Source organism: Thermus igniterrae ATCC 700962 (genome assembly GCF_000376265.1).
Classification (GTDB): Bacteria; Deinococcota; Deinococci; order Deinococcales; family Thermaceae; genus Thermus; species Thermus igniterrae.
Genome location: NZ_AQWU01000061.1, coordinates 1 through 54,514, shown reverse-complemented (window position 1 = coordinate 54,514; position 54,514 = coordinate 1). Strand labels below are relative to the sequence as shown.

55 protein-coding genes and 1 tRNA gene (1 of these 56 cut by a window edge) are annotated in these 54,514 nt (G+C 69.3%); 29 read left to right on the top strand and 27 right to left on the bottom strand.

Annotation, left to right across the window (positions count from 1 at the left end; translation table 11 throughout):
* A protein-coding gene (locus B128_RS13020) for a hypothetical protein (protein WP_018111426.1) crosses the window boundary here: on the bottom strand, positions 1-832 show its 5' portion. It extends 311 nt beyond the left edge of the window; the window shows 832 of its 1,143 coding nt (coding positions 1-832); its start codon is at positions 830-832; its stop codon lies off the left edge, out of view.
* 57 nt (positions 833-889) lie between these two features.
* On the bottom strand, positions 890-1,348 hold the full coding sequence (locus tag B128_RS13175; protein WP_156822397.1) for an AfsR/SARP family transcriptional regulator: 459 nt from the start codon (positions 1,346-1,348) through the stop codon (positions 890-892).
* Positions 1,349-1,521: 173 nt separating this feature from the next.
* Between B128_RS13175 and B128_RS0106260 the strand changes: the two genes are divergently transcribed.
* From B128_RS0106260 to B128_RS13345, 6 genes are all read left to right on the top strand, one after another.
* On the top strand, positions 1,522-2,328 hold the full coding sequence (locus B128_RS0106260; protein ID WP_018111424.1) for a hypothetical protein: 807 nt from the start codon (positions 1,522-1,524) through the stop codon (positions 2,326-2,328).
* 66 nt (positions 2,329-2,394) lie between these two features.
* On the top strand, positions 2,395-3,132 hold the full coding sequence (locus tag B128_RS0106255; RefSeq protein ID WP_026175067.1) for a hypothetical protein: 738 nt from the start codon (positions 2,395-2,397) through the stop codon (positions 3,130-3,132).
* Between the two features lie 12 nt (positions 3,133-3,144).
* The gene (locus B128_RS0106250) at positions 3,145-3,822 is read left to right on the top strand and encodes a hypothetical protein (protein WP_018111422.1); all 678 of its coding nucleotides are present in this window, start codon (positions 3,145-3,147) and stop codon (positions 3,820-3,822) included.
* 59 nt (positions 3,823-3,881) lie between these two features.
* Positions 3,882-4,664: a fimbrial biogenesis chaperone gene (locus tag B128_RS13350; protein WP_018111421.1), complete on the top strand. Its 783-nt coding sequence runs from the start codon at positions 3,882-3,884 to the stop codon at positions 4,662-4,664.
* On the top strand, positions 4,664-5,134 hold the full coding sequence (locus B128_RS0106240) for a hypothetical protein (protein ID WP_018111420.1): 471 nt from the start codon (positions 4,664-4,666) through the stop codon (positions 5,132-5,134). The genes B128_RS13350 and B128_RS0106240 overlap by 1 nt, the downstream gene beginning before the upstream one ends.
* 3 nt (positions 5,135-5,137) lie before the next feature.
* On the top strand, positions 5,138-7,999 hold the full coding sequence (locus tag B128_RS13345; RefSeq protein WP_018111419.1) for a hypothetical protein: 2,862 nt from the start codon (positions 5,138-5,140) through the stop codon (positions 7,997-7,999).
* Here the strand turns inward: B128_RS13345 and B128_RS0106230 are convergent.
* The 7 genes from B128_RS0106230 to B128_RS0106200 form a co-directional block, all read right to left on the bottom strand.
* Positions 7,996-8,553, bottom strand: a complete 558-nt coding sequence (locus tag B128_RS0106230; RefSeq protein ID WP_018111418.1) for a molybdenum cofactor guanylyltransferase — start codon at positions 8,551-8,553, stop codon at positions 7,996-7,998. The genes B128_RS13345 and B128_RS0106230 overlap by 4 nt on opposite strands.
* A gap of 3 nt (positions 8,554-8,556) precedes the next feature.
* The gene (locus B128_RS0106225; protein WP_018111417.1) at positions 8,557-9,462 is read right to left on the bottom strand and encodes an NAD(P)/FAD-dependent oxidoreductase; all 906 of its coding nucleotides are present in this window, start codon (positions 9,460-9,462) and stop codon (positions 8,557-8,559) included.
* Positions 9,463-9,470: 8 nt separating this feature from the next.
* Positions 9,471-9,803, bottom strand: a complete 333-nt coding sequence (locus B128_RS0106220; RefSeq protein ID WP_018111416.1) for a hypothetical protein — start codon at positions 9,801-9,803, stop codon at positions 9,471-9,473.
* Positions 9,804-9,813: 10 nt separating this feature from the next.
* Complete coding sequence (gene miaB, locus B128_RS0106215; protein ID WP_018111415.1) at positions 9,814-11,136, bottom strand: tRNA (N6-isopentenyl adenosine(37)-C2)-methylthiotransferase MiaB; 1,323 nt, start codon at positions 11,134-11,136, stop codon at positions 9,814-9,816.
* 168 nt (positions 11,137-11,304) lie between these two features.
* Positions 11,305-11,381: transfer RNA gene (locus tag B128_RS0106210), tRNA-Met, on the bottom strand.
* 47 nt (positions 11,382-11,428) lie between these two features.
* Positions 11,429-11,878, bottom strand: coding sequence for a YbjN domain-containing protein (locus B128_RS0106205; protein ID WP_018111414.1), 450 nt, complete (start codon positions 11,876-11,878; stop codon positions 11,429-11,431).
* Between the two features lie 60 nt (positions 11,879-11,938).
* Complete coding sequence (locus tag B128_RS0106200; RefSeq protein WP_018111413.1) at positions 11,939-13,051, bottom strand: NAD(P)/FAD-dependent oxidoreductase; 1,113 nt, start codon at positions 13,049-13,051, stop codon at positions 11,939-11,941.
* Positions 13,052-13,112: 61 nt separating this feature from the next.
* On the opposite strand from B128_RS0106200, the gene icd reads away from it, so the two are divergent.
* On the top strand, positions 13,113-14,390 hold the full coding sequence (gene icd / locus B128_RS0106195; RefSeq protein WP_018111412.1) for an NADP-dependent isocitrate dehydrogenase: 1,278 nt from the start codon (positions 13,113-13,115) through the stop codon (positions 14,388-14,390).
* Here the strand turns inward: icd and B128_RS0106190 are convergent, their stop codons facing one another.
* Genes B128_RS0106190 through B128_RS0106175 form a run of 4 tightly spaced genes read right to left on the bottom strand, consistent with a single transcriptional unit; the run spans position 14,391 to position 19,148 of the window.
* Positions 14,391-16,178, bottom strand: a complete 1,788-nt coding sequence (locus B128_RS0106190) for an RNB domain-containing ribonuclease (protein WP_018111411.1) — start codon at positions 16,176-16,178, stop codon at positions 14,391-14,393.
* Between the two features lie 48 nt (positions 16,179-16,226).
* Positions 16,227-17,036, bottom strand: coding sequence for a hypothetical protein (locus B128_RS12440; protein WP_018111410.1), 810 nt, complete (start codon positions 17,034-17,036; stop codon positions 16,227-16,229).
* A gap of 3 nt (positions 17,037-17,039) precedes the next feature.
* A complete protein-coding gene (locus tag B128_RS0106180) occupies positions 17,040-18,593 on the bottom strand; it encodes a hypothetical protein (protein ID WP_040683580.1) in 1,554 nt (517 codons plus the stop codon).
* Between the two features lie 9 nt (positions 18,594-18,602).
* The gene (locus tag B128_RS0106175; RefSeq protein WP_018111408.1) at positions 18,603-19,148 is read right to left on the bottom strand and encodes a hypothetical protein; all 546 of its coding nucleotides are present in this window, start codon (positions 19,146-19,148) and stop codon (positions 18,603-18,605) included.
* Positions 19,149-19,226: 78 nt separating this feature from the next.
* On the opposite strand from B128_RS0106175, the gene B128_RS0106170 reads away from it, so the two are divergent.
* Both B128_RS0106170 and truD read left to right on the top strand, forming a co-directional pair.
* Positions 19,227-20,942 (top strand): M3 family oligoendopeptidase, encoded by a 1,716-nt coding sequence (locus B128_RS0106170; RefSeq protein WP_018111407.1) that lies wholly within the window; start codon positions 19,227-19,229, stop codon positions 20,940-20,942.
* 14 nt (positions 20,943-20,956) lie between these two features.
* Positions 20,957-22,012, top strand: a complete 1,056-nt coding sequence (gene truD, locus B128_RS0106165) for a tRNA pseudouridine(13) synthase TruD (protein WP_018111406.1) — start codon at positions 20,957-20,959, stop codon at positions 22,010-22,012.
* Positions 22,013-22,063: 51 nt separating this feature from the next.
* On the opposite strand, the gene B128_RS0106160 is transcribed toward truD, so the two are convergent.
* From B128_RS0106160 to B128_RS0106150, 3 genes are read right to left on the bottom strand one after another with little or no spacing between them, the layout of a single operon-like run.
* Positions 22,064-22,504 carry a hypothetical protein gene (locus B128_RS0106160; protein ID WP_018111405.1) on the bottom strand — a complete coding sequence of 147 codons (441 nt, stop codon included), beginning with the start codon at positions 22,502-22,504 and terminating at the stop codon, positions 22,064-22,066.
* A 25-nt stretch (positions 22,505-22,529) separates the two neighbouring features.
* Positions 22,530-22,892 carry an alpha/beta fold hydrolase gene (locus B128_RS0106155; RefSeq protein WP_018111404.1) on the bottom strand — a complete coding sequence of 121 codons (363 nt, stop codon included), beginning with the start codon at positions 22,890-22,892 and terminating at the stop codon, positions 22,530-22,532.
* Complete coding sequence (locus B128_RS0106150; RefSeq protein ID WP_018111403.1) at positions 22,889-23,521, bottom strand: alpha/beta fold hydrolase; 633 nt, start codon at positions 23,519-23,521, stop codon at positions 22,889-22,891. Before B128_RS0106150 ends, B128_RS0106155 begins: the two co-directional genes overlap by 4 nt.
* A gap of 22 nt (positions 23,522-23,543) precedes the next feature.
* On the opposite strand from B128_RS0106150, the gene B128_RS0106145 reads away from it, so the two are divergent.
* Positions 23,544-23,957, top strand: a complete 414-nt coding sequence (locus B128_RS0106145) for a PaaI family thioesterase (RefSeq protein ID WP_018111402.1) — start codon at positions 23,544-23,546, stop codon at positions 23,955-23,957.
* Here the strand turns inward: B128_RS0106145 and B128_RS0106140 are convergent.
* Positions 23,931-24,893 (bottom strand): dipeptidase, encoded by a 963-nt coding sequence (locus B128_RS0106140; protein WP_026175066.1) that lies wholly within the window; start codon positions 24,891-24,893, stop codon positions 23,931-23,933. The genes B128_RS0106145 and B128_RS0106140 overlap by 27 nt on opposite strands.
* A 14-nt stretch (positions 24,894-24,907) precedes the next feature.
* On the opposite strand from B128_RS0106140, the gene uvrC reads away from it, so the two are divergent.
* The 6 genes from uvrC to B128_RS0106110 are packed head-to-tail and all read left to right on the top strand — an operon-like array spanning position 24,908 to position 32,208.
* On the top strand, positions 24,908-26,689 hold the full coding sequence (gene uvrC, locus B128_RS0106135; RefSeq protein ID WP_018111400.1) for an excinuclease ABC subunit UvrC: 1,782 nt from the start codon (positions 24,908-24,910) through the stop codon (positions 26,687-26,689).
* Positions 26,689-28,467 carry an arginine--tRNA ligase gene (locus tag B128_RS0106130; RefSeq protein ID WP_018111399.1) on the top strand — a complete coding sequence of 593 codons (1,779 nt, stop codon included), beginning with the start codon at positions 26,689-26,691 and terminating at the stop codon, positions 28,465-28,467. The genes uvrC and B128_RS0106130 overlap by 1 nt, the downstream gene beginning before the upstream one ends.
* Positions 28,468-28,471: 4 nt before the next feature.
* Positions 28,472-29,515: a S1C family serine protease gene (locus tag B128_RS0106125; protein WP_018111398.1), complete on the top strand. Its 1,044-nt coding sequence runs from the start codon at positions 28,472-28,474 to the stop codon at positions 29,513-29,515.
* 43 nt (positions 29,516-29,558) lie between these two features.
* Complete coding sequence (locus B128_RS0106120) at positions 29,559-30,158, top strand: deoxynucleoside kinase (RefSeq protein ID WP_026175065.1); 600 nt, start codon at positions 29,559-29,561, stop codon at positions 30,156-30,158.
* Between the two features lie 2 nt (positions 30,159-30,160).
* Positions 30,161-30,769 carry a deoxynucleoside kinase gene (locus tag B128_RS0106115; protein WP_018111396.1) on the top strand — a complete coding sequence of 203 codons (609 nt, stop codon included), beginning with the start codon at positions 30,161-30,163 and terminating at the stop codon, positions 30,767-30,769.
* Positions 30,766-32,208 (top strand): Mur ligase family protein, encoded by a 1,443-nt coding sequence (locus B128_RS0106110; protein ID WP_018111395.1) that lies wholly within the window; start codon positions 30,766-30,768, stop codon positions 32,206-32,208. Before B128_RS0106115 ends, B128_RS0106110 begins: the two co-directional genes overlap by 4 nt.
* On the opposite strand, the gene trmFO is transcribed toward B128_RS0106110, so the two are convergent.
* Positions 32,205-33,539: a methylenetetrahydrofolate--tRNA-(uracil(54)-C(5))-methyltransferase (FADH(2)-oxidizing) TrmFO gene (trmFO, locus tag B128_RS0106105; RefSeq protein WP_018111394.1), complete on the bottom strand. Its 1,335-nt coding sequence runs from the start codon at positions 33,537-33,539 to the stop codon at positions 32,205-32,207. The genes B128_RS0106110 and trmFO overlap by 4 nt on opposite strands.
* A gap of 54 nt (positions 33,540-33,593) precedes the next feature.
* Between trmFO and hisF the strand changes: the two genes are divergently transcribed.
* The 5 genes from hisF to B128_RS0106080 are packed head-to-tail and all read left to right on the top strand — an operon-like array spanning position 33,594 to position 38,427.
* A complete protein-coding gene (hisF, locus tag B128_RS0106100) occupies positions 33,594-34,352 on the top strand; it encodes an imidazole glycerol phosphate synthase subunit HisF (protein WP_018111393.1) in 759 nt (252 codons plus the stop codon).
* A 5-nt stretch (positions 34,353-34,357) separates the two neighbouring features.
* Positions 34,358-34,972: a bifunctional phosphoribosyl-AMP cyclohydrolase/phosphoribosyl-ATP diphosphatase HisIE gene (gene hisIE / locus B128_RS0106095; protein WP_018111392.1), complete on the top strand. Its 615-nt coding sequence runs from the start codon at positions 34,358-34,360 to the stop codon at positions 34,970-34,972.
* Between the two features lie 24 nt (positions 34,973-34,996).
* Positions 34,997-35,965, top strand: coding sequence for a class II fructose-bisphosphatase (glpX, locus tag B128_RS0106090; RefSeq protein WP_018111391.1), 969 nt, complete (start codon positions 34,997-34,999; stop codon positions 35,963-35,965).
* 27 nt (positions 35,966-35,992) lie between these two features.
* Positions 35,993-37,756, top strand: coding sequence for an adenosylcobalamin-dependent ribonucleoside-diphosphate reductase (locus B128_RS0106085; protein WP_018111390.1), 1,764 nt, complete (start codon positions 35,993-35,995; stop codon positions 37,754-37,756).
* The gene (locus tag B128_RS0106080) at positions 37,753-38,427 is read left to right on the top strand and encodes a DUF58 domain-containing protein (RefSeq protein ID WP_018111389.1); all 675 of its coding nucleotides are present in this window, start codon (positions 37,753-37,755) and stop codon (positions 38,425-38,427) included. Before B128_RS0106085 ends, B128_RS0106080 begins: the two co-directional genes overlap by 4 nt.
* Here B128_RS0106080 and B128_RS0106075 read toward each other — a convergent pair.
* A complete protein-coding gene (locus B128_RS0106075; RefSeq protein ID WP_018111388.1) occupies positions 38,424-40,271 on the bottom strand; it encodes an aldehyde ferredoxin oxidoreductase family protein in 1,848 nt (615 codons plus the stop codon). The genes B128_RS0106080 and B128_RS0106075 overlap by 4 nt on opposite strands.
* A gap of 48 nt (positions 40,272-40,319) precedes the next feature.
* Between B128_RS0106075 and tsaB the strand changes: the two genes are divergently transcribed.
* Positions 40,320-40,859 carry a tRNA (adenosine(37)-N6)-threonylcarbamoyltransferase complex dimerization subunit type 1 TsaB gene (tsaB, locus tag B128_RS0106070; RefSeq protein ID WP_018111387.1) on the top strand — a complete coding sequence of 180 codons (540 nt, stop codon included), beginning with the start codon at positions 40,320-40,322 and terminating at the stop codon, positions 40,857-40,859.
* On the opposite strand, the gene B128_RS0106065 is transcribed toward tsaB, so the two are convergent.
* Positions 40,856-41,509, bottom strand: a complete 654-nt coding sequence (locus tag B128_RS0106065) for a flavodoxin family protein (RefSeq protein WP_026175064.1) — start codon at positions 41,507-41,509, stop codon at positions 40,856-40,858. The genes tsaB and B128_RS0106065 overlap by 4 nt on opposite strands.
* 45 nt (positions 41,510-41,554) lie before the next feature.
* Positions 41,555-42,541, bottom strand: coding sequence for a lipocalin family protein (locus B128_RS0106060; protein ID WP_018111385.1), 987 nt, complete (start codon positions 42,539-42,541; stop codon positions 41,555-41,557).
* A gap of 74 nt (positions 42,542-42,615) precedes the next feature.
* Between B128_RS0106060 and B128_RS0106055 the strand changes: the two genes are divergently transcribed.
* Complete coding sequence (locus B128_RS0106055) at positions 42,616-43,371, top strand: TatD family hydrolase (RefSeq protein WP_018111384.1); 756 nt, start codon at positions 42,616-42,618, stop codon at positions 43,369-43,371.
* A 136-nt stretch (positions 43,372-43,507) separates the two neighbouring features.
* On the top strand, positions 43,508-44,776 hold the full coding sequence (gene aspS, locus B128_RS0106050; protein ID WP_018111383.1) for an aspartate--tRNA(Asn) ligase: 1,269 nt from the start codon (positions 43,508-43,510) through the stop codon (positions 44,774-44,776).
* A gap of 43 nt (positions 44,777-44,819) precedes the next feature.
* Here aspS and B128_RS0106045 read toward each other — a convergent pair whose 3' ends face one another.
* Genes B128_RS0106045 through sdhC form a run of 4 tightly spaced genes read right to left on the bottom strand, consistent with a single transcriptional unit; the run spans position 44,820 to position 48,012 of the window.
* The gene (locus B128_RS0106045) at positions 44,820-45,518 is read right to left on the bottom strand and encodes a succinate dehydrogenase iron-sulfur subunit (RefSeq protein WP_018111382.1); all 699 of its coding nucleotides are present in this window, start codon (positions 45,516-45,518) and stop codon (positions 44,820-44,822) included.
* An 8-nt stretch (positions 45,519-45,526) separates the two neighbouring features.
* Positions 45,527-47,260, bottom strand: coding sequence for a succinate dehydrogenase flavoprotein subunit (gene sdhA / locus B128_RS0106040; protein WP_026175063.1), 1,734 nt, complete (start codon positions 47,258-47,260; stop codon positions 45,527-45,529).
* Between the two features lies 1 nt (position 47,261).
* Positions 47,262-47,657, bottom strand: coding sequence for a succinate dehydrogenase hydrophobic membrane anchor subunit (locus tag B128_RS0106035; RefSeq protein WP_018111380.1), 396 nt, complete (start codon positions 47,655-47,657; stop codon positions 47,262-47,264).
* The gene (sdhC, locus tag B128_RS0106030; protein WP_018111379.1) at positions 47,647-48,012 is read right to left on the bottom strand and encodes a succinate dehydrogenase, cytochrome b556 subunit; all 366 of its coding nucleotides are present in this window, start codon (positions 48,010-48,012) and stop codon (positions 47,647-47,649) included. The genes B128_RS0106035 and sdhC overlap by 11 nt, the downstream gene beginning before the upstream one ends.
* Before the next feature lie 290 nt (positions 48,013-48,302).
* Between sdhC and speD the strand changes: the two genes are divergently transcribed.
* The 4 genes from speD to B128_RS0106010 all read left to right on the top strand — a co-directional run bounded on the left by speD (position 48,303) and on the right by B128_RS0106010 (position 51,846).
* Positions 48,303-48,740 (top strand): adenosylmethionine decarboxylase, encoded by a 438-nt coding sequence (gene speD, locus B128_RS0106025; protein WP_018111378.1) that lies wholly within the window; start codon positions 48,303-48,305, stop codon positions 48,738-48,740.
* A gap of 89 nt (positions 48,741-48,829) precedes the next feature.
* Complete coding sequence (locus B128_RS0106020; protein ID WP_018111377.1) at positions 48,830-49,975, top strand: NEW3 domain-containing protein; 1,146 nt, start codon at positions 48,830-48,832, stop codon at positions 49,973-49,975.
* Position 49,976: 1 nt separating this feature from the next.
* Positions 49,977-50,900 carry an ABC transporter ATP-binding protein gene (locus tag B128_RS0106015; RefSeq protein WP_018111376.1) on the top strand — a complete coding sequence of 308 codons (924 nt, stop codon included), beginning with the start codon at positions 49,977-49,979 and terminating at the stop codon, positions 50,898-50,900.
* Positions 50,890-51,846, top strand: a complete 957-nt coding sequence (locus B128_RS0106010; protein WP_018111375.1) for an ABC transporter permease — start codon at positions 50,890-50,892, stop codon at positions 51,844-51,846. The genes B128_RS0106015 and B128_RS0106010 overlap by 11 nt, the downstream gene beginning before the upstream one ends.
* Before the next feature lie 50 nt (positions 51,847-51,896).
* Here the strand turns inward: B128_RS0106010 and B128_RS0106005 are convergent, their stop codons facing one another.
* Together B128_RS0106005 and B128_RS0106000 are read right to left on the bottom strand one after the other, a co-directional pair.
* On the bottom strand, positions 51,897-52,280 hold the full coding sequence (locus B128_RS0106005) for a cupin domain-containing protein (protein WP_026175061.1): 384 nt from the start codon (positions 52,278-52,280) through the stop codon (positions 51,897-51,899).
* Positions 52,268-52,894: a phosphoribosyltransferase gene (locus tag B128_RS0106000; RefSeq protein WP_018111373.1), complete on the bottom strand. Its 627-nt coding sequence runs from the start codon at positions 52,892-52,894 to the stop codon at positions 52,268-52,270. Before B128_RS0106000 ends, B128_RS0106005 begins: the two co-directional genes overlap by 13 nt.
* Positions 52,895-52,982: 88 nt before the next feature.
* On the opposite strand from B128_RS0106000, the gene B128_RS0105995 reads away from it, so the two are divergent.
* The coding region (locus B128_RS0105995; RefSeq protein ID WP_018111372.1) for a long-chain-fatty-acid--CoA ligase at positions 52,983-54,514 on the top strand (1,532 nt) is incomplete at its 3' end.

The window sequence follows — 54,514 nt, the reverse complement described above, 5'->3', positions numbered from 1 at the left end:
CCGCCGGTTCCTCCAGCTCCAGGCAAAGCCCCTCCTCCTCGCCCCCCCAGGAGACTAAAACCGCCTCCTGGGGCGCCTCGAGGGCCCGCACCGGCCCGAGTCCCACCTGCATCCACGGCACCCCCGCCTCGGAGGCCGGGGACTGGGGCTCCTGCCACGGCCTGAGGCCGGTGGGAGGGCACACGTCCTCCCCGGCCCAGTAGCGGTGGTAGGCCTCGGCTACCGGATCCCCCACCTTGCGAAACCCCTCGGCCATGAGCCGGTGGAGGCGAAGCCGCTCTCCCTGGGCCAGTTCCGCGATCAGGAAGCGGCAGAACTGGGGCTCGGCAAACCGGTAACCCCGCTCCCCCAGCACAAGCCACCCCCGGCGCTCCAGCTCGTCCAGGTACTGGGCCACGCCCAAAGCCTCGGCCAGCTCCTCCGGGAAGGGGCTGGGGTGGAGGGAAAGGACCTCCAGGGCCTTGCGGGCCTCCAGAGAGAGGTAGCGGGCCTCGAGGAGAACCTGGGCCCGGATGCGCTGGGGTATGGCCTCGGGGCTCCCCATGGCCACCATCTCCTTCAGGAGTTCCGCCCGCCCCCCGCTTTCCAGGTAAAAGCGCGCCGCCTCGGGGAAGGAGTAGCCGCGCAAGGGCCCTCTCCAGGCCTCCGGCCAGGTAAGGCGGGGGACGGGCTCGGCCACGGTGATCTCGGCGGGAAAAGAACCCCGCAGGACCAGGAGGAAGGCGGGGTCCTCGCCAAAGGCGCTCCGGGCCACCACCAGCACCTGCCCCGGGGTGGGCCGGAGGCCGTAGGCCGCCTCCCGGGGAGGCAGGGGGTCGCCGAAGTAGAACACCCCTGGGCCCTGCCCCAGCCCCCGCCGGAAAGGGAGGCCAAGCCGCTTCGCTAGGGCCTAGGCCAAGGCCTCCCGCCCCGATCCCGGCGGACCGATGAGAATCACCAAGGCCGGGGGCTGGACGGCCTGGAGCCTCTCGGTCAGGGGGAGGGCCTCGAGGGGCGAGGCGGAACGCTCCCGCCAAGAGCGCACCCAGTCGGCAAAGGCGGGGGACACTTCCTCCAGGCCCTCCAGGGCCTCCCCTATCTTCGGGTTCCGGTCCAGCACCACCCCGGGGGGCAGCTCCAGCACCTGCCCCCGGAGGGCCTCCTTACCCAGGAACCCCCGCAGATAGGTGAGCTCCACCCGGAGGTTCTGCAAAGCAGCCCCATGCCCCCAGAGGAGGTCGGCTAGCCTCTCCCTGCGGGTGGGGCCCTCGAGGGCCAGGTAGTAGAGGATGCCCAGGGCCTTGCGCCGCAAGGACAGGGGACCAAGGGGCCCCTCGGCTCGGGCAGGACCGTACAGGGGAAGCCGCACCTTCACCGCTCCACCTCCGTTAAGACTAGCGTTAACCCCGCGCTAACGCCCAGAGCTCCAGACGGGTTCAGCTTAACGCTCCCCCGTGAAAGCCCTGTCAAAATATCCCGGACCCGCTTAACGAGGGCTTAACGCCCCCCCTGCTAAGGTGGCCGGCAAGGGAGGTGAGAAGGATGAGGCTTGGGCACCTGGCCTGGTATGCGCTCCTGCCCCTCCTCCTGGCGGCGGCAGGCCCCCAAGCCTCCTTGCGGATAGAGGTCGCGATTCCCGAACGCACGGTCCTGGTGCTGGAACCCCCAGCCGTGGGAGGGGTGAAGGCGGTGCCGCTTTTGGCCCAGCGGGGGAACCGTCCCCCGAACCCACCCCAACCCCCCTACTGTCCGAGAAACCCGGCAGACCCCACCCTCTGCCTGCGGGACCCCGAGGTGGTCTTTGACCTGCGTTGCGCCACCCTAGGCCCCGTACCCCCCCATTGCGTGGCCCTCTACGGGGGGGACGGCCGCCTCCTGGACGAGGAGGGGCGCCCCTACCCTCCCGTGCGCCTGGACGGGCAAGGACGGGTAATCCCCGGTTCCAAGGCCTTCCCTCAGTTCTTCACCCACCCCTCCATGCGCCTCCACGTCTTCACCCAGGCCAGGCGGTGGGCCCTCTCCGTGGCCTTTGAGGTGGAGCCCAGGAGCCCCACGGGCGACGTGCTGGAGGCCAACCACTTCGCCATGCACTCCATCCTCACCGGTCGGGGCGGGGTGCCCCCCACCCCCCACTGGAAGTGCCTGGGCTACCACCCCGACTGGGACCGGCCCCCCTCCCACATCTGCCCGGCCCCCCCGGGCCCCACGGGCGGGGTGCTCCTGGAGGAGGTGCTGGACCACCCGGGCGGCTGGCAGTCGGTCACCCTGGGCATCAAGCTCCGGCTGGACGGTTCCGAGGTTCCAGGCGAGTACGAGGGCTGGTTGGTGTACACCCTCGTGCTCCTCTAGGCGGCTCATCGGCTCGAGGCCCTTTGCACGGATTCAGGATGGGTATTCGGTAGCAAGGAGGTAGTCATGCGGAAGTGGTGGATTGCGCTAATGGCCCTGGCCTTGGCGGCGGCCTACGCCCAGGTGGGCTTCCCCACGGAGGGGGACCTGGACGGGCAGGTGGAGGAGCTCTACGATGACAACCACGACCAGGCGGCGGTGAAGGAGAAGGTGAAGGTCATCATCCCGCCCCGCTACGCCCTCCACCTCACGGAAGATGAGTGGAACCTGAACCTCAACAACCCCCCGGCGGCCCCCAATGACTACGTTTATAACCCGCAAAACCCCCAGCCCCCCGCTGAGGGCTGCTACTTGGTGCCCAAGGCGGTGAAAACGACAGGCGATCTGGTTAGCTACATCGGAGGAGGCGGGGTGCTCCGGCCCATAAACACCTACCCGGCCGCCAAGGACTACGATGGGGACGGCAAGCTGGAGGACAACGAGAAGGGCACTCTCCTCTGCGTCAACCACAAGGTGTTGCAGAAGTTCTCCAACGACCCCGATGGCTGGAAGCTCAGCGTGAGCGTTACCGGCCAGCCCACCAGCGGCTTCGGCTACTTCGCCATCACGGATGTGGTGGGGAACCAAATCGGGCAGCCCTACTTCGCCAACTCCCTCCCCTTCGGCCCCGTGGTCCTGGCTCAGAGCAGTGGCACCACGGGCGGCTGGCTGGATGACCTCATCGTGGAAGGGTTCTGGTTTGACGGCACGGAGCTGGACGGCACCTACACCCTCACCGTGACCTTCACCCTGGTGGGTCTGTAAAGGAGGCTAACCGTGCGGAAGCCTCTCATCCCCGTCCTGGTCCTGGCCCTGTTGGGAGGGTTCGTCCTGGCCGGGGAGGTGGTGAATTCCGGGAACGAGCAGGCCACCGTGACCGAGCGGATCAACCTCACCATCCCCCAGCGGGTGGCCCTGCACCTGACCGAGGACGAGTGGGTCCTGGACCTGAACAACCCGCCCCTGGGTGGCAACGGGGAGGGTTGCTTCCTGGTGCCCAAGGGCTTCCAGGGCACCCTGCAGGACGCCATCAACGCCGCCCTTGGTGGGCAGCTCACCCCCATCAACGTCTACCCCGCCGTCAAGGACCTGGACGGGAACGGGAAGATAGAGCCTGGCGAAAAGGGCACCCTCATCTGCCTCAACCAGAAGGTGCTCCAGAAGTTCTGCAACAACAAAGAGGGTTGCGAGCTGGACCTCAAGGTGACCCGGACCCAGGGCGGGTCCAAGTACGGCCAGGCGGGGGTGATCGATAAGGCTCTCGACATCAACCACTACAAGTTCGTCCAGATCAACGGGCAGGACCAGGGCCAGCCCCTTGAACTCCTCAAGGTCCTGGGGAACCGCCTCCCCGGCTGGCTGGACGACATCATCATCGAGGCCTTCTGGTTTGACGGCTCCGAGGTGGCGGACATCTACCAGTTCAACTTCCTCTTCCAGCTGGCCGCCCTCTAGACCTTAAGGGGCTGCCCCCAGAGGACTGGGGGCAGCCCCTTTCCCCTAAAATCCCAAGTATGCGAAAACTCCTTCCCCTTACCCTCCTGGCCGGCCTGGCCCTGGCGCAGACGGGAGTGGGCGTCAGCCCACCCCGGGCCCTCTACCCGGCAACCCCGGGGGCAAGCCTGACGGGAAGCCTGGTGGTGGACCACCCCGGGCGGAGCGGCACCCTCCAGGTGGAGGTGGTGCTGCAGGACGTCCTCCTCCAGGCCGACGGCAGACCCCTCTACCTGGACCCCGGCAGCCACCCCCGCTCCCTCACCCGCTGGCTCAGCGTGACCCCCCTGGTCTTCCTCCTCCAGCCCCAGGCCACCCAGGAGGTGCGCTACACCGTGCAGGTGCCCAAGGAGGCCCAGCCCGGCACCTACTGGGGGGTGGTGTTCTTTGAGTCCGCCCCCGCGGGGAACCGCCAGGGAGGAGAGGGCCTGGGCATCCGCATCAAGACCCGGGTGGGGCACGTGGTCTATGTGGAGGTGGGGCAGGTGACCCGCTCGGGGCGCATCCAGGGGTTCCGCTACCTGCCCCAGGGCCAGGAGGGTCCCGCCCAGGTGCGCCTGGTGTTCCAGAACACGGGCACTGGCCTCCTGCGCCTGAAGGGCAGGGTGGAGGTGCGGGACGCCCAGGGCCGCCCCGTGGCCCAGGGGCAGGTGCCGGAGACCGCCAGCCTCCCGGGGGCCACCCACGAGCTTCCCGCCCCCCTGGACCGGGTTCTGCCCCCCGGGCGCTACCTGGTCCTGGCGGTCCTGGACTACGGAAGCCCAAGCCTCATCGCAGGGGAAGGACGGATTGAGGTGCGCTGATGCGGTTTCTTGCCCTATGGCTCTCCCTAGGCCTGGCCCTGGCCCAGGTGCCCATTGGGGTGAACCTGCCCGAGGGGACCAGCCTCTCCCTGAGCGCCGAGGAGGTGCTTTTTGACCTGAGCCAAGCCCCCTTCCCACCCCCCAGCTTCCCCTTTGCCTACGGCCCCTCCCGCCCCAACGGCCCCCTGACCCTTAGGCTTTTCACCAACCTGGAAGGGGGCTTCGCCGTGGAGGTGGAGGCGAGCCCCCTCCTCTCCCCGAGCGGGGCAGAGATCCCTGCTGGACAGGTGGAGTACCGGCTGAACGGCGGCCCCTGGATTCCCCTGGGGCCCAGGGTGGTGCTCCTCACGGGCACCGGGCCCACCGGGGGGTACCGGAGCCACACCCTGGAGTTCCGCCTGATCCTCACGGGAAGGGAAGCGCCCGGGGTGTACCGGGGTAGCCTGGTCTTCACCCTGAGCCGCCTTTAGGCCATGCGCCCGCTGGCCCTCCTCCTCTTTGTGGGCCTAGGGCTGGCCCTCGAGGCCCCCGAGGCCCTCGAGGCCCCACCGGGAGCTTTCGTGAGCGTGCCCGTGCGGGGGGAGGGCCGGATCGTGGCGGTGGAGGTACCCCCAGGCCTCCTCCTCCTCAGCGAGGGGGTGGAGGGAGAGGGGGTGCTCAACCTCCTGGTGGGGCCGGAGGCCAGGGCAGGGGAACTCCCCTTGCGCCTGCGGGACGCCCGGGAGGAGCGGGTGGTGCGCCTGCGCATCCCCCCCCGGGCCGGGGTGGAGCTACGAACCCCTCCAGGGGGGGAAGGCGTGGAGGGGGAGACCCTGGCCTACCCCCTCCTGGTGCGCAACACGGGCAACGCCCAAGACCGCATCCGGCTGGAGGTGAAAAGCCTCCTTCCCTTCCGCCTCTCCAAGGAGGTGGTGGAGCTGGGCCCAGGGGAGGCGGAGGCCGTGGTCCTGGAGATCCGCCTCCTGGGCCGGAACCGGGACACGGCCACGGTGGTGGCCTCCTCGGGGCTGGACCCCAGGGTGCGGGCCTACGGCGTGCTGGAAACCGTGGTCCAGCCCTTTGCCGGGGCGGAGCGCCTGGGGCGCCAGGCCCTCCTCTACCGGTTTGGCCTGAGCGGGCGGTACGGCCCCCAGGGCCTGGGTCTGGCCTTGGGGCTTTCCCTTTCGGGCTCCCTTTCCGACTACGTCCGCCTGGACTCCAGCCTGGCCCTGGACGGGCAGGGCCTCCGGGGAGAGGTGGGGTTTTTCGGGGAGGGGTTTGCCCTGGGCTTCCGGGCCTTTGAGGGGCTCTGGCGCCTGGACGGCGAGCTGGGCCCCTTGCGGGCCTACGCCGCCTGGGCCACGGGCGGGGTGAGCCTGGGGCTGGGGTACGAGGGCGACCCCTGGCAGGCCGCCCTGCACCTCAGCCCCCAGGGGCAGCGCTTCAGCGTGGGCTACGCCCTGAGGGTGGCGGAGGGCCTCCTGCTCCTCCCCTACGGGGCGGTTTACCGCCGCGCCCACCCCGAGGCGGTCCAGGTGGGGGGGGGCCTCGAGGCCCGGTGGGAGACCCGGGAGTTCAGCCTGGGGGCCCAGGTGGCATACGTGGAGGGCCTGAGGCTACGCCTGGGAGGGGCCAGCCGCTCCCAGGACCCCCTGGGCCTGCGGGGGGAGGTGGCCTACGAGGGAGGTAGGCTCCAGGGGAGCGCCTCCCTCACCCAGCGCCTGGACGAAAGCCTGGGGCAAAGCCTCACCCTCCGCCTGGGCACCCCTCCCGGCCTGCTCTACTCCCTCACCCACCGCCCGCCCGGCCAGCCCTTCTCCCTGACCGCCACCCTGGGCTACCAGGGGGGTATCCTCCTGGGCCTGGCGGGGCGCTACCGCGAGGGAGGCCTCGAGGTGGGCGGAAGCCTCCTGCAAAGCCCCCAAGGCCCGGGGTACGGCCTCTATGCCGCCTACCGCGAGTCCGCCCTGAGCCTCCAGGTAGGCCTGAGCGCCGTGGGCGGGGAGCACCGGGCGCAGCTTCTGGGCCAGGGGAGCTTTCCCCCCTTTGAGGGCAGCCTCCTCCTGGGCTACGACCTGAACCGCGGGAGCTCCGAGGCGCGCTTCGGCCTCAAGTACCAGGAAGGGGCCCTGGGCCTGGGCCTCGAGGGGACCTACCGGGAGGGAGCCCTGAGGGTCCAGGCCCTGGGGGCGGTGGAGTTCAAGGGAGGGTTTGACACCCCCGAGCCCCTGGTCCAGGCCTTTGGGGGCCGGGCCACGGGCTTTCTGGAGGGCGTGGTCTTCCACGACCGGAACCGCGATGGCCTCAAGGGGCTGGAAGAACCCCCCCTTCCAGGGGCCCGGGTGCGCGTGGGAGCCTTGGAAGCGGTGGCGGACGGCCAGGGACGCTTCCGCCTGGAGCTCTACCCGGGAAGCTACCGCCTGGAGGTGGGGGGCCTCGAGGCCACCCTGGCCCTGCGGCGGCGGGTGGAGGTGCGGGTGGAGCGGGGCCAGACCCTGCCCCTGGACCTCCCCGTGGAAACCGTGGTGGGCCTTCTGGGCCAGGTTTACCTGGACGAGAACCGCAACGGCACCCGGGACCCGGAAGAGCCCCCCCTGCCCTATGCCCGGGTGCGTCTCCAGGGGCAGGAGGCCCGCACGACAGTAGCCGACGGCCGGGGGGCCTTCGTCATCGGGGGCCTCCTGCCAGGGCGGTACGTCCTGAGCCTGGACCCATCAAGCCTGGATAAGCTCCAAGAACCTGGGGAACCCCTGGCCCTGGAACTCCAGCCCGGCCCCCTGCCCCAGGTCCTCCTCCCCGCCCGACCGGTGGTGCGGGAAGTGGTGCGCACCCTCACCGAGGAGAGCCTGGGCCTAGTCCTCCTCCCCCTCCCGCCAAGCCTCCCCCCCGGGGCCGAGCTAGCCCTCAGGGTCCAGGTCCAGGGTAGCCCCGAGCGGGTCTTTGCCCAACTGGGCGGGCGCACCTACCCCCTGGAGCCCCTGGAGGAGGGGGTTTACGGGGCCTACCTGCCCGTGGAGGGCGTGGGGAGCCAGGAGCTGAAGGTGCGGGCCGAGCGGGGTCCCGAAAGCGCGGAGACCTCCGCCTTCCTGACCGTGCGCCCCGGACCCCTGGCCACCCTCCAGGCCTCCCCCGCCCTCCTGGACCCCGGGGAGGAGGTGCGCCTTACAGCCCGCCTCCTCCGCCGGGCAACCCGGGTGGAGGTGCGCCTGGGCCCCCTGATCCTCCCCCTGGAGCGGGTGGACGACCTCACCTTCCAAGGCCGCCTCCTGGCCCCCAGGACCCCTGGGGCCTACGAGCTGGGCCTCTACCTGGACGGCCAGCTGGTCCACACCCTGCGCATCCGGGTGCGGGACTAGGGAAGCTCTTCCTTGCGGTTGGCGTTCAGGAAAACCTTCTCCCCAAAGCGCCCCACCACCTCCACCGCCGGCACGTGGGTGGCCCCCAGGACCTCCACCACCCGGCGCAGGAGGAAATCCCCCTCCCGGATCTGCCGCTCCACCTGGGGCAGGCATTCCTTGTGGTAAAAGGCCATGAGGGGCTCCAGGTGGCCTTCCGGGTTGTGGACCACCACCACCGGGTAGGGGGAGGCCAGGGCCTTTTCGTGGAGGAAGGCCCAGTAGGCCGGGGTGAGGAAGGGGAGGTCGGTGGCCGCCACCGCCACCCAGGGGAAGCGGGCGTGGACCAGGGCAGAGTGGAGACCCGAGAGGCTGTCGGCCCCGGGCAGGAGGTCGGGGTAGACGGGAACCCCGAAGCCCTCGTAAGGGCGGTTGGCCACCACGAAGCGCTCCTCGGCCCCGGAAAGGCTTTCCAGCACCCAGGCCAGGAGGGGCTTGCCCCGGTAGGGGAAGAGGGCCTTGTCCTGGCCAAACCGCCGGGAGTACCCCCCCGCCAGCACCGCCCCCGTGTACACCCTCTAGCCTAAGGCCTGCGCCAGGCGCCCCGCCAGGAGGGGGGCGTAGAGGAACCCCGTGGAGCCCAAGCCCGTGAGGGCAAACCCCCCTTCCACCGGGAAAAGGTAGGGCAGGCCGAAAGGGGAGCCATCCCCAGGGGCCAGGCGGAACCGAACCCCCCGCCAGGCGGAGGCCACCCGCGGCCGGTAGCCCACAAGGGCCTCGGCCCCCGCCAGGAGCCACTCCACCTCGCCCTCAGTGGGCGGCGGAAGGCTGGGGTGCGCCTCATGGGGTAGGTAGCTACCCCCAAGGGCCACCCCGGCCAGGTAGACGCGGTAGCTTACGGCCCGGGGAAAGTAATCCAGGAGGCTCAGGACCAGCCCGGGGACATGGCGGCCGGCAAGCCCCAGAAGGTGGACCCCCCGGCTCCCCCCGGCATAGACCAACACCTCCCCCCGGACCCGCTCCCCGCCCTCCAGCACCAAAAAGGGCGGGTCCCAGGCCAGCACCCGGGCCTTCAGGAGGGGCAGTCCCTCAGCCAGCCGTTGCAGAAGCGGCCTGGGCTCCAGCCAAAAGGCCTCCTCCAGGACCACCCCGGCCTCCTCCCAGGCGTAGCGGAGCCCGCTTCCCACCAGGCGCGCCTCCACCCTTTCCCGCTCCCCTTCCGGCACGGGGCGGAGGACCCCAAGGTGCAGGGAGACAAAGCGGCCGTAGAAGCCTAGGGCGGCCTCGAGGGCCCGCGCCCCCTCGAGGGCCAGGGCGAAGCGTTGCCCCCGCAGGGGGTTCACCAGGGCCACCGGGGGGCGGCTGGCCTCCCCCAGGGCCTCGGCCACCACCAGGACGCGCCGGCCCCGCTCCCAGAGGAGGCGGGCCAGGGAAAGCCCCGCCACCCCGGCCCCCAGGACCACCACCTGGGCCTCCCTTTCCATGGTCCCAACTAGAAGCGGTACCCCTCCCCTTCCCTACGGCAAAGGCTCCTCTGGACTAGCCCCTCCAGAAGCTCCCGGGCCTCGGCCTCGGGCAGGAAGGGGGCCAGGTCCTTGGGGTAGACCACCCCGCCCCGGCGCCAGGCCTCCTTCATGGCCAGGCGCTCCAGGGCCGCCCAGGAAGGCCCCCGGAAGAGCATCCCCTGTTGCCAGCGCCAGACCCCGGCCCACACCAGGCTGGCGGAGGCCAGGGCCCACACCAGCCCCCAAGGGGAGAAGCGGAAGCTGGCCCAAAGGAGGGCGAAAAGGGCCAGGGCTGCGGCGAAGGGCAGGATGGTCCGCATGCGGGCCCCCTTAGGCTACGGGCAGAGGGATGGGGGCAGGCTCCGTGGCGCCCACCACCTCCCCAAAGAGCAGGTGCGGCGTGGCCTGCTTGATCTCCACCTGGTAGAGGCCCGGCCTTGGGGCCTGCTGGGCGGGAAGGAGCACAGGGTGGTTTCCCCGGTCGTGCCCCTGCACGTACCCCTCCTCCTTGGCCGCCCCCCGCACCAATACCTCCACGGTCTTCCCCACCCACTCCAGGTTGCGGCGGTAGCTCCACTCCTTCTGCTTCTCAATGAGGCGCTGCAGGCGCTCCACCTTTACCTCCCGGGGCAGGTCCTGGAAGTGCTTGTAGGCGGGGGTGCCGGGGCGGGGGGAGTAGATGAACATGTAGGCCTGGTCGTACCCCACCTCGTCGTAGAGGGAGAGGGTTTCCTGGAAGTCCTCCTCGGTCTCTCCGGGAAAGCCCACGATGATGTCGGTGGAAAGGACGGCATCGGGAAGGGCCTCGCGGATGCGGCGGATGCGCTCCAGGTAGTGGGCCCTGCGGTACTCCCGGGCCATGCGACGCAGGACTCGGTCGGAACCCGACTGCACCGGCAGGTGGATGTAGCGGGTGATGGCCGGGGTCTCGGCGATGGCCTCAATGATGTCGTCGGTGAAGTTCACCGGGTGGCTGGTGAGGAAGCGCACCCGGGGAATGCCCATCTGGCCCACTAACCGCAGAAGCTCGGCAAAGGAAGGGAAGCCCGGCTGGTCCTTGCCGTAGGAGTTCACGTTCTGGCCCAGGAGGGTGATCTCCACCACCCCCGCCGCCTTGAGGGCCTCAATCTCCTTCAGGATTAGGTCCGGGTGGCGGGAAACCTCCGGGCCCCGGGTGGTGGGCACGATGCAGTAGGTGCAGTGGTGGTTGCACCCCCGGATGATGGTCACGTGGGCAGAGAGGGCCCCCTTGGGGGGCGGGGGGATGTAGTCCAGGACGTCCTCGCGGAAGGTGAGGTCCCAGAAGCGCTGGTTCCCCTTAAGGGCCTCGGGCAAGGAGGTGAGGGCCCCGGGGCCTAGAAGGACGTCCACCCCGAACTTGCGGGCCATCTGCTGCCCCTCGTCCAGCTGGGCCAGGCAGCCCATCATGCCCACGAGAAGCCCCCGGCGCTCCTTCTCCTTGCGCAGCTGCCCAAGGAGGGAGCGCACCTTCTCCACGGGCTTTCCCCGCACGGCGCAGGTGTTCACCAGGACAAAGTCCGCCTCCTCCACCGAGTCCACCAGCTCCCACCCCAGGCTCACCAGCTCGCTGGCCACCAGGTGGGAGTCGTACTCGTTCATCTGGCATCCGTAGGTGATGATGTGTGCGCGCATATACCCTCCAGGGCGACCGGGGGGATCCCGGGCCCTTTCCTCGCTCAGTGTAGCAGCCCCCCGCCGTCAGGTCCCCTACCTGCCTGTGCCCCACTGCCCCGGCAAAGTTCCCAAGATTTCCCCGGTAGCACGAAGCCCACCGGCCGCAAAGCCGGTGGGCATCCTTCCTGGTGGCGGCGGTGGGACTCGAACCCACGACACCACGATTATGAGTCGTGTGCTCTGACCACCTGAGCTACGCCGCCGGGCAAGCCCCAGGCACCCCCCATCTTAGGGGAGGACCCCGCCCCGGTCAAGGCTCAAAGCCGATGTGCTCCATGAAGTCGGGCAGGGTCTCTTCGGCAAAGAGTTCCAGAAAAGCCTGCACCGCCCCCAGGCTGACCCCGCCCGTGAGGTCCAGGTCGGACTCCACCCAAACCGCTCCCTCATCGTCCAGGTAGGCGCGGCTGAAGCGATGCTCCCGGTTCCACTGGTTGACGAGTTCCAGGTCGGGGGGCTCCTCCAGGGTAAAGCCCGCGCTCAGGCTGAGCACCCCGCACCGGTTTGCCTGGCAAAAGTCCAGGTAGAGCCACACCTTCTTCAGCCCGGCCATCTCCACCCGGTACTCCTGGGCTCCGGTTTTCTCGTAGGGGATGCCGCTTTGCTTGAGTACCGCCTCCAGTTCGGCCGGGGTAAGCCCCTTGACCACGGTCTGGGCCAGGGCCGCACCCGCCAGGAATAGCACCGCCAGGAATAGGCGCACGGAATCCTCCCTTCGTCCCGAAGGACCCCCTTATCTTATCCCGGGGCTCGGGCCAAGCACCTACACGATGCCCCGCTCCCGCACAAGCCGCCCCTCCCGGAAGCGGGCCAGGCGGAAGGGGTCTATGTTGAGGCTTTGCGCCCGGCCATGGCGGACCTCCTCGGCCATGAGCCGCCCCACCATGGCCGCCTGCTGCACGCCGTGGCCGGAAAATCCCGCGGCCACCAAAAGCCCCTCCTCCACAAAGCCCAGGATGGGGTTGTGGTCGGGGGTCATCTCGTAGTAGCCCCACCAGCTGGCCTTCCGGTCCAGGGCCAGGCCCTCCAGGAAGGGGAAGCGGAGAAGGCCGGCCTCGAGGGTGGGCCCCAGCCACCCCCAGTCCATCCCCTCCCGGAAGCCTGGGGGTTCGTCGGGGTTGGAGCGGCCGAGGAGGACCCTCTCCCCCTCCGAGCGCAGGTAGAAGCCCGTGGCCAGGTCTATGGTGAGGGGAAAGGCGTGGGGAAAGGGAGCCGGAGCGCTGGCGAAGACCATGCGGCGCACGGGGTAGACGGGGAGCTCCAAGCCCAGCCGCCTTCCCACCTCCCCCGTCCAGGCCCCCGTGCAGAGGAGGAGGTAGGGAGCCTCGTACCGCCCCCTGGGGGTCTCCACCCGCCAAAGCCCCCCCTGCCTGCGGGCGGAGAGGAGGGGTTCAGAAAAGCGGAGCTCGGCCCCCCGCCGCCGGGCCTCCCCCAGGTAGTGGGCTGTGGCCCCGTGGGGGTCAATGACCCCGTCCATGGGCCCGAAGGTGGCGAAGGCCAACCCCGTCTCACGGAAGGGGACCCGGGCCTTGGCCTCCTCCAGGGAGAGCCTCTGCACCGGCACCCCCAGGGCCAGCTGCCCCTTCAGGGCTTCTTCCTGGGCTTCCCGCAGGGCCTCAGGCACCAAGAAGAGGTAGCCGATAGGCCGGTAGCCCGCCTCAGGAATGGCCCGGTACTCCAGGATGGAATGGTAGGAGAGGAGAACGTTCAGGGGCTCGGAGAACTGCACCCGAACCCCGGCGGCGCTCCGGCCCGTGGACCCCTGGGCATAGGTGGCCTCTTTCTCCAGGACCAGGACCTTAAGCCCCGCCTGCGCCAACCGGAAAGCGCAGGCCGCCCCCACAATCCCCGCCCCCACCACCACGGCATCCGGCATAGGAAGAGTCTAGGACACTTTTCCCCCGAGGAGGGGGTATGCTATGGCCCGGAGGTCAGCTATGGCCTACAAGCACATTCGTATCCCGGAGGAGGGCGAGCGGATCACCATCAAGGACGGGATCCTCCAGGTCCCTGACCGGCCCCTCATCGGCTTCATTGAGGGGGACGGAACCGGCCCCGACATCTGGAGAGCGGCCCAGCCCGTCCTAGACGCGGCGGTGGCCAAGGCCTACGGGGGGAAGCGGAAGATCGCCTGGGTGGAGATTTACGCCGGGGAAAAGGCCAACCAGGTGTACGGAGAGCCCATCTGGCTTCCCCAGGAGACCCTGGACTTCATCCGCGAGTACCTGGTGGCCATCAAGGGCCCCCTGACCACCCCGGTGGGGGGCGGCATCCGCTCCATCAACGTGGCCCTGCGGCAGGAGCTGGACCTCTACGCCTGCGTGCGCCCGGTGCGCTGGTTCCGGGGGGTGCCGAGCCCGGTCAAGCACCCGGAGCTGGTCAACATGGTCATCTTCCGGGAGAACACCGAGGACATCTACGCGGGGATTGAGTGGCCGGCGGGAAGCGAGGAGGTGGGGAAGGTCCTGGAGTTCCTGAAGCGGGAGTTCCCCAAGGCCTACGCCAAGATCCGCTTCCCCGAAACCTCGGGCATCGGCATCAAGCCCGTGTCCAGGGAGGGCACCGAACGCCTGGTGGCCGCGGCCATAGACTACGCCATCAAGGAAGACCTCCCCAGCGTCACCCTGGTCCACAAGGGCAACATCATGAAGTTCACCGAGGGTGCCTTCCGGGAATGGGGGTACGCCCTGGCCCGGGAGCGCTACGGGGCGGTACCCCTAGACGGCGGCCCCTGGCACGTGCTGAAAAACCCCCGCACCGGGCGGGATATCGTCATCAAGGACATGATCGCCGACAACTTCCTGCAGCAAATCCTCCTCCGCCCCGACGAGTACTCGGTCATCGCCACCCTGAACCTCAACGGCGACTACATCTCCGACGCCCTGGCCGCCCAGGTGGGGGGCATCGGCATCGCCCCCGGGGCCAACATCAACTACCTGACCGGGCACGCGGTCTTTGAGGCCACCCACGGCACCGCCCCCAAGTACGCGGGCCAGGACAAGGTGAACCCCAGTAGCGTCATCCTCTCCGGGGAGATGATGCTCCGCTACCTGGGCTGGAACGAGGCCGCGGACCTCATCCTCCAGGCCATGGAGCGCACCATCGCCAAGGGCCTGGTCACCTACGACTTCCACCGCCTCCTCCAGGCGGAGGGCAAGCCCGCCACCCTGCTCAAGACCAGCGAGTTCGGCCGGGCCCTGATTGAGCACATGTAGCTAGACCAGGGCAAAACGGGCTTCCAGGTTGGGGAGGTCCGCCTCGAGGAAACGAAGGCGGACCTCCGCGTTCAGGGGCAGGGGCTGGGAGAGGGCCACCTGGGCGGTAAGCGCCAACTCTGGCAGGAGGAAAACCCCTTGCCCGCCCCGCTTTTCCACCAGGACCCCCGGCCCCTCGTAGCCTTCTTCCTTCAGGTAGAGGAGGGTCCAGTGGAGCTTGCTCTTGCGCTCGGCCTCCCGCACCCCGTCGGCCACCGCCTCCGCCGCCCCCACCCGTTCCAGGAGGGCCTCCTGGGAAAGGGGTTTTTCCCCCTTGAGCCAGGCCCTAAGTTGCTGGTGGGCCACCAGGTCCAGGTAGCGCCTCAAGGGGCTCGTCACCTGGGCATACACCGGCAGGCCCAACCCCTTGTGGGGCGCGGGAACCGCCCTAAGCTGGGCCCGCCTCAAGGCCTTACGCTGCTCCCACATGGCGGCCATACCCTCCCCCTCCACCCGGCGGGAGGGGGCCTCCTGGGTGGCGAAGGGGAAGGGAAGCCCCTCGCGCAGGGCCAGGTGGGCGGCGGCGTACCCCGCCAGGAGCATGGCCTCCCGCACCCAGAGGCGGCTCTCATAAGGTGGCAAGGGGGTGAGGCGCACCTTGCCCTCCTCCACCCGCACCTTCACCTCGGGAAGCTGGATGTCCAGGGCCCCTTGGGCAAGCCGCTTTCGGTAAAAGGCCTGGGCCACGGCCTTAAGCGGGGAAAGCTCGGGTACCTCCAGGGCCTCCTTGTAGGTGAGCCGCTTCACCCGCACCCAGCTGGGGTAGAGGCGCTCTTCCAGAAGCTCCCCTGCCTCGGAAACCCAAAGCTCAAAGGTAAGGGCAGGGGAAACCTCCCCCAGCCCCAGGCCCAAGGCCTGGGTGACCCCAGGGGGCAGCATGGGCACCGTGCCCTCGGGCAGGTAGAGGTTGGCCCCTCGGCGCATGGCCTCCTCGTCCAGGGGACTTCCCGGGGGCACCAGGGCGGCCACATCGGCCACGTGCACCAGGAGGCGGAACCCTCCATCCACCTCCTCGGCAAAGAGGGCGTCGTCGGGGTCCTGGCTCCCCTCGTCGTCTATGGCGTAGGCGGGAAGGTGGGTGAGGTCCACCCGGTCCTCCTGGGGCAGGGGAGGTACGGGAAGCTCCGGAGGGGTCAGGGGCAGGCCCAGCCGGCGGGGATGGGGGTTTTCCCGAAGCCAGAGGCCAAGCCGCAGGAGGAGGCCGTGGGCGGCCTCCGGGGTCTCGGGCTGGCCCAGGGCCTTCAGCACCCGGCTTTCCCGCCTCTCCCCCAGGGCCAAGGCCTCCACCTCGGCGAGGAGGGGGCGGTCCTCGGGGAGAAAGCGCCCGGCGCGCAGGCGCTCTAGGGCCTCCTGAAAGGCCCTCTCCCGCTCCTCCTTGCGCTTTTTGGCCTCCTCGAGGGCCAAGACCTCCTCCCGGGTGCGAACCCGCACCCCGTCGCCTTCCAGCACGAAGCGCTCCCCCGCCTGGGCCAGGAGGAAGGCCCCGTAGGCGGCCTCCGGGGTGAAGGCCCCGTAGAGCAGCTCGGCCAGCTCCCGAAGGCTCACCCGCTCCCCTTCCAGAAGCTCCCAGGCGGCCTCGGCCTCGCCCTGGGGCACTTTCAGGTCCAGGGAGGCCGGGCCCGGATGGAGGAAGAGCACGTCCTTGGAGCGAACCTTGGCCCGGCCGCCATCGGGGAGGATGAGCTCCAGCTTATCGCCCCTCTCCTCCGCCAGGGCGGGCCGGCCTTTGTAGATGACGAGCGCAGCCACGCCCTTAAGGATAGGGCTTTTCCCCTGCCATGACCCCTACACCAGGCGTTAGGCGAGTTCCTCGTCCCTCAAAGCCCGCAAGGGGTTGTAGCGCATCCCCCACCCCTGCACGTTCCGGCCCCCAAGCACGACCCCCGTGGCATAAATGGCCAGTAAAAACCCCACCAGGGTGAACCCCACCATGACCCATTCCACCACCCTGTGGACCTGGGCAATCTCCCCGATAAACCCTAGGACCATGAGCCCAAAGCCCAACCACAGGAGGCCCATGAGGCGCCGGTAGCGCCTCCGGGCCCTCAGCCAGACCTCCTCCGCCTCCTGCGGTGGATAAAGGAGGCCGTTGAGCCAGCCCATGCCCTCCACCAGGCTCAGGTAGCGGGAAAGCCCGGGATGCTCGGTCCAGTCCAGGCCCAGGTGCCTGAGCATCCGGTCCCACCCGGGCAGGTCCAGCCAGAGGGGCACCCGTTCCCCCCCAAAGTCCAGGTGAAAGAGGGGGCTTGGGGCCAAGGGATTGCCCTGGCGGTGGAGTCCCGGCTGAGCGGGATGGGAAAGGAGATAGGCCGCCCAGCGCCCCCGGGGGCCCTCCACGCCGCGGAAGGCCCCACGGGGGTAGAACCTCTCCCCTATCCGGACCCCCTCGGGCTCCAGGAGCACCTCCAGTCCGGCGCGCCGGAGGGGTTCTACCCCCGTGCGCCAGAGGTAGAGCCCCCCGAAGGCCGCGCCGAACAAGAGCAGGAGGCCAGGGATGGGACCCATCCCGAAGGCCACCCAAAGGGTGAGGAGGAGGACCCCGCCGCCCAGGAGGAGGCGGCCCAGGGCGGCCCGCCACTGCCAGGGCTGGTACTTGAGGACCTCCATGGCTCACCGCTGCCAGGTTCCGGGAAGCCCGGAGAGGGACTCCTCCAGCTGCCGCCAGCCCCCCTGGCGCAAGGCCTCCTCCAACCGCCCGCCCCGCTCCACTGCCCCCACCACTCCGCCAAAGACGGGGTCGCGCCAGAAGGTGCCGGTGTCAAAGGAGGCCTTGTAGGCGCGGAAGATCTCCCCGGTGCTGGGGTCGCGCACGTAGGTCTGGTCGGAGAGGAGATTGGCCCAGCTTTGGCGCATCCAGGTGTTGAACTCCTGGTCCTGGCGAAGCTTTTCCAGCAAAACCGCGGTGGTGGTCCGGCCCGCCTGCTGTCCCCGCTGGGCCTCGAGGGCCCCCCACTGGGGATGGGCCCTAAGGCCAGCGCGGAAGCCGAAGAGGAGGGGCTGGGCCTTGGCCAGGGCCTCGCGGGTCCCCTCCTCAAGCACCACCTCCAGGCCCAGGGAGCAGTAGGCGCTGGAGGCAAAAGTGCTCGGCTGGTTGAAAAAGACCACATGGCCCGCCACATAGGCCTTCCGCACCAGCCCCCCCGAGGTGGCCTCCAGCTCCAGCCGTACCCCTTGGCGCTGGGGGGTGAAGGGGAGGCCTGCGGCCATGGAGGCCTCATAGGCCTCCTGGAGTTCCTGAAGGCGGCGGCCCACCCGGCTTTGGAAGATCCTGGCCGGCCCCACCCTCCCCACCTGCCAGGCCCGCCCGGTCTCCTGGCCCCAGAGGCTGAGCAGGAACTCCCCCACCTCCTTCGCCGTGGCTGGGCAGAGGAAGCCCGGAAGCTGGCTACCCTGGCCGTTCCAGAGGAGGCTGGTCTGGGCGCCTCCGCCAAAGGCACCCTGGAGGCCCTGGGCCTGGGTGTAAAGGAGGTCGCGGCGCAGGGAAACCCCCTCTCCCTGGAGGAGGAAGGCCAGGTGGCGCAGATGGGCCGAGGCCGGCACCAGCGCGCCCTGGAAGCGCCAGCCCTGGGGCACAGGGGCATAGAAGGCCTCCATCCCCAGAACCGGGTCCCGCACCGCCTGCACCCCGTAGGGCACCCGGGCCCCAGGGGGCAGGAACTCCAGGGAGCGCAGGACCGCCAGGGCCTCCTTGCGCGCCTGGGCCGGGGCATCGGCCGGGAGGTAGGCGCTCACGGAGAGCAGGCTTTTGGGACCGGGCAGGAGCAGGTGGGCGGCCTCGTAGCGGAGGCCCAGGAGGAAGGGGTCCTGGTAGGCGGGAAGGGGGATCCCCGTCAGGCTTCCCGCCAGAGGCCAGGGGTAGCCAAGCCCCTGGCCCAGGAGGAGAAGCCCCCCGGGAAAGGCCTTGAAGTGGTGGCGGGCCTGGCCAGGGGCAAGCCACCTGGCCTCCTCCAGGAAGGGGGCCACCGCCTCCCGGGGAGGCTTCAGGGGCAGGCCCCGCACCAGGAGGAAGGCCTCGAGGTCCCCCACCAGAAGGCCGTAGTCCAGCACCCGGGCGGCGTACCCCTCGGGGAGAGCCAAGGCGTACCCGTGGAGGGCGTCCACTTTGCGCTCCTGGGCCAAGGCCAGATCCAGGGCCAAGGCCAAGGCAACCAACCGCCTCCTCATCCCTCACCCCTAGAAGGGCCGCACGCTGCCAGAGAGATTGAGGCGGAAGACCTCTCCCCGGTAGCGGATGATGGCCTCCTGAGCGCTTTGGGCTGTACCAGAGATCCTGGCGCCCACGTAAAAGTTACCGCTCTGAATGGCCTGCAGCTGCGCCGGGGTGAGGTTGGCCTGGCCCTCCACGCACACAGAACCGCTACCCAAACCGGAGATATTCCGCGTCCCCTCAGCCACCTTGTTGGCGGGTACAAAAAGACCGCTTCCCCCTTGGGCCCCCAAGTAGGCGGTATAGGCCAAGGTCCCGCTAAAAGCGGCCCCAGAAGTTTGGGAGGTGAAGCAGACCCGGAACTCCAAGGTAGCTCCAGAGAGGCTCACCCGGGGGTCTGGGTTCCAGGAAACTTGCACGGGTCCAACGTCCTTGGGATTAGGGTCTATGCCGCCAGCACCCACTTGGAAGGTTCCCTCTACTTCCAGGTAGTCGAGGAGGTTGATGGAGTAATTGAAGGGGAAGCTGCAGGCCGAAAGGATCAGGGCCAAAAGCCAAAACTGCCTTTTCATCTTTCACCTCCTTCCCTTCCCACCCTAGCCCGGAAGGCTTACACATCCCTTAACCGGGGTGGCGGTATAGTGGCCCCCATGGAGTGGGACCTCTCTGACCTGTACTCCGGCCCCGAGGACCCGAGGCTTGAGGAAGACCTCCAGGAAGCCCTGGCCCTGGCCGAGGGGCTTTCCCCGGAAGGCCTTCTGGACCCCCACAGGGCTGAGGCCCTCTTCCGGGACTACGAGCGGGCCCTGGAGAAGGGGCACAAGCCCCTGAGCTACGCCAGCCTCTACTTCGCCACCCGCACCCAGGACGCCGTGGCCAAGGCCCTCCTGGACCGGGTGCGCAACCGCTACACCGAGCTCAGGAACCGGCTTGTCCCCCTGGAGGTGGCCCTCAAGAAGCTCGCCGAAGAGGCCTTCCGCAGGCTCCTGGAACACCCGGGGCTTGCCGACCTGCGCCACTTCCTCCTGCAGCAAAGGGCCTATGCCCCCTACACCCTTTCGGAACGGGAGGAGGAGCTCCTCAACCTCAAGGGCCTGGTGGGAAGGAGCGCCTGGAGCCAGTTCTACACCGAGTACACCGGCCGCTTCCGCTTCCGGGTGGGGGGCAAGGAGCTTACGGAGATGGAGGTGCGGGCCCTGCGGCGGGACCCTGACCCCGCGGTGCGCCGGGAGGCCCACCGGGAGCTTTACAGCAAGCTCATGGCCGAGGCCCCCACCCTGAGCGCCGTCTTCAACGCGGTCTACCTGGACTACCTGCAGGACCTGCGCCTCAGGGGCTACCGCCATCCTCTGGAGCCCGTGGCCCTGCGGGACGAGGTGGCGGTGCGGGACATAGAGGCCCTCCTCGAGGCCACCCAGGCACACTACGGCCTGGTGGAGGCCTACTACCGCTGGAAGGCCAAGCGGCTTGGCCTGGAGAAGACCCCAAGCCAGGACCTCCTGGCCCCCCTGAGGGCGGAGAAGCCCAAAATACCCTTTGCCGAAGCCAAGGAGCTGGTCCTTACCGCCTTCCGCCGCTTCTCCCCCCGGGTGGAGGCCATTGCCCGGGAGTTCTTTGAAAGGCGCTGGATTGACGTCTACCCCCGGCCTGGCAAGCGGGGCGGGGCCTTCTGCGCCGGGGGGCTTCCCTCCACCCACCCCTACGTGCTCCTCAACCACACGGACGACCTGGACGCCGCCCACACCCTGGCCCACGAGCTGGGGCACGGGGTGCACTTCTACCTGGCCCGCAAGCAGCGCCTCCTCAACTTTGGGGCCTCCACCCCCCTGGCGGAGACGGCCAGCGTCTTTGCGGAAATCCTCCTGGACGACCTCCTCATGGAGAACCTTCCCGAAGGGGAGCGGACCCTCCTCCTGGCCGAGCGGGTGGAGGACGCGGTGAACACCCTCTTCCGCCAGGTGATGTACACCTTCTTTGAAAGGCGGAGCCTCGAGGCCCGCAAAGAGGCCGCCCTCTCCCCCGAGGCCTTCCACCAAATCTGGCAGGAGGAGCAGGCCCGGCTCTACGGGGAGGCCGTGGCCTGGACGGAGCTGGACCAGGCGGCCTGGGCCGGCATCCCCCACTTCGTCCACTACCGCTTCTACACCTACAGCTACGCCCTGGGCTACCTGGTGGTCCTGGCCCTGTACGGCAGGTACCGGGAGGAGGGCCAGGCCTTCGTGCCCAAGTACCTGGAGGTCCTCGAGGCCGGGGAGAGCGCAAGCCCCAAGGAAATCCTGGCCAAGGCCGGGGTGGACCTGGCCTCCGAGGACTTCTTCCGCTACGGCTTCGGGGTGCTCCAGTCTTGGCTTGAGGCCCTTCCCTGAGCCAAAATGAAGGGATGGACCTGGTATACCGCCCTGAGCGCTACCCCTTCCTCACCGCGGGGCTCCCCGGGGTGGGCGGGGCCATCCGCCTGAAGCCCGAGGACTTCCAGGTGGAGGAGGTGCCCGCCTACCTGCCCAAGGGGGAGGGGGAGCACCTCTACCTCCTCCTGGAAAAGGAGGGGCTCACCACCCGGGAGGTCTTTGAGTTCCTGCGGGACGAGGTGGGGGTGCCGGAGAAGGCCATCGGGGTGGCGGGCCTCAAGGACAAGCATGCCCGGACCCGGCAGTGGTTCTCCATCCCCCGCACCCACGAGGACGCCCTCTGCCTCCTGGAAAACCTCCGGGGAGTGCGGCTTTTAGAGGCCAACCTCCACACCAACAAGCTCCGGACCGGCCACCTCAAGGGCAACCGCTTCCGCATCCTCATCCGGGGCGCCCAGGGAAGGGAGCAGGCTGAGGCCATCCTGCGGGCCCTGGCCGCCCGGGGTGTCCCCAACTACTACGGCCCCCAGCGCTTCGGCCTGGGGGGGCTCAACCCCTTGCGGGGCTACGAGCTGGTGAAGAAGGGCAAGGGCCGGGGAAGCCCCTGGCTGAAGCGCTTCCTCATTGGAAGCCTGCAAAGCCTCCTCTTCAACGACTGGGTGGCCTTGCGCCTGGAGCGGGGCCTCTACGACCGGGTCATCCCGGGGGACTGGGCCAAGAAGCACGCCACCGGGGGGGAGTTCCTGGTGGAGGCCCCTGAGGAGGCGGAAAGGGCCCTGAGGCTGGAGATCAGCGCCACCGGCCCCCTCTTCGGCAAGAAGTACCCCGAGGCCCAGGGGGAGGCCCGGGCCCTGGAGGACGAGGTCCTCCGCCGCTACGACCTCCGCCGGGAGGAGTTCACCGCCCGCCGGGGGGCCAGGAGGCCCATCCGGGTGCCCCTGGAGGAATGGAACCTGGAGGCAACCCCCGAGGGGCTTTGGCTCTCCTTCTTCCTCCCCAAGGGAAGCTACGCCACCAGCCTCCTCCGGGAGGTGATGAAGGCCGAGGTGGACGCCCCGGAGGGGATGGAAGAGGGGGAAGAAGCCTGAGGCCCAAAGTAAAGAGGGGGTGGGCTAGGCCCACCCCCTCTTCCATCGGGGCTAGAAGCGGTAGCCCAGCTTGATCTGGGCCGCCAAGGTGTTGCCAGCCAGGCCGAAGTCCCCACCCAGGAAGAGGGGGGCCCCCGTGGCCGCCTTCAGGTCGTACTCCGCATCCGCCCGGAAGTAGAAGCGGGTGTCCCCGAACCGGAACCTGGGGATGGCCACCCCAAGGCCCACCCCCGCCTTCAGCCCCTCGGCCACGGGGTAGAGGTAGCGGAAGAGGAAGGCGCCGTTAACCTCGCCGGAAACCGTGTAGGCCAGGTCCAAAGCCGGCCGCACCTCGCCCACCGGAGGCTGGAAGAGGAGGCAGTGCCAGGAAACCTCCAGCCCGAAACCCTGCGTGCCGCCCACCACCGCCAGGGAAGGCTTCAGGGTCTCCGCAGAGAACTGCGCCGAGGCCAGGCCCATGGCCACCGCAAGAAGGACGAACAGTTTCCTCATAAGCGTACCTCCTGACGGTATGGTATCAGGGAAACGCCCCCTTGAGCAAGGCTTCACTTAAATCAAGCCCGGAGAAAACCCGGTATCCCCGCTCGGCCAACACCGCCCCCACCCGCTCCCCCACCCCGCGGACCAGAAGGGGTGGGGCGCCCAGGTTCAACATGACCAAAAAGCCCGCCACATACTCGGCTAGTTCCTCCGGAGTGAGGGGAGGTCCCCCGGTGCGGCCGAACCCGGGGAGGTCCAGGAGGTAGAAGGTGAAGCCGGGAGGCAGGGCTTGGGGCCAGCGGGAGGCCTCCTCCGCCAGGAGCACCACCGCCGGCCCCTGGCCCACCCGGTCAAAAACCAGGTTCAGGCCATAGAGGTGGATGTAGCCCGTGCGCCTCACAGGGCCAGCCCCCCCGGCAGGGGACGGAACCCCTCCCCCAGAAGGAAGTCCGCCACCAGCTCCCTCACCTCCTCCATGGCCTCCCAGGGGACCAGGTGGCCGGCCCCCTCCAGGGCAAAGCGCAGGGCCTCCCCCTTGGCAAAGTCCGCTGCCTCCTTCCCGTAAAGGGGCGGGGTGAAGGCGTCCCAAGCCCCCTGGACCACCAGGACCCGGGCCTCGGTACCCCTTAGCCAGCGGCGCTCATCGGAAAGCCCCTCCAGCAGCCTGAGCCAGGCCCAAACCCCCTCCTGGGAAAGCCCCTCCCGCCAGGCCTGGAAGATCTCCTCGCTACCCACGGTACGGGGGCCGAAGAAGAGGGCCCGGCCGATTCGGGCAAACCCCTCCACCCCACCCCGCTCCAGGCCAAAGCGGAGGGCCTCAAGCCGGGCGGCCAGGAGGGCGTCCTTGCGTAGGACGGGGGAAAGGAGAACGAGGCTCCTGGCCCCTTCCCGATAGGCCACCTGTAGGGCCTTTAGGGCCCCCTCCCCAAAGGCCACCAGGTGCAGTCCCTCCTCCGAGGGAAGGGCTTTAAGGAAGTCCAGCCCCGCCGGAGGAGAGAGAAGCCCAGGGAAGACCCGCACCTCGCCCACAACCCCCTTTATACTCCAGGCCATGGACCTCACGGGCATCCTGGGACGGGAGACCCTGGACGGCACCCTGGGGGTGCGCTACCTGAAGCTGGAAAAGGAGGAGGTGGTGGCCGAGCTGGAGGTGGGCCCCAGGGTGCACCAGCCCTTTGGCTTCCTCCACGGCGGGGCCACGGTGGCCCTGGCGGAAAGCGTGGCCAGCATCGGCGGCTTCCTGAACGCTCCCCCGGGCCACGCCGCCTTCGGCCTGGAGATCAACTGCAACCACATCCGCAAGAAGCAGGCCGGGGTCATCCGGGCGGTGGGGAGGCCCCTGCACGTGGGGCGCACCACCCAGGTCTGGGAGATAAAGGTTTACGACGAGGAGGGCAGGCTGGTGGCCGCCAGCCGCTGCACCCTGGCGGTGGTCCCCCTAGAACCAGGAGCGAAGCCAGCGTAGCCAGTTTTCCCCCAGGAACCCCCCGTCCCCCAGGGCCCGGAGGTCCCGGTGGCGGTCCAGCCCCTCAGGGACGGCCTCCAGGCCAAACCCCCCGTCCCAGTCCGTGCCCAGGCCCACCCCCTGGGGGCCCAGGAAGGCCTCCGCGTGGGCCTTGTGGCGGAGGAAGGCGGCGAGGGGAAGCCTTTTCATCCCCCGCTTCCAACCGGGGTCCAGGAAGGCGTTGAAGGGCACCAGGCCCAGAACACCCCCCCGCTCCCCCAGGGCCTGCAGAAGGGGGTCAGGGAGGTGGCGGGGGGTGGGCACCAGGGCCTGGGCGTTGGCGTGGGTGGCGCAGACCGCACCCCCAAAGCGCTCCAGGGCCTCCCAGGCCGCCTCCTCCGCCAGGTGGGAGAGGTCCAGGGCCACCCCTAGGCGCTCCATCTCCCCAAGAAGCTCCCTGCCCGCCCCCGTAAGCGGCCCCGCCTCGGCGTTGCCCCCGGCGTAGGGGCTGGCCGTGGCCCAGGTGAGGGAGAGGAGCCTGAGCCCCCGGGCCCGCAAGGGGCGGAGGTCCTCCGGGGTGGGAAGGGCGTGGGCCCCTTCCAGAAGGAGGATTAGGCCCAAGGTGCCGTCTTTGGGAAAGCGCTCCAGGTGGGCCAGGAGGTCCTCTCTTTCCCGCAGAATGCGCACCAGGCCTGCGCCCTCCCAGGCCTCGTAGAGGGCCAGCTGGGCCCAGACCTCCTCCTGCCACGCGTCTATTCCCCCCTCCCTGGGGTCCACGAAGAGGGTGGCGAAGGCCACCGCCACCCCTGCCTCCCGCAGGCTGGGGAGGGTCACCAGGGGGGTGTCGGGGTGGGGGTCCTGGGCGCGGAGGCGGTCCAGGGGAAGGGTGAGGTCCCGCCCCAGGGCCCGGACGTTCCAGGCCAGGTCCAGGTGGGCGTCCACCATGACAGGCTCCATGGGGCCAATCTACAATGGGGAGCGTGCGGCCTGAGGACCTGCCCCCCCTGCCCGAGGCCCCCGGCGTCTACCTCTGGAAGCAGGGGGAGGAGGTGCTCTACGTGGGCAAGGCCAAAAGCCTCCGGGCCCGGGTGCGGAGCTACTTTCACGCGGAAGGCAAGCCCCTGCGCATCGCCCAGGAGGCCACCAGCCTGGACTTCATCGCCACCCGGGACGAGGTGGAGGCCCTGCTCCTCGAGGCCAACCTCATCAAGGCCCACCGCCCCCCCTACAACGTCCTCCTCAAGGACGACAAGCACTACCCCTTCCTGAAGCTCACCCGCGAGCCCTTCCCCACCCTCTTGGTGGTGCGGCGGGTGGAGGAGGACGGGGCCAAGTACTACGGGCCCTTCCCCGAGGCGGGCGCCCTGAGGCGCATCAAGACCCTCATTGACCAGTACTTCCCCTTGCGGAAAAACTCCGGCTACCCCATGCGGCGGCGGCGCTACCCCTGCCTGAACCACAGCATGGGGCGTTGCCTGGCCCCCTGCGTGGGCCTGGCCGACCCCGAGGCCTACGGGGAGGTGGTGCGCCAGGTGGAGGCGGTGCTGGAGGGGAAGGTGGACTGGCTTCTGGCCCACCTGGAGGCCAAGATGCGGGAGGCCGCCCGGAGGCTGGAGTTTGAGCGGGCGGCGGAGATCCGCGACCAGATGGAGGCCCTAAGGGCCTTTTTCGCCACCGCCCAGCAGGCCTTTGACCCCGAGATGGGGGACCTGGACTTCCTGGGGATGGCCCGGGCCGGGGCCCTGGCCGTGGTCCAGCTCTACCAGGTGCGGGGCGGACGCATCCTGGGCCGCCTGAGCCGGGTGGTGGAGAAGGAGGAGGCCACGGACGCGGAGATCCTCTGGGCCTTCCTGCGCGACCACTACCTGGAGGCCTCTCCCCTGCCCCCCCTCATCCTCCTCCCCTTTGCCCTCGAGGACCTGAGCAGCCTGGAGGCCCTCCTGCGCCAGCGCGCGGGGCGGAAGGTGGAGGTCAGGGTGCCCAAGCGGGGGGAGAAGCAACGCCTCCTGGAGCTGGCCGAGCGGAACGCCCGCCTGGCCCTGGAGACCGAGCTCAAGCTCCTGGAAAGGCGGGGGGACCATCCCGCCCTCAAGGCCCTCCAGGACCTCCTGGGCCTGGCCCGGCGTCCCTTCCGCCTGGAGGGCTACGACGTAAGCCACCTCCAGGGGGAGGCCCGGGTCTTCTCCATGGCCGTGTTCGAGGGGGGCAGGCCCAAGCGGGCCGAGTACCGCAGGATGCGGCTCAAGGCGGGCAACGACGACTACGGGGCCATGGAGGAGGGGGTCTACCGCCGCTTCACGGGAAGCCTCAAGGAGATGCCCCTGCCTGACCTCCTCCTCATTGACGGGGGCCTAGGCCAGGTGCGGGCGGCGGCAAGGGCCCTGGAGCGGGCAGGCCTCCGCATCCCCCTGGTGGGCCTGGCCAAGAAGGAGGAGGTCCTCCTCACCCCCGAGGGCCGCGAGCTCCGCCTTCCCCTCACCCACCCCGCCTTACAGCTCCTCATCCACCTGCGGGACGAGGCCCACCAAAACGGCCTGCGCTACCACCAGAAAAGGCGGAGCGAGGCCCTTTTGCAGGTGCTCTCCGGCATCCCCGGCATCGGGGAGGCCAGGCGGCGCCTCCTTCTGGAGCGCTATGGGGGGCTCAAGGCCCTCATGGAGGCCCCCCTGGAGGAGCTGGCCCGCCTGCCCGGCATGAACCGCCAGGCGGCGGAGGCCCTGAAGCGGGCCCTGGCTGGTAAGATGGCCCTCTGATGGTGCGCCGCGCCCTGGAAGAGGCCATACACGCCGCCCTCAAGGAGATGGGCCTGGACCTCCGGCTCAAGGTGGCCAAGGCCCCCAAGGACAAGCCCGGGGACTACGGGGTCCCCCTCTTCGCCCTGGCCAAGAAGCTCAGGAAGCCCCCCCAGGCCATCGCCGAGGAGCTCAGAAGCCGCCTGGAACTCCCTCCCTTCGTGGAGGAGGCCATCCCCGTGGGAGGGTACCTGAACTTCCGCATCCGCACGGAAGACCTCCTAAAAGAGGCCCTGCGCCCCAAGGAGCCCCTGCCCAAGGAGGAGGGCCTGGTGCTCATTGAGCACACCTCGGTGAACCCCAACAAGGAGCTCCACGTGGGGCACCTGCGGAACATCGCCCTGGGGGACAGCCTGGCCCGCATCCTGGACTTCGCCGGTCGGCAGGTCCTGGTCCTCAACTACATTGACGACACCGGCCGCCAGGCGGCGGAGACCCTCTTCGCCCTGCGCCACTATGGCCTGGCCTGGGACGGGAAGGAGAAGTACGACCACTTCGCGGGCCGGGCCTACGTGCGCCTCCACCAGGACCCCGACTACCCCAACCTGCAGGGGGGCATTGAGGCGGTCCTCCACGCCCTGGAGCGGGGGGAGCTTAGGGAGGAGGTGAACCGCATCCTCCTGGCCCAGATGGCCACCATGAAGGCCCTGAACGCCCACTACCACCTCCTGGTCTGGGAGTCCGACATCGTGCGGGCGGGGCTTCTGGGCAAGGCCCTGGAAATCCTGGAACAAAGCCCCCACGTCTTCCGCCCCACGGAGGGCAAGTACGCCGGGGCCCTGGTGATGGATGCCAGCCCCTTTATCCCGGGCCTCGAGGACCCCTACTTCGTCCTGGTGCGCTCCGGGGGAGCGGCCACCTACTACGCCAAGGACATCGCCTTCCAGTTCTGGAAGATGGGCCTCCTTTCGGGCCTCCGCTTCCGGCCCTACCCCAACCCCTACTACCCTGGCCTGCGCACCAGCGCCCCCGAGGGGGAGGCCTACACCCCAAACGCCCGGGAGACGGTGAACGTGATCGACGTGCGCCAGAGCCACCCCCAGGCCCTGGTACGGGCGGCCTTGGCCCTGGCGGGAAGGCCGGATTTGGCAGAAGGGGCCTTCCACCTGGCCTACGAGACCGTGCTCCTGGAAGGCAAGCAGATGTCGGGGCGGAAGGGCCTGGCGGTGAGCGTGGACGAGGTGCTGGAGGAGGCCAAGAGGCGGGCCCTCCTGGTCATTGAGGAGAAAAACCCCGAGCACCCCGCCAAGGAGGAAGCGGCGGAGATGGTGGCCCTGGGGGCCATCCGCTTCACCATGGTGAAGACCGAACCCCGGAAGCAGATTGACTTCCGCTACGCGGAAGCCCTCTCCTTTGAGGGGGACACGGGGCCCTACGTGCAGTACGCCCACGCCCGGGCCCACAGCATCCTGCGCAAGGCCGGGGCCTGGGGGGAGGCCGACCTCTCCCAGGCCACCCCCTACGAGCGCGCCCTGGCCCTAGCCCTCCTGGACTTTGAGGATGCCGTGCTGGAGGCGGCGGAGGAGAAGACCCCCCACGTGCTGGCCCAGTACCTCCTGGACCTCTCCGCCGCCTGGAACGCCTACTACAACGCCAAGGAAGAGGGCCGGCCCGCCACCCCGGTCCTCACCGCCCCCCCCGGCCTCAGGGAGCTACGCCTCGGCCTGGTGCGGAGCCTGCAGGAGACCCTAAAAACCGGGCTTGACCTTCTGGGCATCCCCGCCCCTGAGGTAATGTAGGGCCATGCGCCTCGCCTTCTTGGTCCTCTTCCTCCTCCTCGCCTTTGGCCAGCGCCTGGCCTCCCCCGAGGAGGTGGCCCGGAGCCAGGTGATCAAGAAGGCCCTGCCCGCGGTGGTGCGGGTCCAGGGCTCCCCCACGGCCCCGGGGGAGGACCAGGTGGTGGGCACGGGGTTCTTCGTGAGCCCCTTCCGGGTGGTCACCAACTACCACGTGGTGCAGGGGGTGGCCGACCTCACCGTGCGCCTGGTGGATGGGCGTACCTTCCCCGCCGAGGTCTTCGCCGTGGACCCGGGGATTGACCTGGCCCTCCTCACGGTGCGGGGGGTGCAGGCCCCCGGGGTCTTGGGCTTCAGTAAGGCCACCACCGCCAGCCTGCCCCTGGGGATGGGGGTGGTGGTGGTGGGCTTCCCCTACGGCCAGGGGCCCCTGGCCTCCTACGGCATCCTCTCGGGGATAGGCCCCCTCGAGGTCCCCACCCCCGACCCCAGCGTGGGGGCCGAGGTGGGGGAGTACCTCTTCACCGACGCCCCCCTCACCGTGGGCAACTCGGGAAGCCCCCTGCTGAACCTGCAGGGGGAGGTGATCGGGGTGGTGGCGGATGTGGTGGGGGGGCCCTCGGGGGTGGGGGGGATTGGGGTGGCCATCCCTGGGGAACTGGCCGCCCAGAGCGTCCAGGACCTGGAGCGCTTCGGCATCCCCCAGCGGGGATGGCTGGGGGCCAGCCTGGTGAGCCTGGACGAGCTTCCCCCCGTCCTCCTGCGGGCGGTGGGCCTCACCACCGCCCAGGGGGCCATGGTGGACCGGGTGGAGCCCGGGGGGCCCGCCGCCCGGGCGGGGCTCAGGGGGGCAAGCCGGGACGCCCAGGGGCGGCTCCTCTCCTTGGGGGACGTCATCCTGGCGGTGAACGGCCGGGTGGTGAAGGACAAGGCGGAGGTGGTGCAGCAGATCGCCCGCTACCGCCCCGGGGACCGGGTGCGCCTCACCCTCTGGCGGGAAGGACGGCGGCTGGAGGTCACCCTCACCCTGGTGGCCCGGCCGCGGCGGTAGGGCTGGCTTGCGAATGGGCTCCTTCCCCGGTAAGGATATGGGGGTGTACATCGCCATCGAAGGCCCCATCGGCGCGGGCAAGACCACCCTGGCCCGCCTGCTGGCCGAGCGGCTTGAGGCGGAGACCCTCTTGGAGGTGGTGGAGGAAAACCCCTTCCTGCCCCTCTTCTACCAGGACCGCAAGCGCTACGCCTTCAAGGCCCAGGTCTTCTTCCTCCTCTCCCGCTACCGCCAGCTCTCCCGCCTGAGGGAGCGGCCCCTCTTCGGCGGGGTGGTGGCGGACTACCTCTTTGACAAAGACGCCATCTTCGCCAGCCTGAACCTGGAAGGCCCGGAGTGGGACCTCTACCTGGACCTCTACCGGGAGCTCTCCCCCAGGCTTCCCCCCCCGGACCTCACCCTCTACCTGCGGGCCCCGGTGGGGGTGCTCCTGGAGCGCATCAGGAAGCGGGGGCGGCCTTTTGAGGCGGGCATGGACCCCGCCTACCTGGAGGCCCTCTCCGAGGCCTACGAACGCCACTTCGCCCGCTACCCTCATCCCCTTTTGGTCCTCGAGGCCGAGGCCCTGGACTTCAGCCCCGGGGGCCCGGACCGGGAGCGGGTGGTGGAACTGGTCAAGGCCCACTTGCCCCTGGGGGTCTAGCCGTGTACCTGGCCATCGCCGGCAACATCGGCAGCGGCAAGAGCACCCTCACTGCCCTCCTGGCGGAGGCCTTTGGCCTCAGGCCCGTGTACGAGGCGGTGAGCGAGAACCCCTACCTGGAGGACTTCTACCGGGACATGGGGGCTTACGCCTTCCACTCCCAGGTCTTCTTCTTGGCCAGGCGCCTCCGCCAGCACCTCCTGGAGGTGAACGGCCGAACAAGGGTGGTCCAGGACCGCACCGTCTACGAGGACGCCTTTGTCTTCGCCCAGCACCTCTACCGGGAGGGGTACCTTTCGGAGCGGGACTGGCGGACCTACCTGGACCTCTTCCACGGGGTGGCCCCCGCCCTGCGCAAACCCGATCTCCTCCTCTACCTCAGGGCTAGCCTCCCCACCCTGCGGGCCCGGATTGAAAAGCGGGGGCGGCCCTTTGAAAGGGCCATCCCCGACCGCTACCTCCTGGGCCTGAACGCCCTTTACGAGGAGCTCATCGCCGGCTGGGACCTCTCTCCCGTGCAGGTGGTGGAGGCAGACCGGCTGGACTTCGTGGAGCGGGAGGAAGACCGCCAGGCCCTTTTGGAAACCCTGAGGCCTTGGGTAAAGCCATGACCCTGGAGGAACTCTTCGCCCCCTTTGGCCTTCAGGCCCCGCCCCTCCCCGTGCGGGGCATCACCCTAGACTCCAGGCGGGTGGAGGAGGGCTTCGTCTTCGTGGCCGTGCCCGGGGTACCCCTCCCCCACCGCCAGCCCCTGGACGGGCACCACTTCATCCCCGAGGCCCTGGCCCGGGGGGCCATCGCCGTGGTGGGGGAGAAGGACCTCCGCCTGCCCGTGCCCTACCTGAAGGTGGCGGACAGCCGCCTGGCCCTGGCCCAGCTGGCGCGGCGCCTCCACGGGGAGCCCGACCGCCGGCTTTTCCTCACCGGGGTGACGGGCTCCAAGGGCAAGAGCACCACCAGCGCCCTACTCCACCACCTCCTCCAGGCCGCAGGCCGGCCCACCGCCCTCCTCTCCACCGTGGGCCTCAGGTTGGGGCAGGAGGCGCGCCCATCCTTCGGCCACTTCACCACCCCCGAGGCCCCCGAGGTCTTCGGCTTCCTGCGGGAGGCGGTGGACCGGGGGCTAGTGGGGGCAGTGCTGGAGGTCTCCAGCCACGCCCTGGCCCTTAAGCGGGTGGAGGGGCTGGCCTTTGGGGTGGGGGTCTTCGTGAACTTCTACCCCGACGACCACCTGGACTTCCACGGCACCCCCGAGGCCTACTTCCAGGCCAAGGCCCTCCTGGTGGAGCGCTCGGCGCTGAGCGTCCTGAACACCAGGCTCCCCCACCTGGAGGCGCTAAGGGCCAGGCCCCACCTCCTCTTCGGCCCCGGGGGGGAGGTCTTCGGGGAGGGCCTAAGGGAGGAGGCGGAGGGGCTTCGCTTCACCCTCCACACCCCCTGGGGCCAGGGGGAGGCCTTCCTGCCCCTCCTGGGGGGCTACAACCTGGAAAACGCCCTGGCGGCCAGCGCCGCCGCCTTAGCCCAGGGGGTCTCCCTGGAGGAGGTCCTCTTCGGGCTGGCCACCTTCCCCGGGATACCGGGAAGAATGGAGATTATCCAGAAGGAGCCCTTCCGGGTGGTCATTGACTTCGCCCACACCGGGAAGAGCCTCGAGGCCGCCCTGAAGACCCTGCGGCGCACCACCCGGGGGCGGCTCCTTTTGGTGGTGGGGGCGGCGGGGGAGCGGGACCCCAGGCGGCGGCAGGACATCGGCCAGGTGGCCGCACGCCTGGCGGACAAGACCTTCTTCACCGAGGAGGACCACCGCTCCGAGCCCCTGGAGGCCATCCTGGAGGCCCTGGTAAAGGCGGCCGAGGCAGAGGGGGGGCACTACGCCGTGGTGCCCGACCGCCGGGAGGCCATCCACCAGGCCCTGGCCGAGGCGCGGCCCGGGGACACCGTCCTCCTGGCGGGCAAGGGGCACGAGCGGACCCTGGAGCGGGGGACCGAGGCCCTCCCCTGGAACGAGCGGGAGGTGGCCCTGGAGGCCCTGCGGGCCTTGGGCCTCTAGGGGGCCACGGCCACCTGGGCCCCCGGTACCGGGGGCTTCAGGCTGGCCAGCCAGTCCTGGAAGGCCTGGAGGCCCCTCCGGTACATGGCCTCCCGCTTCTCCCGCTTGCCCATGCGCCCCTCCACCGGGGGCACCAGGCCCCAGTTGGCGTTCATAGGCTGGAAGTTTTCCGGGTTGGCCGTGGCCAGGAAGCGCACCAACCCCCCCAGCATGCTGGCCTCGGGCGGGGCCACGGGCGGAAGGCCCAGGTGGCGCCGGGCGGCGTTCAGCCCCGCCAAAAACCCCGTGGCGGCGCTTTCCAGGTAGCCCTCCACCCCGGCCAGCACCCCGGCGGCAAAAAGCCCTTCCGCCTCCTGAAACTCCAGGGTCTCCCGGAGAAGCCTTGGGGCGTTCAGGTAGGTGTTGCGGTGCATGACCCCGTAGCGCACGATCTCCGCGTTCTCCAAACCCGGGATCATCTGCAGGAGGCGCTTCTGCTCGGGCCACTTGAGGCCCGTCTGGAAGCCCACCAGGCTCCACATGCGCCCGGCCTTGTCCTCCTGGCGCAGTTGCACCACGGCGAAGGGCTCCTTCCCCGTGCGGGGGTCCTTGAGGCCCACGGGCTTCATGGGGCCGAAGAGGAGGGTCTGGTAGCCCCGGCGGGCCAGCTCCTCCACCGGCACGCAGGCCTCAAAGAAGGCCAGGTTCTCCCAATCGTGGGGGGTGTGGCGCTGGGCCTCGAGGAGGGCCTGGTGGAAGCGGCGGTACTCCTCCTCCGTGAGGGGGCAGTTGAGGTAGTCCGCCTCCTGGCCGTAGCGCCCCGCGCGGAAGCACTTGCTGAGGTCAATGCTCTCGTAGAGGACGATGGGGCTTGCGGCGTCGTAGTAGGCCAGGAAGTGGTCGCCAAACCGCCCCTTCAAGGCCTCGGCCAGGGCCTCGGAGGTGAGGGGCCCCGTGGCCAGGACGGTGATCCCCTCGGGAATGGCCGTGACCTCCTCCCGCACCACCTCCACCAGGGGGTGGGCGGCAAGCCTTTCCGTGATGAGGGCGCTGAACTCCTCCCGGTCCACGGCCAGGGCCCCCCCGGCGGGCACCCGGGCCCGGGCGGCCGCCTCCATGATGAGGCTCCCCGCCGCCCGCATCTCCGCCTGCAGGAGGCCTTTGGCGTTGGCCATCCCCTCCCCGCCCAAGGAGTTGGAGCAGACGATCTCGGCAAAGCGCTCCGTGGCGTGGGCCGGGGTCATGCGCTTAGGGCGCATCTCGTAGAGGCGCACCGGCACCCCCAGGCGCGCCAGGGTCCAGGCGGCCTCGCTCCCCGCCAGGCCCGCGCCCACCACGTTTACCCGTTCCATCCTTCAAAGCTTACCACGCGCAGGAAAGCGGGAGAAGTGGCCTATAATGGCCCCGTGGGCCTGGCCAAGCGCATCATCCCCTGCCTGGACGTCCACGCGGGGCGCGTGGTCAAGGGGGTGAACTTCGTCAACCTCAGGGACGCCGGCGACCCGGTGGAGGCCGCCCAGGCCTACAACGAGGCCGGGGCCGACGAGCTGGTCTTCCTGGACATCTCCGCCACCCACGAGGCGCGGAGCATCCTCCTGGAGGTGGTGGCCCAGGTGGCGGAAAGGGTCTTCATCCCCCTGGCCGTGGGGGGCGGGGTGCGGGGCCTGGAGGATGCCCGGCGGCTCCTCTTGGCGGGGGCCGACAAGGTGAGCGTGAACTCCGCGGCGGTGAAGCGGCCCGAGCTTTTGGCGGAGCTTGCCGACCACTTCGGGGCCCAGGCGGTGGTCCTGGCCATTGACGCCCGCTGGAACGGGGACTTCCCCGAGGTGTACGTGGCGGGGGGACGGGTGCCCACGGGCCTCCACGCGGTGGAGTGGGCGGTGCGGGGGGCGGAGCTGGGGGCGGGGGAGATTCTCCTCACCAGCATGGACCGGGACGGCACCAAGGAGGGCTACGACCTGAGGCTCACCCGGATGGTGGCCGAGGCGGTGAACGTGCCGGTGATCGCCAGCGGCGGCGCAGGCAGGCCGGAGCACTTCCTCATGGCCTTCCAGGCGGGGGCTGAGGCCGCCTTAGCCGCCAGCGTCTTCCACTTCGGGGAGATCCCCATCCCCCAGCTCAAGGCCTTCCTGGCGGAAAAAGGCCTCCACGTGCGGCTAGACTGAGGGGCATGGACCTGGGCCAGGTGCGCTTTGACGAGAAGGGGCTGGTGCCGGTGGTGGTGCAGGACGCCCGCACGGGGGAGGTCCTCACCCTGGCCTACGCCAACCGGGAGGCCCTGGAGGAGACCCTAAGGACCCGCCGGAGCACCTTCTTCAGCCGGAGCCGGGGGACCCTGTGGCGCAAGGGGGAGACCTCGGGGAACGTCCAGGAGGTGGTGGAGGTCCTCCTGGACTGCGACGGGGACGCGGTGGTCTACCGGGTGGTGCCCCACGGCCCCGCCTGCCACACCGGGGAGAGGAGTTGCTTCCACCGCCCCCTCCTGGAGGGGGAGAAGGACCTGGGCTTCGTGGTGGGGCAGGTGTACGCCACCCTCCAGGAGAGGCTAAGGACCCTCCCCGAGGGGAGCTACGTGGCCAGGCTCCACCGGGCAGGCCTGGACCGCATCCTGAAGAAGATCGGGGAGGAGGCAGGAGAGGTGATCCTGGCGGCCAAGAACCAGGACCCCGAGGAGCTCCGCCACGAGGCCGCCGACCTCCTCTTCCACCTCCTCCTCACCCTGGCGGAGCTGGGCCTCACCCCTGAGGACCTGGCCCGGACCCTCTGGGCACGGCACCGGCCCTGAGGGAAAGACCCTTATGATGGAACCATGGAAATTGAGCGCAGGCTGGTCCTGGAAGTGGTTCGGGTGACGGAGCAGGCGGCCCTGGCCGCCAGCCGCTTCGCCGGCAAGGGGGACAAGGAGGCGGTGGACGAGGCGGGCACCGAGGCCATGCGCCGGGTGCTGAACGAACTGCCCATCCGGGGCACCGTGGTCATCGGCGAGGGGGAGATGGACGAGGCCCCCATGCTCTACATCGGCGAGGTGCTGGGCCAAGGCGGGGTGGAGGTGGACATCGCCGTGGACCCCGTGGAGGGGACCACCACCGCGGCCAAGGGCCTGCCCAACGCCGTCACCGTGATCGCCATCAGCGAGAAGGGGGGGCTTTTCCACGCCCCGGACATGTACATGGAAAAGCTCATCGTCCCCCCGCCCGCCGCCGGCCTGGTGGACCTCACCTGGCCGGTCTCCGCCAACCTCAAGGCCCTGGCCCTGGCCCTGCAGCGCTCCGTGGAGGACCTGGTCATCGTGGTCCTGGACCGCCCCCGGCACGAGCGGCTCATCCGCGAGATCCGGGAGGCGGGGGCGCGGGTGAAGCTCATCTCCGACGGGGACGTGATCGCCGCCCTGGCCGCGGCCATCCGGGGCACGGGGGTGCACGCGGTGATGGGCATCGGCGGGGCCCCGGAAGGGGTCTTGGCCGCGGCCGCCCTGAAGTGCCTGGGCGGGGAGATCCAGGCCCGCTTTACCCCGCAAAACGAAGAGGAGCGGGCCCGCCTGCGGGCCATGGGGGGGGACGAGGGCCGGGTCTACCGCACGGAGGACCTGGCCCCCGGCAAGGAGATCGTCTTCGCCGCCACCGGCATCACCGACGGGGACATCCTCCAGGGGGTGCGCTTCTTCGGCGGGGGGGCCAGGACCCACTCCATCGTCATGGGGCATGCCACCCGCATCGTGCGTTTTATAGACTCCATACACCTTTTTGAAACGGGCGCCCGGGTAACCATCCGGGTATGAAGCCTTCCCCGGGGTTAGACTGGAAGCGTGCCCCGGAGGGTCTATAAGGAGGAGGAAGCCCAGAGGCTGGCTCTGGACTACTTTGGGGGGGACGAGCTCAGGGCCGCGGTCTTCCTGCGGCGCTACGCCCTGAGGGACCCCGAGGGGAGGGCCCTCGAGGCCACCCCGGAGGAGATGTGGCGCCGCCTGGCCCGCGCCGCCGCCCGGGTAGCGGGGGTAGCCGAGGAGGCGTTCCTCTGGCTCCTCTCGGACTTCCGCTTCGTCCCCGGGGGGCGCATCCTCTTCGGCCTGGGCAACTGGCGCAAGAGCACCCTCTTCAACTGCTACTTCCTGCCCATCCGCCAGGACTCCGTGCAGGGCATCACCCGCTTCCTGGACGAGGCGGCCCGCACCTTCGCCTACGGGGGCGGGGTGGGCACCAACGCCGACGTCCTCCGCCCCAAGGGGGCCCGGGTGGGCAACGCCGGGGTGGAGAGCTCAGGGGCGGTGAGCTTCATGGAGCTCTTCTCCACCCTGGCGGGGGTGATGGGGGCCAGCGGGGGCCGGCGGGGGGCCCTGATGCTCACCTTCTCCGACACCCACCCCGAGCTCATGGCCTTCCTCCAGGCCAAGACCGACCCCGAGCGGAGCCGGGTGCGCCACGCCAACCTCTCCCTGAGGGCCACGGACGCCTTCCTCGAGGCCGCCCTGGCGGACGAGCCCTGGCGGCTTTCCTTCACCACCCCCAGGGAGGAGATCACCGCCACCCTCCGGGCCAAGGAGGCCTGGGAGGCCCTGGTGGAGGCCGCCTGGGCCAGCGCCGAGCCCGGCCTCCTCTTCTGGGATCGGGTGCGCACCTGGACCACCGCCCAGTACGGGGGGATGGAGGTGGTGGGGGTGAACGTGTGCGGGGAGGTGCCCATGGAGCCCTACGGGGCCTGCAACCTGGGGAGCCTCAACCTGGCCGCCTTCGTGCGGGAACCTTTCACCCCCAGGGCCCGCCTGGACTTCGCCGAGCTGGAGGAGGCCACAGCCCGGGCGGTGCGCTTCCTGGACGCGGTGGTGGACCTGGGCAAGAACCGGCATCCCCTCGAGGCCCAGCGGGAAGCCTCGCTTCGCAGCCGGCGCATCGGTTTGGGGGTCATGGGCCTGGCGGACCTCTTCGCCATGCTGAACCTCCCCTATGGCGCCCCCGAAAGCCTGGTCCTGGCGGAGGAGGTGCTCCGGCGCATCAAGGAGGCCGCCTACCGGGAAAGCGCCCGCCTAGCCCGGTCCAAGGGGCCCTTCCCCGCCTTCCAGGCCCGGGAACACTTAAAAAGCCCCTTCATCCAAGCCCTGCCCGAGGACCTGGTGGGGGAGGTGGAAAAAGGATTGAGGAACGCCGCCCTCCTGGCCATCGCCCCCACGGGCTCCATCTCCCTTCTCGCCGGGGTGACCAGCGGGATTGAGCCCATCTTCGCCCTCACCTACCTGCGCCACGCGGGGGGGCAGGTCTTCCTGGCGGAGCACCCCCTCCTAAAGCGCTACCGGGAGGCCACCGGAGGGCAGGTGCCCTCCTGGCCCACGGCCCACCAGGTGGACCCCTTCCAGCGGGTACGGCTCCAGGCCGTCCTGCAACGCCACGTGGACCAGAGCATCTCCTCCACGGTCAACCTCCCCAAGGACACCCCCAAGGAGGTGGTGGAAAGGCTCTTCCTCACCGCCTGGAAGGAGGGGTGCAAGGGGATCACCGTCTTCCGCGAGGGGAGCCGGGAAGAGGTCATCGAGCCCCTGCCCCCCGTGGGGGTATGCACCTTCTGCCAGCTGGCATGACCCGCTACCGCCTGGCCACCAAGCCCTACCTCCCCTACCCCGGGGAGCGGCTTTCCCGGAGGAAGGGCCTCGGGGGGGAGTTCTTTGAGCTCCGCCCCTACGCCCCCGGGGACGAGGTGCGCCGGGTGCACTGGCGGGCCTACGCCAAAACGGGAAGGCTCTACACCCGGGTGGAGACCGCCCCGGAAAGGGGGCGCTTCCGCCTCTTCTTGGACGAGAGCAAGAGCATGGGGCTCCACGGCAAGGGGGCCTACGCCGAGAGGGTGGCGGGGCTTCTCCTGGGCATCGCCCGCCAGGAGGACCCCCTGGCCCGCCTGGAGCGGGGAAGGCCCCAGGACCTGCGCCCGGGCCGGGGCACCCTGGTCCTCCTCACGGACGGCCTGGACCCCCTGCCCTGGGCCCGGGTGCTCCCCCGGCGGGTGGTGCTGGTGCAGATCCTCTCTCCCCTGGAGCTCTCCCCTCCCCTGGAGGAGGCCCTCCTGCAGGATGTGGAGACCGGGGAGAGCCTCCCCGTGGACCGGGAGGCGGTGCGGGCCTACCAGGAGGCCCTGGCGGCCCACCTGCGGGCCCTGCGCCTCCTGGCCCTCCTGCGGGGGCGCTATACCCTCCTTAAGGTGGGGGAGCCGCCCCTGCCCGCCCTCCTGCGCCAGGGGGTGCTGGAGCCCCTCTAGCCCGAAAGGCCTAGGGCGCGGAGCCGCTCAGGGTCCACCCCGCCACCCTCCCACCCCGCAAGCCGCCAGTAGGCCCTGACCGCCTCCTGGAAGGCCTGGGGGTCAAGCCCCGCCTCGGGGTTGCCCTTGCGGAAGGGCTGGAAGAAGCGCTCGGGAAGCCGGTCCTCCTCCGGGGAAATCCCCTCCCGCAGGTTGAAAAGCCGGGTGAGCTGCAGGGTGCGCTCCCCCACGGCCAGCATCTCCTCAGGGGAAAGGCGCCAGCCGGTGGCGGCGTAGACCGCCTCCTGCCACTCCTCGGGGGTCCAGGGGACGAAGTCACACATGACCAGGCTGTTCACGAAGCCCCGCTCCCGGGTCTTGGTCCAGAGCATGCGCACCTTGGCCTCGGAGAGGTCCTCTATGGGCAGGGGCCCGAAGTCCTCCCCGTAGAAGCGAAGCTCCCTTAGGGACCTCCCCTCCTTGGCGAAGGCGGTGTCGTGGAGGTTGTGGTTGTGGTCGGCCCCCGTGGGGCTCACGGCATACCCCACCCCCAGGGCCCGCTTGAACCGGGGGTCGTGCATGGGCACCTCCTGGCCCTTCACGTGCATGGCCAGCTCCGGGTGGCCGATGGCCTCGGCCAGGCGCCGCGCCCCCAGGGCCAGAAGCTCCCCCAAGCGGCCCTCCCGCCTGGCCAGCCGCTCTATGGCGGCGATGAGGGCGTCCCCGTTGCCGAAGCGGAGGCCCAGGCCCTCGTCATCCAGGTAGCCCTTTTCCACCGCCTCCATGGCCGTAGCCACGGTGACCCCCACCCCAATCACGTCCAGGCCGTACTGGTTGCAGAGGGTGTTGGCCTTGGTGACGGCATAGGGGTCCACCACCCCGCAGGTGGAGCCCAGGGCCCCCAGGCCCTCGTACTCCGGCCCCCCGTACTCCGGGCGCACGTCGTACTTGCCCGTCCCCTCAATGCGCACCACCTGCTTGCAGCGGATGGCGCAGGCATAGCAGGTGTCCCGGCCGATGCGGATGCCCAGGGCATCCAGGCTGGTGCCGTCCAGGGCCTCGGCGCCCTCCAGGAAGCCGTCCTGGAAGTTGTGGCTGGGGAGGACCCCCCGCAGGTTGAAGGGCTTCACCGTACCCACGGTGCCCATGGTGACCATGCCCGCCGCCCGCTCCATGCGCTCTTTGGCCATGCGCCGGGCCAGCTCCTTGAGGAGGGCGGGGTCGTGGTAGGGGGGCAGGGTCTCCCGCTTGGCCCGGGCGGAGACCGCCTTGAGCCGCTTGGCCCCCATGACCGCCCCCAGGCCTCCCCTTCCGGCGAAGTGGGCCAGGTCGTGGATGACGTTGGCGGTGAGGACGCGGTTCTCCCCCCCAAGGCCGATCTGGGCCACCCGGGTGCCAGCCCCGTGGGCCTCCTTGAGGAGGGCTTCCACCTCCAGGGGGTCCTTGCCCCAGAGGTGGGGGGCAGGGTGGAGGGCCACCTCTCCTCCCTCCACGTGCAAATAGACCGGGGCCTCGGCCTGCCCCAGGACCACCAGGGCGTCCAGGCCGGCATTCTTCAGCTCGGCCCCGAAGAACCCCCCGCCCTCCGCGTCGCCGTACCCCCCGGTGAGGGGGCTTTTGGCGGCCACGGTGTTGCGCCCCGAGCCGGAGATGGGGGTGCCGGTAAGCACCCCGGGGGCGAAGACCAGGGCGTTCTCCGGGCCCAGGGGATCGGCCCCCTGGGGAACGTGCTTGAGGAGGAGGTAGGCGGCCAGGGCCCGCCCCCCCAGGAACTTGCGCCAGAAGTCCTCCCCGTAGCTCTCATACCAGATGCGCCCCGTGGACAGGTCCACGAAGGCCACGCGGTCGTGATACCCCTTGGGCATGCCCCCATGCTACCCCTTAGGCCCGGGGAGCAGGGTATATTGCCTCCCGTGTGGACCCTGACCCTGGACACCGCCACCCCCTACCTGGCCCTGGGCCTCTTCCGGGAAGGGGAGGGGCTGGGGCGGGTGGTGCGGCTGGGCAGACGGCACGAGGAAGCCCTCTTTGACCTCCTGGACGAACTCCTTGCCGAGGTGGGGGCAAGGCGGGAGGAGATCGGCACCCTGGTGCTGGGGGAGGGCCCCGGCTCCTACACCGGGATCCGCATCGCCCTGGCGGCGGGGCTGGGCATCGCCTTGGCCCAGGGGGCCCGGGCCTACGGGGTGAACTCCCTCCTGGCCGCCGCCTGGCCCTTTCTGGAGGAAGGGGGTCCCCCCCTCACCCCCCTCTTCACCGCCCGCAACCGCCTCTACTACGGGGCCACCTACGCCAGACGGGAGGGAAGGCCGGTGGAGGCCGCCCCACCCCGCAAGCTCAGGGCGGAGGAACTACCCCAAAGGGGCCTCCTCCTGGACCCGCCCCCGGACCCCAGGGCCCTCTATGAGCTCCGGCCCTTCGCTCGGGAGGGGGTGGAGCCCCTTTACCTCTAGTCCGCCGCCACCCCGGGCAGGTGGGGCAGGCGGTAGTGGAAGCTGGGCAGGGGCTCGCGGAAGCCTTGGCCCTTGAGGCGCTCTGCCAGGAGCACCAGGTTCTCCCCGGCAATGCGGGCGTCCTCCAGGAGCTCGGGGTTTTCCTCAAGGCGCAAAAGCCCCCGGCGGTGGGCGTAGACCAGGCCCAGGGGGGCCAGAACAAACCCCATGTAGGCCAGGGGCAGGAGCATCTGCGCCAGGGCCTGGGAAGCCCCCTCCTCTTCGGCCACCGCCAGGAGGGCCATGGGCTTGCCCAGGTTCAGCAGGCCCTGGTTCTCCAGGGAGGTCATGCGCTCCAGGAGGGCCTTCATCCGGGCGGAGACGCTGAACCAGTAAACCGGGGTGGCGAAAACCACGGCGTCGGCATTCAAGATGCGCTCTGCCACCTTGCCGAACCCGTCCCAGGGCCCCTGGACGCAGGCCTCGGGGCCGCAGGCGGCGGGGTCCAGGGAGTAGTTCCCCGCACAAAAGGGAAAGGGGTGGCGCACCAGGTCCAGGCGCTCGGTGGTGGCCCCCTTGGCCCTGGCCGCTGCCAATACCGCATCCAAAAGCTCTGCCGTAAACCCGTCCACGCGTGCCGATGCGTTGACGCCGAGCACGTGTAAGCCCATACCTATCACCCAGGCACTAAACCTCCTTTAGTATAGCAAACGCATTTAGGGGCGCCAGGTGCCGGCCACGAACTCCCCCATCCCCCGGGCGCGCACGGGGTAGCCCAGGAGGGTTCCTTCCCCGGCCACCGGCCCCTCCCAGTAGGCCACCCGGGTGGTGCGGGAGAGGATCTCCCCCTCGAGGAAAAGGGGGCGGAGGACCAGGTCCAGGGCAGGCCCCCTAAGCCGCCAGGCCAGGGTGTAGGTGCGGCCCGAGGGACTTTGCCAGGCCTCTAGGGGGAAGAAGGTCAGCTCCAGGGGCTCCACCCGCCCCAAGGGGTCTACCCGGCTTCCCAGGACCTGGACCACCTTGCCCTCGCGGTCCTTCACCTGGTAGGCCATGAGCTCGGAGCCGTCGGAAAGATGGAGGCCGAACCAGTCCCAGGTGGCGGACACCCCGGAGAGCTGCTCCCCCCACTGGTGGTCCAGCCAGGCCTCCCCCTCGGCCCTTTCCCCCAGGACCCTTCCCCAGGCCTCGGCACGGGTGTAGGACTGGTAGTACATGCGGCCCGTCTCCGCCGTGCCCGAGTAGCCGGGGGGATGGACCACGGGGGGCTTAAGGGGAAGGAAGTGGAGGTCCACCGGGCCCGCCAGGAGGCGGAAGCCCCCTCCTTCCCGATAGAAGCGCCAGTCGCCCACCCAAAGCCTGGGACCGGGTTCGGCTTGGCCTCGAGGGGCAAAGAGGTCCTGGTCCGCCACCTCCAGGAAGCGCCTCTCGCCGGTGCGCAGGTCCGTGAGGGCCAGGTGGGCGGCGTGGAAGGCCCCGAAGAGACTTCCCGGCAGGCCCAGGATGCGGTAGGAAGGGGGCGCGTAGGCCTTGAAGAAGGCGAAGTGGAAGGCATAGGGATAGGCCCAACCCGAGGCGTACCACCACTCCAAGGGAGCAGGCCTGGGATCCCAGTCCTGGGGTTCAGGGAGCCTTTGGGGATCCACACCCAGGAGGGCCGGAGCGCAGGCTGCGAGGAGGAGGGGGAGGAAAAGGAGGCGCCGCATGCCCTTACCTTATAGGACGTCCGGGTCAGGGGCCTGTTGCCCTGGCCACGGTAGACTGGAGGACGGTTTTCGCCATGACCGACACCCACGCCCACCTGGACTTCCTGGAAGAGGCCGAGCTGGAGGAGGTTAAGGCCCACCTGGGGGAGCTCAAGGCCGTCCTCACCCTGGGGGTGGACCCGGGGCGCTGGGAAAAGACCCTGGCCCTGGCCCAGGGGAACGTCTACGCCGCGGTGGGCCTCCACCCCACCAGCGCCCACCTCCTGGCCCCCGAGGTGGAGGAGGCCCTCCGCCACTACGCCAAACACCCCCGGGTGCGGGCCATCGGGGAGACGGGGCTGGACTACTACTGGACCCCCGAGACCCAAAGGGCCCAGCTCCGGGCCCTGGAGTTCCAGGCCGCCTTGGCCGAGGAGCTGGGGCTTCCCCTGGTCCTCCACGTGCGGAGCAAAGACGGCCAGGCGGAGGAGGACCTGGCGGCCTGGCTCCGCCTCCACCGGCCCAGGCGGGTGGTCCTCCACGCCTTCGGGGGGCACCCCGCCCTGGAGGCGGCGGGCCTCGAGGTGGAGGCCTACTTCAGCCTGGCGGGCCCCCTCACCTACAAGAAGAACGAGGCCCTGCGGAAGGTGGCCCAGAGGCTTCCTGCAGACCGCCTCCTGGTGGAGACGGACACCCCCTTCCTCCCCCCCGAGCCCCACCGGGGCAAGCGCAACCGCCCCCACTACGTGCGCCACACCCTGGCCAAGCTGGCCGAGGTGCGGGGCCTAAGCCTGGCAGAGGCCGAGGCCCTCACCGACGAAAACGCCGCCGCCCTCTTCCGCTGGGGTTGACCCCGGGGACCGCTTTCCCTAAACTGGAGCGCAACATGCGCCCGCATGGCCTCAACAACGCTTAAGCGGGGGGCAGGGTCCTCGGCCCCCCCGGTCGCCCATGGCCGGGGGGGCCGAGGCTTAGGAAGGAGGTAGGATGCGCGTTCTGGTACGGGACCTGAAGGCACACATCGGCGAAGAGGTGGAGCTTTGGGGCTTCCTCCACTGGCGGCGGGACCTGGGCAAAGTCCAGTTCCTCCTCCTCAGGGACCGAAGCGGCGTGGTCCAGGTGGTAACGGGAGGGCAGAGGCTACCCCTCCCTGAGTCCAGCCTGCGGGTGCGGGGGCGGGTGGTGGAAAGCACCAAGGCCCCGGGGGGCCTCGAGGTCCAGGCCCGGGAGATAGAGGTCCTCTCCCCGGCCCTGGAGCCCACCCCGGTGGAGATCCCCAAGGAGGAGTGGCGGGCCCACCCCGACACCCTCCTGGAGTACCGCTACGTGACCCTCCGGGGGGAAAAGGCCCGCGCCCCCCTCAGGGTTCAGGCCGCCCTGGTGCGGGGCTTCCGCCGCTACCTGGACCGGCAGGACTTCACGGAGATCTTCACCCCCAAGGTGGTGCGGGCGGGGGCCGAGGGGGGTTCTGGCCTCTTCGGGGTGGACTACTTTGAAAAGCGGGCCTACCTGGCCCAGTCCCCCCAGCTCTACAAGCAGATCATGGTGGGGGTCTTTGAGCGGGTCTACGAGGTGGCCCCGGTGTGGCGCATGGAGGAGCACAACACCAGCCGCCACCTCAACGAGTACCTCTCCCTGGACGTGGAGATGGGCTTCATCACCGGGGAGGAGGAGCTCATGGACCTGGAGGAAGGCCTCCTCCAGGAGATGCTGGAGGAGGCCCTCACCGCCGCCGGCCACGAGATCCGCCTCCTGGGGGCAGAATGGCCCTCCTTCCCCAAGGACATCCCCCGCCTGAGCCACGCCGAGGCCCGCCGCCTCCTGAGGGAGGAGCTGGGCTACCCCGTGGGCCAGGACCTCTCCGAGGAGGCGGAAAGGCTCCTGGGCCAGTACGTCAGGGAGCGTTGGGGCTCTGATTGGGTCTTCATCACCCGCTACCCCAGGAGCGTGCGCCCCTTCTACACCTACCCCGAGGCGGACGGCACCACCCGCAGCTTTGACCTCCTCTTCCGTGGCCTGGAGATCACCTCAGGTGGCCAGCGCATTCACCGCCACGAGGAGCTTTTGCAAAGCCTAGAGGCCAAGGGCATGGACCCCGAGGGGTTCAGGGGCTACCTGGAGGTGTTCAAGTACGGCATGCCCCCCCACGGGGGCTTCGCCATCGGGGCCGAGCGCCTCACGCAAAAGCTCCTGGGCCTGCCCAACGTGCGCTACGCCCGGGCCTTCCCCCGGGACCGGCACCGGCTTACCCCCTAAAAACGCCCGCCCTGCCCTTGGGCAGGGCGGGTACCTTAGATCCCTAGAAGCGGTCAAAAAGGATGGCCCGCTTAACTTCTTCAATCAGCTGGGTCACGGGGATCTCCCGGGGGCAGGCCTCGGTGCAGTTATAGGCGGTGCGGCACCGCCAGACCCCGCTGGCCGAGCCCAGGGCCTTGAACCGCTCCCTCTTGCCCCTGTCCCGGGAGTCAAAGAGGAAGCGGTGGGCCTGGACGATGGCCGCCGGGCCCAGGTAGGTGCCGTTCACCCAGAAGACCGGGCAGCTGGTGGTGCAGGAGGCGCAGAGGATGCACTTGGTCCCCTGGTCGTAGCGCTCCCGCTCCTCGGGGCTTTGCAGGCGCTCCCGGGCCGGAGGTGGCTCCTCGTTGATGAGGTAGGGCTTCACCGCCCGGTAGGCGGCGAAGAAGGGCTCCATGTCCACCACCAGGTCCTTCTCCACGGGCAGGCCGCGGATGGGCTCCACGGTGATGACGCTCCCCAGGTCCTTCACCAGGGTCTTGCAGGCCAGGCGGTTGCGGCCGTTGATGAGCATGGCGTCCGAACCGCAGATGCCGTGGCCACAGCTCCTTCGGAAAGCCAGGGTGCCGTCCTGCTCCCACTTCACCTTGTGGAGGAGGTCCAGGACCCGGTCGGTGGGCTCGGCCTCCACCTGGTAGGTATGCCACTCCGGCTTCGCGTTCTTCCCAGGGTCAAAGCGGAGGATCTTCAGGGTAACCTGCATGCCCCCTCCTAGTAGGTGCGGGCCTTGGGCTCAAAGCGGCCCAGGACCACGGGCTTGTAGCGGAAGGCCACCTTGCCGTCTGCCACCTTGTAGGCCAGGGTGTGCTTGAGCCAGTTCTGGTCGTCCCGCTCCGGGTAGTCCTCCCGGGCGTGGGCCCCCCGGGACTCGGTGCGGTTCAGAGCGGAGTGCACCAGGGCCTCGGAGACCTCCAGGAGGTAGCCAAGCTCCAGGGCCTCCACCAGCTCGGTGTTGTAGGCATCCCCCTTATCGTCCAGGGAGATGTGCTGGTAGCGCTCCATGAGCTCCTTGAGGATCTCCACCTGCTTGGCCAAAAGCTCCCCCGTGCGGAACACGGAGGCGTGGTCCATCATGGACTGCTGGAGCTCGGCCCGGAGCCTGGCCACCTTTTCCTTGCCCGTGGAGCGCTTCAGGCGCTCAATGCGCTCGCGGCTTTCCCCCAGGTGGGCCTCGGTGAGCTCGTGGTAGTCGGCGTCCTTGGCGAAGCGGGCGGCGTGGATGCCCGCGCGGCGGCCAAAGACCACCAGGTCCCCCAGGGAGTTGGTGCCCAGGCGGTTGGCCCCGTGCAGGCTCACGCAAGCCGCCTCCCCCGCGGCGTAAAGCCCCGGGACCACGGTGTTCTTCTCGTCCCGGATCACCTGGCCCCACAGGGTGGTGGGGATGCCGCCCATGGCGTAGTGGGCGGTGGGCATCACCGGCACCGGCTCCTTCAGGGGGTCCACCCCCAGGTAGATGCGGCTGAACTCGGTGATGTCGGGGAGCTTCTTCTCAATGACCTCGGGGGGCAGGTGGGTGAGGTCCAGGAGGACGTGGTCCTTCTTGGGGCCCACCCCGCGGCCCTCCCGCACCTCCAGGTACATGGCCCGGGCCACCATGTCCCTGGGGGCCAGGTCCTTGATGGTGGGGGCGTAGCGTTCCATGAAGCGCTCCCCCAGGGCGTTGCGCAGGATGCCCCCTTCCCCCCGCGCCCCCTCGGTGAGGAGGATGCCTAAGGGGTAAAGCCCCGTGGGGTGGAACTGGTAGAACTCCATGTCCTCCAGGGGCAGGCCCTTGCGGTAAAGGATGGCCTGCAGGTCCCCGGTGAGGGTGTAGGCGTTGGAGGTCACCTTGTAGATGCGGCCGAAGCCCCCCGAGGCGATGACGATGGCCTTGGCCTGGAAGAGGTGGAGCTCCCCGGTGGCCAGCTCCAAGGCCACCAGCCCCTTGGCCACCCCGTCCTCGAGGATGACGTCGGTGACGTGGAACTCGTTGTAGAAGGTGATGTTGTGCTTGACGCACTGCTGGTAAAGGGTCTGGAGGATCATGTGGCCGGTGCGGTCCGCGGCATGGGCTGCCCGGTGCACCGGGGCCTTGCCCCAGTCCTTGGTGTGGCCGCCGAAGCGGCGCTGGGCAATCCTGCCGTTGGGAAGGCGGTCAAAGGGAAGGCCCATGTGCTCCAGTTCCAGGACGGCCTCAATCACCTCCTTGGCGAAGACCTCGGCGGCGTCCTGGTCGGTGAGGTAATCCCCCCCCTTGACCGTGTCAAACATGTGCCATTCCCAGTGGTCCTCCTCCACGTTGCCCAAGGCGGCCCCTATGCCTCCCTGGGCCGCTCCGGTGTGGCTGCGGGTGGGGTAGAGCTTGGTCACCACCGCCACGTCCGCACCTTCCCTGGCCGCATAGAGGGCGGTGGCCAGGCCCGCCCCGCCCGCGCCCACCACGATGACCTCATGCCTGTGCGCCATATCAGTTCACCCCAAAATCATGGTTGAAAAGGGAAAGGCTTCCCAGGAAGAAGAGGAAGGCCAGCAGGGAGTAGACCACCACCTTGGTCCAGAAACGCCTGGCCGGGTTCCGCACCCAGTCGTCCAGCACGTAGCGCAGGCCGTTGCCCCCGTGGAGGAGGGCCAGGGCCAGGATGAGCCAGTCGTAGACCTTCCAGGTGGTCTGGGAAAGTCTCTTGGCCACGTAGTCGTAGTTGATGCTGTTGAGGTCGGTGAGGACGGCGTTCATCCACATGTGGCCGATGAGGAGGAAGACCAGAACCACCCCGGAGATGCGCATGAAGACCCACCAGTAAAGCTCCAGGTTGGAGCTGGCCTCGAGCCTTGCCTCGGCATACCGCTTGGACCTAATCGCCATGGCTACCCCCCAGAATCCCGCCCCCGATCTTGATCAGAAAGGGCAGGTAGAAAACCACGAAGAGCACCCAGACCCCGTACCAAAGCGCCCGCTGGTAACGCACCCCCCAGGCGGTGAAGTCCATGAGGATGATGCGCAACCCGTTGAACCCGTGGTAGAGCACCCCGGCGATGAGGAACAGGAGGCCCACCTGGAACACGGGCTGGTGATAGAACTTCATGAGGGCATTGGACACCTCAGGGCCCCACATGGCGCTGGCGATGTTGGCCACGTGGAGCATGAGGAAGACCAGGATGCCCAGGCCCGAGATCCGGTGCAGGTAAAACGCCCACTGCCCTTCTCTTCCCCTGTACATGGCACCTCCTTGCCGGGGTTATCATACACCCTTTCTCACGGAGACCTTGCGCCCTGGAGCCCACTTTCGCCCCTTTATACCCCCCATTGGTATGGGAAGTGCGAGCGGCACAAGCTTTCCCCCCAGGGCCCCCTCGCCGCTTCCCGGGGGCAAACCCCGGGGAAATGCCCCCCGGGGGGCAGCAGGGGTTTTCCCGCCAAGGGACGAGGTATTGACAGGGGGGGAGGGGGGGGCCATAATGGGGGGCGTGCCGCAGGGGATACCCCGGGGGGCACGGGAAGGAGGTGGTCATGGTGGAACTCTTCGGATTCGGTCCACACCTTATGGTGGATGGCTACGACGCCAACCCCGCCAAGCTCAGGAACGCGGAGCTGGTGCGCCGCGTCCTGGACGAGCTCCCCGAGGAAATGGAGATGACCAAGGTGCTTCCCCCCTTCGTCTACAGCTACGGACCCGAGGGGGAGGACGGGGTGACCGGGGTGGTGATCATCGCCGAAAGCCACATCGCCATCCACACCTTCCCCAAGAAGCGCTTCCTCTCCATTGACATCTTTTCCTGTAAGGCCTTTGACATGGGCCAGGCCCTGAGGAAGCTGGCCACGGTCTTTGAGATTGGCCGCTACGAGACCTACATGATCAACCGCGGCAAGGAGTTCCCCAAGGACCCCGAGCTGGCCCGGAAGATCATCCTGGGCGAGCGGGAGTACCTGGAAGCCCGGGTGGGCTGAAGGCCCCTTCCCTCTGCCCCGGGCTGGCCCCGGGGGTTTTCATTTTGGACTCATCCTTTCTGCCTAGCCTTAGTAGAGGAGGCTTGAGTATGGTACGCAACCTGCTGACGCTGGTCCTTCTGGCGTTGAGCGTGGCTTGGGCACAGGGTTTCCGCGGCCTCTCCCTGGGCACCCCCTACCCGGAGATGGGGGTGCAGCCGGGGGAGAACGTCAGCCTCACCCTGACGTTGAAGAACCACGGCCTGCCCCCGGGGGTAGTGCGCCTTGCCGTGGCCGAGGCGCCCCAGGGCTGGCAGGCAAGCCTCATTGGAGGAGGGCGGCTGGTGCGGGCGGTCTACCTGGCCCCGGACGGCGAGGCCACCCTCACCCTCCGCCTCCAGCCCCCCAAGGAGGTGAAGCCCGGCACCTACCGCTTCCTGGTGCGGGCCGAGGGCCTGGGCCAGACGGCCAGCCTGCCCATCGGGCTGGTGGTGGGCCAGGGGCTACCCCAGCGGCTTAGCCTCGAGGCCGAGCTCCCCATCCTCAAGGGTCCCCCAACCAGCTCCTTCCGCTACCGGGTGACCCTGCGCAACGAGTCCGACCGCGACCTCCTGGTCTCCCTGGAGTACGAGGCTCCCAAGGGCTTCCAGGTCACCTTCACCCCGGCCTTCGCCAGCCAGCAGGTGACCAGCCTGCCCATCAAGGCCGGGGAGAGCAAGGACCTGGACGTGGAGGTCTCCCTGCCCAAGGACACCAAGGCCGACACCTACGGCCTCACCCTGAGGGCCGTGGCCGGGGAGGCGCGGGCGGAGCTGGGCCTTACCCTGGAGGTCACCGGCCGGCCGGAGGTGCGCTTCACCACCAAGGAGGGCCGCCTCTCCGGCCAGGTGACGGCCGGGCGGGAAAACCCGGTGAAGCTCACCCTCAAGAACGAGGGGAGCGCCCCCGCCAAAAACCTCTCCTTCAGCGCCATGGAGCCCTCGGGCTGGGAGGTGAAGTTTGAGCCCGAGAAGCTGGACACCCTGGAGCCGGGCCAGGAGCAGGAGATCACCGCCCGCATCAAGCCCTCCCCCAAGGCGGTGGCCGGGGACTACATGGTGACCCTCTCCCTCTCGGGCGGCGATGGCCTTTCCGAGAGCCTGGACTACCGGGCCACCGTGGTCCGCTCCAGCCTCTGGGGCCTGGTGGGGGTGGGGATCATGGCCGTGGCCCTCCTGGTGCTGGGTTTTGCCGTGAACCGCTTCGGCCGGAGGTAACATGGCGGTCATCGAGACCCGCGGCCTCACCAAGCGCTACGGCCGGGTGGTGGCCGTGGAGGACCTGAACCTGGCGGTGGAGGAGGGGGAGGTCTTCGGCCTCCTGGGCCCCAACGGCTCGGGCAAGACCACCACCATCCTCATGCTCCTGGGCCTCACCGAGCCCACCGCGGGCGAGGCCCGGGTGCTGGGCCTGGACCCTATGCGGGAGCCCCTGAAGGTGAAGGCCAGGGTGGGCTACCTTCCCGACCAGGTGGGCTTTTACGGGGAGCTCACCGCCTGGGAGAACCTGCGCTACACCACGAGGCTCCTGGGCCTGCCCGAGGCCGAGGCCCGGGCCCGCATTGAGGAGGTGCTCCGGCGCATGGGGCTTTGGGAGGTACGGGACCGCCGGGTCTCCGCCTTCAGCCGGGGCATGCGCCAGCGCCTGGGTCTGGCCGAGGTCCTCCTCAAGCGGCCCAGGGTGGCCATCCTGGACGAGCCCACCCTGGGCCTGGACCCCGAGGCGGCCCGGGAGTTTTTGGGCCTCATCAAGGGGCTAAAGGCGGAGGGCATCACTGTCCTCCTCTCCAGCCACCTCCTGCACCAGGTGCAGGAGATCTGCGACCGGGTAGGGCTTTTCCACAAGGGGCGCCTGGCCCTCCTGGGCACGGTGGAGGAGCTGGCCCAGCGGGTCCTAGGGGGCGGGTACGAGATCCAGGTGGAGGCCAGCCCCGGCCTGAAGGAGGCCTTTTTGGCCCTCGAGGGGGTGGCCCGGGTGGAGGCGGAAGGCGGCCGCTACCGGGTCTTCGCCACCCGGGACCTCCGGCCGGAGCTGGCCCAGGTGGCGGTGGCCAGAGGACCGCTCTTCGGCCTGGCCCTGCGCCGCCCCAGCCTGGATGAGGTCTACGCCCGCTACTTCCAGGAGGTGGCCCATGCGGCGTGAGGGTTCCCCCTGGACGGGGCTTTGGGCGGTGTTCTTCAAGGAGATGGCGGACCACCTCTCCGGGCTCAGGATGCGCATCCTCGAGGCCCTCATCCTCCTCTCCGCCCTGGGGGCCGTCTACACCGGCACCCAGACCCTGCGCCAGACGGTGGGGGAGGACCCCTACCTCTACCTCAAGCTCCTCACCACCGCCCAGGACCCCCTGCCCTCCTTCGTGGGCTTCCTCTCCTTCTTCGTGCCCCTGGCGGCCATCGCCCTGGCCTTTGACGCGGTGAACGGGGAGTACGCCCGGGGCACCCTCTCCCGGGTCCTCTCCCAGCCCATCTACCGGGACGCCCTCCTCTTCGGCAAGTTCCTGGCGGGCCTGGGCACCCTGGCCGTCCTCCTCCTGGCCCTTTTCCTCCTGGTGGTGGGCATGGGGCTCTTCACCCTGGGCGTGCCCCCCGAGGGGGAGGAGATGGCCCGGGCCTTCTTCTTCCTCCTGGCCACCCTGGCCTACGCCGGGGTGTGGCTGGCCCTGGGCCTCCTCTTCTCCACCCTCTTCCGCCAACCCGCCACCGCCGCCTTAGCGGCCATCGGGGTCTGGCTCTTCTTCGCCATCTTCTTCCCCATCCTCACCGACCTGGCGGCGGGGGCCCTTCTCCTCCAGGCCGACCCCTTTGACCCCGAAAGCCAGCTCAGGCAGGCCAACCTGGCCCTCTGGATCTCCCGCCTCTCCCCCAACACCCTCTACGCGGAGGCCCTCACCGCCGTGCTCAACCCCGCGGTGCGCTCTCTGGGGCCCATCCTCATCACCCAGCTGGAGGGGGCGGTGCTGGGCACCCCCCTGCCCCTGTCGCAAAGCCTCCTCCTCATCTGGCCCCAGCTCACGGGGCTTTTTGCCCTGGCGGTCCTCCTCTTCACCCTGGCCTACGTGGCCTTCCAGCGGCAGGAGGTCAGGGCCTAGGCCCAGCAAAAACCCCCGCCCGGGCTCCGGGCGGGGTAAAGCCTTCCCGGCTAGCCCTCTTCCAGCCACTCCGTGGCGTAGGCGCTGGTCTTGGGGATGATGCAGAGGAACTCCACGGGTTCGTCCCCCTCGTTCACGTAGGCGTGGGGGGTGTCAGGGGGGATGTAGACCGCCTGGCCGGCGGCCACCTCCCGCACCTCATTCCCCAGGAAGACCTTCATGCGCCCGGAGAGGACGAACTGCTCGTGCTCAATGGTGGGGTGTTTGTGCCGGGGAATGCGCCCCCCGGGAAGGATGGTGAACTTGCGGGTGATGAAGTGGGGCGCCCCGTCCTCGGGGCCGATGAGCACCTGAATGAAGGCCTTCTCCCCCCGCTCCACCGGGCGGGCCTCCACGCTGGTCGCCTGCTTGACCACGGGCTTCATGCCGCCCATTGTAGCAAAAGCCCCTCCACCTCCTCGTCCGTGACCTCGCCGAAGTCCATGTAGTAGGCCCCCACGGCGGCGAAGTCCTGGGGGGTGGAAAGGGCCACCACCTCCGCCCGCTCCTGAAGCCGGGCCAGCGCTTCCGGGCTCGCCACCGGCACGGCCACGACCACCCTCCGGGGGCCTTCCGAAAGGACCACGCTCAAAGCCGCCTCCATAGTGGAACCGGTGGCGATGCCATCGTCCACCAGCACCACCTCCCGGCCCTGAAGGGGCTGCTTGGGGCGCACCTTGCGGTAGCGCTCCGCCCGCTTGCGGATCACGTCCTTCTGGCGCGCCGCCTCCCGCTCCAGGTAGCTTTGGTCGGCGTACTGGAGGGCGTAGGGCTTAAGGACGAGCTCCCCCTTCTCCCCCACCGCCCCCAGGGCGAACTCCGGGTTGCCCGGGGCCCCCACCTTGCGCACCAGGACCACGTCCAGTTCCCCTCCCAGGCGCCTCGCCACCTCATCGGCCACCACCACCCCACCCCGGGGAATCCCTAGCACCAGGGGTCGTTCCAAGCCTAGGGGTTTCAGGGCCTCGGCCAAAAGGGTTCCGGCGTGCCGGCGGTCGCGGAAGCGCATAGGAAACCTCCGTTTCCATGCTACACCGGGCGCGGGTCTTGAACGCGGTATAAAACGTCTGGTAGCCTGGGGGACAAAGGAGGTCAGCATGGCCGAAGTGAGCTCCAAACCCTGGCTCGCCCACTACGACCCTGGTGTACCGGCGGAGATCACCGTCCCCCCCATCCCCCTGTGGCGCTTCCTGGAGGAAAGCGCCCAGCGCTTTCCCCAGAACGTGGCCCTGGAGTTCCTGGGCAAAACCCTCACCTACGCGGAACTCTGGGACAAGTCCCGACGCTTTGCCGAGGGACTCAAGGCCCTGGGGGTAAAGCCGGGGGACCGGGTGGCCATCATGCTCCCCAACTCCCCCCAGTTCGTCATCGCCTTCTTCGGCACCCTGCTGGCGGGCGGGGTGGGGGTGAACGTCAACCCCCTCTACACCCCCCGGGAGCTGAGGCACCAGCTCCAGGACTCGGGCTCGGAGACCCTGGTCATCCTGGACCACCTCCTGCCCCGCTTCCTGGAGGTGGAAGGGGAAACCCCCGTGAAGCGCACGGTGGTGACGGGCATCAAGGACTTCCTCCCCTTCCCCAAGAACCTCCTCTACCCCCTGAAGGCCAAGAAGGACAAGCTCCCCCTGGGCTTCCCCAAGCGGCCCGGCTTCCACGCCTTCGCCGAACTCCTCCGCCATCCCCCCGCCACCCCCCATCCCGTAGACCCCGAAGACCTGGCCCTCTTGCAGTACACCGGAGGGACCACGGGCGTCTCCAAGGGGGCCATGCTCACCCACCGGAACCTGGTGGCCAACGTGCTGCAGATCGACGCCTGGGACCCCACCTCCCGCGAGCTTTTGGGCAAGGGGGTGATGCTGGGAGCCCTGCCCTTCTTCCACGTCTACGGCATGACCGTGGCCATGAACTACGGCCTCTTCTCGGGGTACAAGATCGTGCTCCTGCCCCGGCCGGAGATCCATGCCGTGGTGGAGGCCATTGAGAAGCACGGCGTGACCCACTTCCCCGGGGTGCCCACCCTGTACGTGGCCTTCAACAACTTCCCCGGCATCGAGGGGCGCAACGTGAAGAGCATCCGCATCTGCCTCTCGGGGGCCGCCCCCCTGCCGGTGGAGGTGGCCAAGCGCTTTGAGGAGATTACCGGCGCCCGGCTCATCGAGGGCTACGGCCTGAGCGAGGCGAGCCCCGTGACCCACTCCAACCCCGTGGAGGGGGAGGTGCGCAAGGGCTCCATCGGCATGCCCCTGCCCAGCGTGGAGGCCAAGGTGGTGGACGAGGAGGGCAGGGAAGTCCCCGTGGGCGAAGTGGGCGAGCTCATCGTCAAGGGGCCCAACATCATGAAAGGCTACTGGAACCGCCCCGAAGAAACCAGGCGCGCCCTCAAGGACGGCTGGCTCTTCACCGGCGACCTGGCCAAAATGGACCCCGACGGCTACTTCTACATCGTGGACCGCAAAAAGGACATGATCATCGCCGGCGGCTACAACATCTACCCCCGCGAGGTGGAAGAGGTCCTCTACGCCCACCCCGCCGTCCAGGAAGCCGCCGTGGTGGGCGTCCCCGACCCCTACCGCGGAGAAACCGTGGCCGCCTTCCTCGTCCTCAAGGAGGAGTACCGCGGCAAGGTGAG

Bases quoted from the DNA above. Each gene is read 5' to 3' on its own strand.
- B128_RS0106260 (WP_018111424.1), top strand. From the start codon at position 1,522: ATGAGGCTTGGGCACCTGGCCTGGTATGCGCTCCTGCCCCTCCTCCTG.
- B128_RS0106255 (WP_026175067.1), top strand. From the start codon at position 2,395: ATGCGGAAGTGGTGGATTGCGCTAATGGCCCTGGCCTTGGCGGCGGCC.
- B128_RS13350 (WP_018111421.1), top strand. From the start codon at position 3,882: ATGCGAAAACTCCTTCCCCTTACCCTCCTGGCCGGCCTGGCCCTGGCG.
- B128_RS0106240 (WP_018111420.1), top strand. From the start codon at position 4,664: ATGCGGTTTCTTGCCCTATGGCTCTCCCTAGGCCTGGCCCTGGCCCAG.
- B128_RS13345 (WP_018111419.1), top strand. From the start codon at position 5,138: ATGCGCCCGCTGGCCCTCCTCCTCTTTGTGGGCCTAGGGCTGGCCCTC.
- B128_RS0106225 (WP_018111417.1), bottom strand. From the start codon at position 9,462: ATGGAAAGGGAGGCCCAGGTGGTGGTCCTGGGGGCCGGGGTGGCGGGG.
- B128_RS0106220 (WP_018111416.1), bottom strand. From the start codon at position 9,803: ATGCGGACCATCCTGCCCTTCGCCGCAGCCCTGGCCCTTTTCGCCCTC.
- miaB (WP_018111415.1), bottom strand. From the start codon at position 11,136: ATGCGCGCACACATCATCACCTACGGATGCCAGATGAACGAGTACGAC.
- B128_RS0106200 (WP_018111413.1), bottom strand. From the start codon at position 13,051: ATGCCGGATGCCGTGGTGGTGGGGGCGGGGATTGTGGGGGCGGCCTGC.
- icd (WP_018111412.1), top strand. From the start codon at position 13,113: ATGGCCTACAAGCACATTCGTATCCCGGAGGAGGGCGAGCGGATCACC.
- B128_RS12440 (WP_018111410.1), bottom strand. From the start codon at position 17,036: ATGGAGGTCCTCAAGTACCAGCCCTGGCAGTGGCGGGCCGCCCTGGGC.
- B128_RS0106180 (WP_040683580.1), bottom strand. From the start codon at position 18,593: ATGAGGAGGCGGTTGGTTGCCTTGGCCTTGGCCCTGGATCTGGCCTTG.
- B128_RS0106175 (WP_018111408.1), bottom strand. From the start codon at position 19,148: ATGAAAAGGCAGTTTTGGCTTTTGGCCCTGATCCTTTCGGCCTGCAGC.
- B128_RS0106170 (WP_018111407.1), top strand. From the start codon at position 19,227: ATGGAGTGGGACCTCTCTGACCTGTACTCCGGCCCCGAGGACCCGAGG.
- truD (WP_018111406.1), top strand. From the start codon at position 20,957: ATGGACCTGGTATACCGCCCTGAGCGCTACCCCTTCCTCACCGCGGGG.
- B128_RS0106160 (WP_018111405.1), bottom strand. From the start codon at position 22,504: ATGAGGAAACTGTTCGTCCTTCTTGCGGTGGCCATGGGCCTGGCCTCG.
- B128_RS0106145 (WP_018111402.1), top strand. From the start codon at position 23,544: ATGGACCTCACGGGCATCCTGGGACGGGAGACCCTGGACGGCACCCTG.
- B128_RS0106140 (WP_026175066.1), bottom strand. From the start codon at position 24,893: ATGGAGCCTGTCATGGTGGACGCCCACCTGGACCTGGCCTGGAACGTC.
- uvrC (WP_018111400.1), top strand. From the start codon at position 24,908: ATGGGGAGCGTGCGGCCTGAGGACCTGCCCCCCCTGCCCGAGGCCCCC.
- B128_RS0106130 (WP_018111399.1), top strand. From the start codon at position 26,689: ATGGTGCGCCGCGCCCTGGAAGAGGCCATACACGCCGCCCTCAAGGAG.
- B128_RS0106125 (WP_018111398.1), top strand. From the start codon at position 28,472: ATGCGCCTCGCCTTCTTGGTCCTCTTCCTCCTCCTCGCCTTTGGCCAG.
- B128_RS0106110 (WP_018111395.1), top strand. From the start codon at position 30,766: ATGACCCTGGAGGAACTCTTCGCCCCCTTTGGCCTTCAGGCCCCGCCC.
- trmFO (WP_018111394.1), bottom strand. From the start codon at position 33,539: ATGGAACGGGTAAACGTGGTGGGCGCGGGCCTGGCGGGGAGCGAGGCC.
- hisIE (WP_018111392.1), top strand. From the start codon at position 34,358: ATGGACCTGGGCCAGGTGCGCTTTGACGAGAAGGGGCTGGTGCCGGTG.
- glpX (WP_018111391.1), top strand. From the start codon at position 34,997: ATGGAAATTGAGCGCAGGCTGGTCCTGGAAGTGGTTCGGGTGACGGAG.
- B128_RS0106080 (WP_018111389.1), top strand. From the start codon at position 37,753: ATGACCCGCTACCGCCTGGCCACCAAGCCCTACCTCCCCTACCCCGGG.
- B128_RS0106075 (WP_018111388.1), bottom strand. From the start codon at position 40,271: ATGCCCAAGGGGTATCACGACCGCGTGGCCTTCGTGGACCTGTCCACG.
- B128_RS0106065 (WP_026175064.1), bottom strand. From the start codon at position 41,509: ATGGGCTTACACGTGCTCGGCGTCAACGCATCGGCACGCGTGGACGGG.
- B128_RS0106060 (WP_018111385.1), bottom strand. From the start codon at position 42,541: ATGCGGCGCCTCCTTTTCCTCCCCCTCCTCCTCGCAGCCTGCGCTCCG.
- B128_RS0106055 (WP_018111384.1), top strand. From the start codon at position 42,616: ATGACCGACACCCACGCCCACCTGGACTTCCTGGAAGAGGCCGAGCTG.
- aspS (WP_018111383.1), top strand. From the start codon at position 43,508: ATGCGCGTTCTGGTACGGGACCTGAAGGCACACATCGGCGAAGAGGTG.
- B128_RS0106045 (WP_018111382.1), bottom strand. From the start codon at position 45,518: ATGCAGGTTACCCTGAAGATCCTCCGCTTTGACCCTGGGAAGAACGCG.
- sdhA (WP_026175063.1), bottom strand. From the start codon at position 47,260: ATGGCGCACAGGCATGAGGTCATCGTGGTGGGCGCGGGCGGGGCGGGC.
- B128_RS0106035 (WP_018111380.1), bottom strand. From the start codon at position 47,657: ATGGCGATTAGGTCCAAGCGGTATGCCGAGGCAAGGCTCGAGGCCAGC.
- sdhC (WP_018111379.1), bottom strand. From the start codon at position 48,012: ATGTACAGGGGAAGAGAAGGGCAGTGGGCGTTTTACCTGCACCGGATC.
- speD (WP_018111378.1), top strand. From the start codon at position 48,303: ATGGTGGAACTCTTCGGATTCGGTCCACACCTTATGGTGGATGGCTAC.
- B128_RS0106020 (WP_018111377.1), top strand. From the start codon at position 48,830: ATGGTACGCAACCTGCTGACGCTGGTCCTTCTGGCGTTGAGCGTGGCT.
- B128_RS0106015 (WP_018111376.1), top strand. From the start codon at position 49,977: ATGGCGGTCATCGAGACCCGCGGCCTCACCAAGCGCTACGGCCGGGTG.
- B128_RS0106010 (WP_018111375.1), top strand. From the start codon at position 50,890: ATGCGGCGTGAGGGTTCCCCCTGGACGGGGCTTTGGGCGGTGTTCTTC.
- B128_RS0106005 (WP_026175061.1), bottom strand. From the start codon at position 52,280: ATGGGCGGCATGAAGCCCGTGGTCAAGCAGGCGACCAGCGTGGAGGCC.
- B128_RS0106000 (WP_018111373.1), bottom strand. From the start codon at position 52,894: ATGCGCTTCCGCGACCGCCGGCACGCCGGAACCCTTTTGGCCGAGGCC.